The organism is Luteimonas aquatica (assembly GCF_022662575.1).
In the GTDB taxonomy this organism is placed as follows: domain Bacteria; phylum Pseudomonadota; class Gammaproteobacteria; order Xanthomonadales; family Xanthomonadaceae; genus Luteimonas; species Luteimonas aquatica.
Genome location: NZ_JALBFU010000007.1, coordinates 1 through 57,671, shown reverse-complemented (window position 1 = coordinate 57,671; position 57,671 = coordinate 1). Strand labels below are relative to the sequence as shown.

The window sequence follows — 57,671 nt, the reverse complement described above, 5'->3', positions numbered from 1 at the left end:
CGCTGGCATCGATCACGTCGAAGCGGCAGGCCGTCGCGGCGAACTCGGGGTGCGCGGCCAGGAACTGCCCGGCCGCGCGCACCAGCTTGCGGCGCTTGGACGCGTCCACCGACGCGCCGCCGCCGCCGAAGCGCGCGTCGCGGCGGTAGCGCACTTCCACGAACACCAGCTCCGCGCCGCCGGGCCGGGCGGCGTCGAGCATCACCAGATCGAGTTCGCCCAGGCGCGAGCGCGCGTTCGCCGCCACCTCGCGCAGGCCGGCGCGCAGCAGGTGCGCGCGCGCCGCCGCCTCGACGGCCGCGCCGCGGGCCTGCGTCTGGTTCAACGGCCTGCGTTCAAGGGCATGCACTCAAGGGCATGCGTTCAACGGCGTGCCGTGTCAGCCGCCGCGGCCGTCGTTGAGCGGCACCACGTAGCCGCTGCTGAAGGTCGACCACGCCGGCGTGCGCAGCACGTTGCCGGTGGCGCCGATGCGCAGCGCGCCGGTCGCGCCCTGCACGTTGGCGTCCGCGCTGGTGGCCAGGTGCTCGAGATAGGCGGTGAGCAGCCAGGCGTCGTAGCCGAAGGCGAACAGCTTGGCCGCCGGGCCGCGCGCGGTGGCCAGGCGGTTGCCGGTATCGGCCGCGCCCGGCAGGCCGGACACCGAGGCCACGCCCCAGCGCTCGGTGGGGAAGGCGATGCCGTCCAGGGCGCGGTCCTGTTCGGCCTTGCCGGTGCCCGAGGCCAGCTGCGAGGTGGCGACCAGCGGCTTGCCGGCATAGCCGGCCGCCAGCAGCTGCGGCGCGACGGCGCGCGCGGCCGGGCCGCGCAGGGCCAGGAACACCGCGTCCACGCCGCCTTCGCGCTGCAGCGCGGCCTGCAGCGTGGCCGTCATGTCGGCGGGCTTGTCGCCCACCACCGCCAGCGTCTGCATCACGCTGCCGCCGTTCTCCTGCAGGCGCTTGGCGAAGGTGCCGGCGCTGCGGCGCGCGTAGTCGTCGCCGGAGCTGAGCACCAGCACGCGCTGCGCCTTGCGCGCGGTGAGGTAGTCGGCCGCGCTGTTGCCGTCGTCCTCCGGCGCCAGCGAATAGCTGGCGTTGTTGGCCGGCGGCGCCACCGTGCCGTAGTTGAGCGCGAGCACCGGCACGCCGGATTTCACGTCGCGGAACACCGCGTCCACCTCGTCGCGTCCCAGCGGGCCGACCACCTGGTCGGCGCCCTCGGCCACCGCCTTCTGGTAGGCCGCGATCGCGCCGCCGGCGGTCCCGGCGGTGTCGTAGAACTTCAGTTCCGGGCGCCGGCGCTGCTCGCCGTAGTAGCCGGCGAGCAGGCCGTCGCGCACCGGCGCGGCGGCCGTGGCCAAGCTGCCCGACAGCGGCAGCAGCACCGCCAGCTTCTGCGGCGGACGGTAGCCGTCGCGCTCGGCCGGCGGCCGGCTGCCGGCGTCGAATTGCCAGTGGGCGACGCGCTGCGTGGCCTCGGCGGGGGTGTCCGGCGTCTTCTTGGGCGCCTGGCTGACCTGCACCGTGGTGCAGCCCGCAGCCAGCACGGCCAGCAGCGCGGCGGCGAGAATTCCTTTCAACGATTGCAGCGAATAGCGCATCACGGCCGGTCCGGGGACGGAAACGGCTAGGATTCTACCCTTTGCGCCCTTTCCGTCTCCGCCAGGGGCCGGAAACGTTCACGTTGGGGCGCTTGCACTGGAGCCCGATGTCCGCCACCACCGCTTCCCGCCCCGGCGTGCTGTATGTCGTCGCCACCCCGATCGGCAACCTTGGCGATCTGTCCCCGCGCGCCCAGGAGACGCTGCGCCAGGTGGCCGCGATCTGCGCCGAGGACACCCGCCATACCCGCCAGCTGCTGGCGCACTTCGGCATCGAGCAGGCGCTCCTCGCCCTGCACGAGCACAACGAGGACGAGCTGGCCGACCGCCTGGTGGCGCGGCTGCAGGCCGGGGAGTCGCTGGCCCTGGTCTCCGATGCCGGCACGCCGCTGGTCAGCGATCCGGGCTTCCGCCTGGTGCGTGCCGCGCGCGCGGCCGGCGTGCGCGTCTCGCCGGTGCCCGGCCCCAGCGCCCTGATCGCCGCGCTCAGCGTCGCCGGCCTGCCCAGCGACCGCTTCGTGTTCGAAGGCTTCCTGCCGGCCAAGGCCGGCGCCCGCCGCGACCGTCTGGCCGCACTGGCCGGGGAAACGCGCACCCTGCTGTTCTACGAGTCCGCGCACCGCATCGCCGAGACCCTGGCCGATTGCGTCGTGGCGTTCGGCGCGGCGCGGCGCGCGGTGCTGGCGCGCGAGTTGACCAAGCTGTTCGAGACGGTGTTGGACGGCTCCCTGGCCGAGCTGCAGGCGCGCGTGGACGCCGACCCGAACCAGCGCAAGGGCGAATTCGTGCTGCTGCTCGAGGGGGTGGGCGAGGACGCCGACGCCAAGGTCGCCGAGGGCCGGCGCCTGTACGCCAAGCTGAGCGCGCACCTACCGCCCTCGGCCGCCGCCAAGCTGGCGGCCGAGCTGAGCGGGGCGCCGCGCAAGGCGCTGTACGGCGGAGGAGAGTAGGCCCGTCTCGCGCGATCGCCCGGCCTCGCCGCGGCCCGCGCCTATTGCGGCGCCGGATATGTCCAGGTCACCGCCGGAACGCCGTAGTTCGAGAAATACCAGTAGCGGATTTCCCAGCATGCGCCGATCGGGATGCCGTTCTCCCGGTACTTCTGCTCGCGCAACGCGAGCTCCGGCGGATCGCCGGTCGTGAAGCCGACCTCATTTCCGGCGGCGTCGCGCTGGGTGATGAACATCTCCATGTTCACCATCAGGTTCACCACGGTATTGCCCGCGCGTGCCTGCGCGTCGCGCATCAGCGCGTAGTAGCCGAGCGTGTTGCGGTAGTCGATCTTGTAGCGCACGGGCTGCCACGGCAGGCAGTTGGTCGGGCTGACGCAGGTCACGGTCGAGGCCTGGCCGATGAAGTCCTGGAAATCCAGGCGGTTCAGGCGCGGGCTCGAGGCGAGCACCTCGGCCACGGCGGCCGTGAGCGACTCGCGCTGCGCGGCGCTCAGCGTGTCGTAGGGCGTCCAGAACGCCGGCGACCACAGGATGGATCTCGGCTTCACCGCGTAGAGATAGGCGGTGACCTGCGACAGGTACTCCTTGTAGGCGCCGCGGATGGCGGCATCGGTCATGTAGTTGAGGTTGGATTCGTAGGAGACGTACCAGTGGAAGGGGAGGTTGGGAAAGCGCGCGGTGATGTTGTCGGCGGCGAGCTTGGCGACGCGGATGCCGTCCGCGCGGAAGCTGGCGTCCTTGATGCCGGCGTCGTACATGGTGCCGGGGTTGTCGTTGGTCTTGTCCTTGTCCGGAGGTCTGGGCCAATCCTTCCACTCCTCGTTGCTTCTATGCGCGACGCCGAAGAACACGGAGCCGAAGCAGCGGAAGTAGGGCTCGGCCACGTTGAGCGCGGCCGCCCGCAAGGTGCCGTCCGAATGGGTGGCCTGCTGGATCACCAGGTTGGTGAGCTGGTTGGGATCGCCGGCGTCCTTGAGGTCGCAGGCCTTCTGCAGCCAGGCGCGCATGTCGGCTTCGACGAAGGGCTGGTTGAGCTGCAGGAAGATGCTTTTCGGTCCCGCCTGCGCCTGCAGCGAGAGCGCGGCCAGCAGGCATCCCATCACGAGTCTCTTCATGCTCCTTCCCTCGGTTGATTGCGAAGCAGCAGTGTCGGCGCTTCCCGTCGCATCCCTTGTGACGTCGGCGGCCGGCAGCCGCGCGAGCGCGTCGAAGCGAACCCCATCGCCGCGGCGAAAGCTGAACCGGTGCGGCGGCGGAGGGGGCCGCCCTCGGGAGCCGCGCATCGCGGCGGTCGGTGCATGCGACAATGCCCGCGGCGGAGCCGGCCAGACAGTCGCGTCACCCGAGCATGCTCGTCATGGCCGGGTGCCGAGGAAAGTCCGGGCTCCACAGGGCACGGTGCCAGGTAACGCCTGGGCGGCGCGAGCCGACGGAAAGTGCAACAGAAAGATACCGCCTAAGACTGCGCAAGCGGGACGGCAAGGGTGAAATGGTGCGGTAAGAGCGCACCGCGAGTCCGGCAACGGACCGGCACGGCAAACCCCACCGGGAGCAAGGCCAAATAGGGAGGCAATGCCGCGGCCCGCGGTGCCTCCGGGTAGGCTGCTTGAGCGTAGCGGCGACGCTGCGCCTAGAGGAATGACTGTCCCAGACAGAACCCGGCTTATCGGCCGGCTCCGCCGCTTCATTTGGCGCTTGGCGCCAAATGAAGCCCCAAAGTTCGCGTTGCGAACTTTGGGCCCCGGGCTTCTTTACACCCAAATCCCCGCCGCTTCGCGGCGCCCCCTTTACCAAAGGGGGCTCCTCGGTTGCGCGGTTGGCGGCTTGCGGCAGGAATGTGCGGGATTGTTCCATTGGCGTTGCCTATCGATTTGCCCCACTTTCTTTGTGATGGGCTTTGGAAATATTCTGGGCAACGGCTTGCTGCATTGCAGCATGTCGTGTGAACGGGTGCGCGGTCCGAAGTCTCAGAGAGTGTGAGATGGGTCAAATCTTAAAATTTGAGACGAAACAGAAGCTTGTGGATAAAGCTTGAACAAGTCTCTGAAGTTCTTCGCAAGTCCTTGACGCGCTTGATGAAATTTACTTTCGAAAGTTGTTGACAACCCTGTGCGGCGATCCTAAGGTGGCGCTTCGTGGGAAAACCGGGAGTTTCGTGGTTTTCTGGCGTTGAAGCCCGCCGAAGACGGGCAAAACCGGAAGGGTTGTCGTGTTCCAAGGCGAGACCGCCATCACAATCGACGATAAGGGCCGGCTGGCGATCCCGACCAGCTACCGGGACCTTGTCGCGCGCGAGTGCGGAAACCGCCTGGTCATCACCTACAACCCCTTCGAGGCCGGCTGCCTGTACCTGTACCCGCAGCCGGTCTGGGAGCGCGTGCGCGACCAGGTCAACGCGTTGCCGCGCACCAAATCGGTCAGCCGCAACCTGCAGCTGAAGCTGGTGGGCGCGGCGACCTTCGTCGAGCCCGACGGCAGCGGCCGCATCGGCCTGCCCGCCAGCCATCGCAACGCGATCGGCGTGGAGAAGCGGGCGGTGCTGGTGGGCATGGGCGACAAGTTCGAGTTGTGGAGCGAGCAGGCGCATCTGGCGCAGATCAGGCAGACGCTGGGCGATGCCGATCTGGGCGAGGACATGCTCGGTTTGCAGTTGTGACGGCCGGTGGCGCGGACGCCGGTTCCGCCCACCTCCCGGTCCAGCATTTGCCTGTGATGTTCCAGCAGGCCATGGAAGGGCTGCGAGTGGTGGAGAACGGAACGTATCTGGACGGCACGTTCGGGCGCGGCGGACATGCGCGCGGCGTGTTGCAACGCTTGGGGGGAGGAGGTCGGCTGCTGTTGATGGACAAGGATCCCGAAGCGATCGCCGTCGCCGAGCGTGAATTCGGCGCCGATCCGCGCGTGTCGATCCGCCGCGGCAGCTTCGCCGACCTCGCGAACTGGGACGCCGCGCAGAGCGGCCTGGACGGCGTGCTGCTCGACCTGGGCGTGTCCTCGCCGCAGCTGGACGTCGGCGAGCGCGGCTTCAGCTTCGGCAAGGACGGCCCGCTGGACATGCGCATGGACCCCGACAGCGGCGAGAGCGCGGCGCAGTGGCTGGCGCGCGCGTCCGAGCAGGAGATCGCCGACGTGCTGTGGACCCACGGCGAGGAGCGCATGAGCCGCCGCATCGCCCGCGCCATCGTCGCCCGGCGCGCGCAGCAGCCGCTGGAGCGCACCGCCGACCTGGCGCAGCTGATCGCCGCGAACATGCCGCGTTCCAAGCCGGCGCGCGGCCAGAAGGAAATCCACCCGGCGACCCGGTCGTTCCAGGCGATCCGCATCCATGTCAATCGCGAGCTCGACGACCTCGCCCAGGGCCTGGACGGCGCCCACGCCGCGCTGAAGGCCGGCGGGCGCCTGGCCGTGATCAGCTTCCATTCCCTGGAAGACCGCATCGTCAAGCGTTTCATCGCGCGTCATGCGAAAGCGCCGCCGGCCGATCGCCGATTGCCGGCGGCCGCTCCTTTCGTGCCGACGCTGCGCATCATCGGCGACGCGCAGAAGGCCGGCGCCGCCGAGACCGCCGCCAACCCGCGCGCCCGCAGCGCGGTGCTGCGCGTGGCCGAGAAGCTGCTGGAGGCCGCCGCATGATCCTGCGCGTGCTGCTCGCCGTGCTGGTCGTGGCCAACATCGTCAGCGCGGTGGGCGTGGTCAACGCCCGCCACCAGCACCGCCAGCTGTTCGTGCAGCTGGCGCGGCTGGAGCACGCGCGCGACGAGCTCAACGTGGATTTCGGCCGCCTGCAGCTGGAGCAGGCGACCTGGGCCGAGGCCAACCGCATCGACCTGATCGCGCGCACCAAGCTCGGCATGAAGTTCCCCGAGGGCGCCGACATCGTGGTGATCCGGCCATGAAGCTCGTCGACGCCCTCCGCGACGCGCTCAGGCGCCGGGCCGCCGGCCGCAAGAACGGCGCCGGCGCGCCGCCGCGCAAGTCGCGCAACCGCGCGCAGTTCAACCTGCGCGGGCGGCTGCGGCTGGTGGTGGGCACGCTCGGGCTGTGCGCGGTGGCGCTGGTCGGCCGCGCGGTCGACCTGCAGCTGATCGACAACGCCTTCTACCGGCAGAAGGCCGACGCCCGCATCCTGCGCGAGATCCCGATCCCCACCTCGCGCGGCATGATCACCGACCGCAACGGCGAGCCGCTGGCCGTGTCCACGCCGGTGGAGAGCGTGTGGAGCAATCCGCGCGAGCTGCTCAAGGCGCCGGACCGCATTCCCGAGCTGGCCCGGGCGATCGGCATCTCCGCCGACGAGCTCACCCGCAAGCTCACCCAGAAGGCGGACAAGGAATTCCTCTACCTCAAGCGCCGCATCAACCCGGTCGAGGCGCAGAAGATCCTGGCGCTGAAGATCCCGGGCGTGTTCTCGCAGCGCGAATACCGCCGCTTCTACCCGCAGGGCGAGGCGATGGCGCACATCCTGGGCTTCACCAACGTCGACGACAAGGGCCAGGAAGGCGTCGAGCTGGCCTTCGACGAATGGCTGCGCGGCCAGCCGGGCGCCGAGAAGGTGATCCGCGACCGCCGCGGCCGCATCGTCGAGAACGTCGACCTGGTGCGCGCGGCCGTGCCCGGCAAGGACATCACGCTCAGCATCGACCGCCGCATCCAGTTCCTGGCCTACAAGGAGCTGCGCAACGCCCTGGTCGAGAACAAGGCCGCCGGCGGTTCGATCGTGATCATGGACGTGAACACCGGCGAGATCCTCGCCATGGCCAACCTGCCCAGCTACAACCCCAACGCGGTCAACGGCGCGCCCGCCGACGTGCGCCGCAACCGCGCCGTGACCGACCTGGTCGAGCCGGGCTCGACGATGAAGCCGCTCACCATCGCCACCGCGCTCAACGCCGGGGTGGTCACGCCCGAGACGCGCGTGGACACCAATCCCGGCTACATGGCGGTGGGCCGCTTCACGATCCGCGACGTGCCGCGCAACAACGGCGTGCTCGACGTGACCGGCGTGATCACGCGCAGCTCCAACATCGGCGCCGCCAAGATCGCCGCGCGCGTGCCCAACAAGACCTTCTACGACTCGGTGCACGGCTTCGGCTACGGCAGCTCGCCGAGCAGCGGCTTCCCGGGCGAGTCCTCCGGCGTGCTGCCGCCGCCCTCGCGCTGGAGCGGATCGTCCAAGACCACGATGTCCTACGGCTACGGCCTGTCGGTGACGCCGCTGCAGATCGCGCGCGCCTATTCGGCGCTGGGCAACGGCGGCCGCCTGGTCACGCCGACCTTCGTCAAGGGCCAGCAGAGCGAGGCGCCGCAGGTGGTGCGCCCGGAGATCGCCCACGAAGTGGTGCGGATGATGGAGACCGTGGTGACCCTCGGCGGCGCCAAGCAGGCGGCCGTGCTCGGCTACCACGTCGCCGGCAAGACCGGCACGGCGCGCAAGGCCAGCCGCGGCGGCTACGACCCCGGCCACTACTTCGCCCTGTTCGCCGGCGTGGTGCCCGCCACCAATCCGCGCTTCGCCACGGTGATCGTCATCAACGACCCGCAGGCCGGCAAGTACTACGGCGGCCTGGTGTCCGCGCCGGTGTACCGCGCCGTCATGGAGGGCGCGCTGCGCCTGATGGACGTGCCGCCGGACGACATCGAGACCTGGCTGGCCGAGCAGGCCAAGGCCGAGGCGAAGAAGAACACGGGCAAGCCGGTCTCCACGCAGGCGCAAGTGGCGGCGGCCGCCGCGGCGGCGGTGCACCCATGAGCCGCAGCATGCCGCTGGCCGAACTGCTGCCGGACCTGCCGGCGGTGCCGGCGTCGCTGCGCATCACCGGCCTGGTGCAGGACAGCCGCGCCATCGCGCCGGGCAACGCCTTCGTGGCCATCGGCGGCTTCGGTACGCACGGCCTGCACTTCGTCGAGCAGGCGAGGGCGGCGCAGGCCGCGGCGATCCTGTTCGAGCCGCCCGCGCCGCAGGACCTGCCGGCGCCGGACGACGCGATCGCCGTGCCCGGGCTGCGCGCGCGCATGGGCGCGATGGCCGACCGGTTCCACGGACAGCCCTCGCGCGCCATGACCATGGTCGGCGTGACCGGCACCAGCGGCAAGACCTCGACGGTGCAGCTGATCGCGCAGGCGCTGGAGCTGCGCGGGCGCCGCGCCGGCACCATCGGCACGCTCGGCGCCGGCCTGTACGGCGCGGCCGTGCCGACCGGCTTCACCACGCCGCTGGTGCTGCAGATGCACGCCCTGCTGGCCGAGCTGCGCGATGCCGGCGCCGCCGCGGTGGCGATGGAAGTCAGCTCGCACGCGCTCGACCAGGGCCGCGTCGACGCCGTGCACTACGACGTGGCGGTGTTCACCAACCTCACCCGCGACCACCTCGACTACCACGGCGACATGGAGACCTACGGCGCCGCCAAGGCCAGGCTGTTCTCGCGCGCCGGGCTGCGCGCGGCGGCGATCAATCTCGACGACGCCTTCGGCGCCGGCCTGCTGGCGCAGCTGCCGCCCGCCGTGCGCGGCATCGGCCTGAGCGCGCGCGGCCAGGCGCAGGCGCAGGTACGCGCGGAGAACGTCGCCCTCGACGCCTCCGGCATCCGTTTCGACCTGGTGCTCGGCGATGCGCGCCACGCGCTGCATTCGCCGCTGCTGGGCCGCTTCAATATCGACAACCTGCTGGCCGTGGCCGGCGTGCTGCATGCGCTGGGCGAACGCGACGAGGACATCGCCGCGGTGCTGCCGCAGCTGCAGCCCATTCCCGGGCGCATGAACCGCCTGGGCGGCGACATCGGCGACGACGGCCGCCAGCGCCCGCTGGTGGTCGTGGACTATTCGCACAAGCCCGACCCGCTGCAGCAGGCGCTGGAGTCGCTGCGCGGCCACCTGCGCGGCCGGCTGATCTGCGTGTTCGGCTGCGGCGGCGACCGCGACCGCGGCAAGCGCCCGCAGATGGCGGCGATCGCCGAGGCCCATGCCGACCGCGTCATCGTCACCGACGACAACCCGCGCTTCGAGGACGGCGACGCCATCGTCGCCGACATCCTGGAAGGCTTCCGCGACCGCGACGCCGTGCTGGTGCAGCGCGACCGCGCCGCCGCCATCGCGCGCGCGATCGGCGAGGCCGGCCCGGACGACATCGTGCTGATCGCCGGCAAGGGCCACGAGCCCTACCAGGAAGTGGCCGGCCACCAGTATCCCTTCGACGACACGCTGGTGGCGCGCGCCCTGCTGGACGGCGGCGCGCGGGAGAAGCGGGCATGATCCCGGTGCCGCTCTCCCGCATCGCGCAATGGACCGGCGGCCGCCTGCACGGCCAGGGCGACGTGCTGATCGACGCCGTGGTCACCGACACGCGCACCTTCGGCAACGCCGCCGGCGACACCGAGTCCGCGGCGCTGTTCGTGGCGCTCAAGGGCGAGCGCTTCGACGGCCACCGCAACGTCGCCGAGGCGGCGGAGCTGGGCGTGCGCGCGGCGCTGGTCTCGCAGCCGCAGGAGCTGGCGCTGCCGCAGGTGGTGGTCGCCGACACCGAGCGCGCGCTGGCCTCGCTGGCCGCGGCGCTGCAGCACGCGCGCCACGACCTGGTCGTGGCGATCACCGGCAGCAACGGCAAGACCACGGTCAAGACCCTGCTGCTGTCGATCCTGCAGCGCGCCGGCAAGACCTACGCCAACCCCGGCAACCGCAACAACCAGATCGGCCTGCCGCTGTCGGTGATCGACGCGCCGGAAGACGCGGTGTTCTCGATCTACGAGATGGGCGCCGGCCAGCCCGGCGACATCGCCTACCTCACCGCCATCGTGCGTCCGCGCGTGGCGCTGGTGAACAACATCGCGCCCGCGCACCTGGAGCGCCTGGGCAGCCTGGAAGGCGTGGCCGACACCAAGGCGGCGATCTACGACGCGCTGCCGGGCGACGGCGTGGCGGTGATCAACGCCGACGACGCCTTCGCCGGCTATTTCGCCGAGCGCGCGCGCAGCCGCCGCCAGATCCGCTTCGCGCTCGAGGCCGAGGCCGAGATCGGCGCGCGCGAGCTGCGCGTGGCCGACGACCGCACCGAGTTCCGGCTGCTCACACCCGAGGGCGAGGCGGACGCGGCGGTGCCGATGGCCGGCCGCCACAACGTCGCCAACGCGCTCGCCGCCGCGGCGCTGGCCAGCGCCTGCGGCGTGTCGCTGCAGGACATCGTCGCCGGCCTGCGCGAGGTGCAGCCGGTGGCCGGCCGGCTGATGCGCTATCGCCTGGGCAACGGGGCGATGCTGATCGACGACAGCTACAACGCCAATCCCGGTTCGCTCAACGCGGCCATCGACACCCTCGCCAGCGCGCACGGCGAGACCTGGCTGGTGCTGGGCGACATGCGCGAGCTGGGCGTCGACGCCCAGCCGCTGCACGAGGCCGCCGGCAAGCGCGCCAAGGACGCCGGCATCGCGCGCCTGTACGCGCTGGGCGGCCTGAGCGCGATGGCCGCCAAGGCCTTCGGCGAGGGCGCCCGCACCTTCGCCACGCACGAGGAGCTGACCGAGGCGCTGCGCGCCGAGCTGCACGCCACCGTGCGCGTGCTGGTGAAGGGCTCGCGCGGCAGCGCCATGGACCGCGTGGTGAAGGGGCTGCTGGCCGCCGACGCCGGCGACAACGACAGGGGCGGGCCCGGCAAGGGCGGACCGAACAAGAAGGGGAACGCCGCACATGCTGCTTGAACTCACGCGCTGGCTGCAGCAGCTGGAGGGCCTGTTCGGGCTGTTCGGCTACCTGACCTTCCGCGGCATCCTCGCCGCGCTGACCGCGCTGTTCCTGTCGCTGTGGATGGGCCCGGCGGTGATCCGCAAGCTGGCGCAGTACAAGGGCGGCCAGCCGATCCGCAGCGACGGCCCGCAGACGCATTTCTCCAAGGCCGGCACGCCGACCATGGGCGGGGCGCTGATCCTGATCACCGTGCTGCTGTCGGTGCTGCTGTGGGGCGACCTGCGCAACCGCTACGTCTGGCTGGTGCTGACGGTGATGCTGGCCTTCGGCGCGATCGGCTGGCTCGACGACTGGATCAAGATCGTCAAGCGCGATCCCAACGGGCTGAAGTCGCGCTGGAAGTACCTGCTGCAGTCGATCTTCGGCCTGGCGGCGGGCGTGTTCCTGTACATGACCGCCGACCCCACGGTGCCGGCGGCGACCACCTTCTTCGTGCCGCTGCTGAAGATGGTCGCGGTGCCGCTGGGCGCGTTCTTCATCGTGGTGGCGTATTTCTGGATCGTCGGCTTCTCCAACGCGGTCAACTTGACCGACGGCCTGGACGGCCTGGCGATCATGCCGACCGTGCTGGTGGCCTGCGCGCTGGGCGTGTTCGCCTACGCCTCGGGCAACGCAGTGTTCTCCAACTACCTGCAGATCCCGCAGATTCCCGGCGCCGGCGAGCTGGTCATCATCTGCGCGGCCATCGCCGGCGCGGGGCTGGGCTTCCTGTGGTTCAACACCTATCCGGCGATGGTGTTCATGGGCGACATCGGCGCGCTGGCGCTGGGCGCGGTGCTCGGCACGATGGCGATCATCGTCCGCCAGGAGCTGGTGTTGGTGGTGATGGGCGGCGTGTTCGTGATCGAGACGCTGTCGGTGATGATCCAGGTGGCCTCGTTCAAGCTCACCGGCAAGCGCGTGTTCCGCATGGCGCCGATCCACCACCACTTCGAGCTCAAGGGCTGGCCGGAGCCGCGCGTGATCGTCCGCTTCTGGATCATCTCGGTGATCCTCGTGCTGGTCGGCCTGGCCACGTTGAAGGTGCGCTGACATGGGCGAATCCCCCTACATCGGTTCCTATCCCGGCGGCGCGCGGCAGGCGACGCGGCTGGATGCCATCGCCGGCCGCTACGACGGCTGGCTGCTGGGCATCTGCATCGCGCTCGCCAGCCTGGGCGTGGTGATGGTCGCGTCCAGCTCGATCGCCATCGGCGAGGGCCTGGGCGTGGGGCCGTTCTATTTCCTCAACCGCCACCTGATCTTCCTGGCCATCGGCATCGGCCTGGCGGTCTGGGCGATGCGCACCGAGCTCAAGACCGTGGAGCAGTACAACCAGCTGCTGCTGCTGGGCTGCTTCCTGCTGCTGATCGTGGTGTTCGTGCCCGGCATCGGCAGCAGCGTCAACGGCGCGCGGCGCTGGATCAACCTGGGCGTGTCCAAGTTCCAGGCGGTGGAGGCGGTGAAGCTGCTCTACATCGTCTGGCTGTCGAGCTACCTGGTGCGCTTCCGCGACGAGGTCAACGCCACCTGGCCGGCGATGCTCAAGCCGCTGGGCGTGGCGGTGGCGCTGGTGGCGCTGCTGCTGCTGCAGCCGGACTTCGGCTCCTCCTCGCTGATCCTGGCGATCACCGCCGGCATGCTGGTGCTGGGCGGGGTGAACCTGCCGCGCATGTCGATGCCGATCGTGATCGGCCTGCCGGTGTTCGCCTTCGTGGCGATCCTGGAACCCTACCGCGTGCGCCGCCTGACCTCGTTCCTCGATCCGTGGGCGGACCAGCTCGGTTCCGGCTACCAGCTCAGCAACGCGCTGATGGCCGTGGGCCGCGGCGAGTGGGCGGGCGTCGGGCTCGGCGCGTCGGTGCAGAAGCTGTCCTATCTGCCCGAGGCGCATACCGACTTCATCTTCTCGGTGATCGCCGAGGAGCTGGGCTTCGTCGGCGTCTGCCTGGTGATCGGCCTGTACGTGGCCCTGGTCGGCCGCGCCTTCTGGGTCGGCTACCGCTGCGTGGGCATGCGCCGCCATTTCGCCGGCTATTGCGCGTTCGGCGTGGCGCTGTGGATCAGCCTGCAGAGCTTCGTGTCCATCGGCGTGAACCTCGGCATCCTGCCCACCAAGGGCCTGACGCTGCCGATGATCTCCTCCGGCGGCTCCAGCGTGCTGATGACCTGCGCCGCGCTCGGCCTGCTGCTGCGCGTGTCCTACGAGCTCGATCGCGCCGAACGCCAGGTGGCGCGTCTGCGTGGGGAAGGTGTGCAGACGACCGCCGGCGGCGTGCAGGACGAACCGGCCGCGCAGAAAACGCCCGCCGCGCGTCCCAGGACGGACGCCAGGCCGGTGGCCGCGCGCGAGGCCGGCGGCCCGCGCCGCCGCGTCGAACCCACGATGGGACAGCACGCATGATCCGCCGTCTCTACGACGCCAAGGACCACGCGGGCGGAGTCGCTCCTGGCGACTTCGCGCGCCGCTACTCGCGCGTGCACTTCATCGGCATCGGCGGCGTGGGCATGAGCGGAATAGCGGAAGTGCTGTGCACGCTCGGCTACCAGGTCTCCGGCTCGGACATGGCCGACAACGCGGTCACGCGCCGCCTGGCCAAGCTCGGCGCCAACGTGCACCGCGGCCATGCAGCCGCCAACGTGTTGGGCACCGACTGCGTGGTGGTCTCCAGCGCCATCAAGCCCGACAACCCGGAACTGCTCGAGGCGCGTGCGCAGCGCATCCCGATCGTGCCGCGCGCGGAGATGCTGGCCGAGCTGATGCGCTTCCGCCGCGGCATCGCCGTCGCGGGCACCCACGGCAAGACCACCACCACCTCGCTGCTGTCCAGCGTGCTGGCCGAGGGCGGGCTCGACCCCACCTTCGTGATCGGCGGGCAGCTGCTCGCCGCCGGCGCCAACGCGCGCCTGGGCTCGGGCGACTGGCTGGTGGCCGAGGCCGACGAGAGCGACGGCAGCTTCCTGCGCCTGAACCCGCTGGTGGCGGTGGTCACCAACATCGACGCCGACCACCTGGAGAACTACGGCGGCGACTTCGCGCGCGTGCAGGCGGCGTTCTCCGAATTCCTGCACCGGCTGCCGTTCTACGGCATCGCCGTGCTGTGCATCGACGACCCGATCGTCGCCAGGCTCGCCTGCGACATGCCGCGCCACGTGATGACCTACGGCTTCGACGAGAAGGCCGAGGTGCGCGCCGAGGACGTGGAGCAGGAGGGCGGGCGCATGCGCTACACGCTGTGCCTGCCCGATGCCTCGCGCACGGCGGTCACCCTGGCGCTGCCCGGCCGCCACAACGTGCAGAACTCGCTGGCCGCCGCCGCCGTGGCCTGGCAGCTCGGCATCGCGCCGGAGGCGATCGCCAGCGCGCTGGAGAAATTCCAGGGCATCGGCCGCCGCTTCAACCTGCTGGCCGAGCTGCACACCGCGCAGGGCGCGGCCGTGCAGCTGGTCGACGACTACGGCCACCATCCGAAGGAGCTGGCGGCGGTGTTCGCCGCCGCGCGCGGCGGTTGGCCGCAGCACCGGCTGGTGGTCGCCTTCCAGCCGCATCGCTACACCCGCACCCGCGACCTGTTCGACGATTTCGCCAGCGTGCTGTCCGACGTCGACGCCCTGGTGCTGACCGAGGTCTACCCGGCCGGCGAGGCGCCGATCGCCGGCGCCGACGCCAAGTCGCTGGCGCGCGCGATCCGCGCGCGCGGCCGCATCGATCCGGTGGTGGTCGGCGGCGCGCAGGACCTGCGCGCGGTGCTGCCCGACATCCTGCGCGACGGCGACCTGCTGCTGATGATGGGCGCCGGCGACATCGGCTATGCCGCGCAGCAGATCGCCAACGACGGCTTCGACGCCGGCAAGGCGGTGGACAAGCCATGAGCGCGCTGCTGCGACTGATCGCCTGGAGCCTGGCCGTGGCGCTGGTGGCGCTGCCGGTGGTGGCCGTGCTCAACGGCTGGATCGGCGCCGAGCGCTGGCCGCTGCGCACGCTGCGCGTGGCCGGCGAGCTGCAGCGCGTGGACGCGCAGCAGCTGCGCAGCACCGTGCTGCCCTACGCACGCAGCGGCTTCTTCGCCGTGCGCCTGGAGCAGGCGCAGGCCGCGGTCGCCAAGCTGCCGTGGGTGGAGCACGCCGAGGTGCGCAAGCGCTGGCCGGACGTGCTGGAAGTACGCATCGTCGAATATCGGCCGTTCGCGCGCTGGGGCGAGAAGGAACTGCTGTCCGAACGCGGCAACATCTTCCCGATCGGCAACATGCGCGTGCCGCCCGGCCTGCCGCGCTTCGACGTCGACGCCCCGGCCGCGCGCATCAAGGACGTGGTGGCGCTGTACAACGAGGCCGGCGCAATGTTCGCCGCCGAAGGCCGCAAGGTGAGCGGGGTCTCGCTCGACCGCCGCGGCAGCTGGTCGCTGACCCTCTCCAACGGCACCCGGCTGATCGTCGGCAGCCAGGAGGCGCGGCTGCGCCTGGCGCGCTTCGCGCGGCTGATGCCGCAGCTGCTGGCGTCCAGGCCGCTGCCGCTGCAGAGCGCCGACCTGCGCTACACCAACGGCTTCGCGCTGACGTGGGCGAGTGGCCGCGAGCAAGCGGACGCCGTCAAGGCGTCCGCTGCGGCCGACGAGCGCCCGGCCACGGACGGCCGGGCAGGGCGTTCCGAAGCCCGTACTGCTGCGCCATGGATGGCATCAGGTTTCCCCATGCAGCCGGGAACGACCTTAAAGACGATACGCACATGAACCGCAAAGGCGACAAGGCACTGATCGTGGGACTGGACATCGGCACCTCCAAGGTGGTGGCGCTGGTGGGCGAGTACTCGCCCGGCAATCCCATCGAGGTGATCGGCATCGGTTCGCACGAGTCGCGCGGGCTCAAGCGCGGCGTGGTGGTGGACATCGAGTCGACCGTGCAGTCGATCCAGCGCGCCATCGAGGAAGCCGAGCTGATGGCCGGCTGCGAGATCCGCTCGGTCTACGCCTCGATCTCCGGCAACCACGTGCAGTGCCGCAACTCGCCCGGCATCGTGCCGATCCGCGACGGCGAGGTGACCTACGCCGACCTCGACCGCGTACTGGAAGCGGCCAAGGCCGTGGCCATTCCCGCCGACCAGAAGATCCTGCACGCGATCCCGCGCGAATACGTGCTCGACGATTCGCAGGAAGGCATCCGCAACCCGGTCGGCATGACCGGCGTGCGCCTGGAGGTGCACGCGCACCTGGTGGTGTGCGCGCAGTCGGCCGCCGCCAACATCAGCAAGTGCGTGCAGCGCTGCGGCCTGCAGATCGACGACCTGATCCTGTCCTCGCTGGCCTCCAGCACCGCGGTGCTGACCGGCGACGAGCGCGAGCTGGGCGTGGTGCTGGTCGACCTGGGCGCCGGCACCACCGACCTGGCGGTCTTCGTGCAGGGCGCGATCTGCCACACCGCGTCCCTGCCGATCGCCGGCGACAAGGTCACCGAGGACATCGCGCACATGCTGCGCACCCCGACCCCGGAGGCCGAGCAGATCAAGGTGCGCTACGCCTGCGCGCTGGCGCAGCTGGCGACCTCGGAGGAATCCATCCAGGTGCCGAGCGTGGGCGACCGTCCGCCGCGGCGCCTGCCGCGCCAGTCGCTGGCGCAGGCGGTGCAGGCGCGCTACGAGGAGATCTTCGAGATGGTGCAGGCCGAACTGCGCCGCTCCGGCTTCGAGCAGCACGTGCGCGCCGGCATGGTGCTCACCGGCGGCGCCTCGAAGATGGAAGGCGTGGTCGAGCTGGCCGAGGAGATGCTGCAGATGCCGGTACGCGTGGGCATCCCGCAGCACGTCACGGGCCTGGGCGAGGTGGTCGGCAACCCGGTGCACGCCACCGGCGTCGGCCTGCTGCTGATGGGCAGCCAGATCGAGCATCCGCGCCGCCCGGTGATCCCGACCGGGCGCGCCGGCACCTTCTTCAACAAGCTCAAGAACTGGTACCGCGGCGAGTTCTGACGACGGGTCATGCGTCGGCGCGAAGGCGCGGCGGCGCGGAAGGCAAGGCGAAGACGATTGCGACAACTTGGCAACACGACCGATCCAATACAGCAACACATAACTAATTAAAGCGAGGACACGGACATGGCACATTTCGAACTGGTTGAAAGAATGGCTCCCAACGCGGTGATCAAGGTCGTCGGCGTGGGCGGCGGCGGCGGCAACGCGGTCGCGCACATGGTCAACAGCAGCGTCGAGGGCGTGGAATTCATCACCGCCAACACCGACGCGCAGGCGATCAAGAACAACGGCTCCAAGCTGCAGCTGCAGCTGGGCGGCAACGTCACCAAGGGCCTGGGCGCGGGCGCCAATCCGGAAGTCGGCCGCCAGGCCGCGCTGGAGGACCGCGAGATCATCATGGACGCGCTGCAGGGCGCCGACATGGTGTTCATCACCGCCGGCATGGGCGGCGGCACCGGCACGGGCGCAGCGCCCGTGGTGGCGCAGCTGGCCAAGGAAATGGGCATCCTGACCGTGGCCGTGGTCACCAAGCCGTTCCCCTTCGAGGGCCGCCGCCGCATGCAGGTGGCGCTCAAGGGCATCGATGAGCTGTCGCAGCACTGCGATTCGCTGATCACCATCCCCAACGAGAAGCTGATCACCGTCCTGGGCCGCAACGCCACCATGATCCAGGCCTTCCGCGCCGCCAACGACGTGCTGCTCGGCGCGGTGCAGGGCATCGCCGACCTGATCGTGCGTCCGGGCCTGATCAACGTCGACTTCGCCGACGTGCGCACCGTGATGAGCGAGATGGGCCTGGCGATGATGGGCACCGGCCACGCCCGCGGCGACGACCGCGCGCAGGCCGCCGCCGAGTCGGCGATCCAGAACCCGCTGCTGGACGACGTCAACCTGGCCGGCGCCAACGGCATCCTGGTCAACATCACCGCCGGTCCGGACTTCACCATGGCCGAGTTCGACGAGGTCGGCCGCACGGTGGAGAACTTCGCCAGCGAGGACGCCACCATCGTCATCGGCACCGTGCTGGATACGGACATGCAGGACGAGGTCCGCGTCACCGTGGTCGCCACCGGCCTGAACCGCAGCGCCGGCCGCCAGGCCGCGCGCCACGACGACCGCGGCTATGCCGGCGCCGGCAATTTCGGCCACGACATCGTCCGCGGCGCCCGCCCGCAGGTCGAACTGGTGCGCACCCCCGCCAAGCGCGACGGCACCACCGGCCTGCTGGTGGACGACGGCGGCATGGCCTACAACCCGGGCCAGAGCCTGGCGTCGAGCCTGCGCGGCCGCGGCGGCAACAGCGCCGAGGCGCCGTCGTCCACGCCGCCGGTGGCGGATTTCGGCAACGACAGCAGCTATCTGGATATTCCGGCGTTCCTGCGCCGCCAGGCCGACTGATGCCGTCCTTGGCGCAGGCATATGGACTCCGGGTCGTCCGGCCCGGCCATCCATGGCCGGGCGTTCGGCGGCACGCGAGGCGATGCCTCGCAAGCATGCCGCCTCACCCGGCATTCCTGCGCCGTCAGGCCGACTGAAAGCAAGCAACAGGTAAAGCAATTAGGTAACGCCGTGTCCGCATGACTTCCCGTCCTGGCGATGCCGCCAGGGCGGGACTTTTCCGCCGGCCGCAATCCGGCCGGCGTTTTCTCCCGCCGCGACGCGCACGCCGCGCCGGGCGCCCGTCCGTGCGGGGTGGCCGATGTCTGATCTGCAGTTTCCGACGATCGAGGGCGTGCGTTGCGCCGTCCACGACGGCGGGCCGCGCAGCGGCGAGGCCGTGGTCTTCGTCCACGGCAACCCGGGCGCGATCGACGACTGGGCGGCGTTGCTGCCCGCGATCGAAGGCTTCTCCCGCGTCGTCGCCATGGACATGCCCGGCTACGGCCGCGCCGAGCGTCCGCGCGATTTCGATTACACCGTCCGCGGCTATGCCCGCTACCTGGGCCGGCTGCTCGACCATCTCTCGGTCGAGCGCGCGCATCTGGTGCTGCACGATTTCGGCGGCCCCTGGGGGCTGCGCTGGATGCTGGACCATCCGCGGCGCGTCGCCAGCCTGAGCCTGATCGACAGCGGCCTGATGCCCGGCTACCGCTGGCACCGCTATGCCAGGATCTGGCAGACGCCGGTCCTGGGCGAGATCTTCCAGCTGCTCGCCACGCCCGGCGTACTGCGCGCCTCCTTGAACCGGGACAATCCGCGGCCGCTGCCGCGCGGCTTCACCGACCGCGTCGCCGCCTTCAGCGACTGGGGCCACAAGCGCGCGGTGCTGCGCCTGTACCGCGCCTCGCGGCAGGTCGCGGCGATCTTCCCGGAAGCCGCGCGGACGCCCGTCGACGCCACGCTGCCGGTGTGCGTGCTGTGGGGCGAGCGCGACCCGTACCTGCCGGTCCGCTACGCGCAGCTGCAGCGCGAGTTCTTTCCGCAGGCCGAAGTGCACGTCCTGCCGGGCCTGGGACACTGGCCCTTCGTGGAAGCGCCCGAGGCCATCCTGGCGCCCTTGCAGGCCTTTCTGCGCCGCCGGAGGGGGTTGTATCCATGAAATGCTCGTCATTCCTGCGAAAGGAGGAATCCAGCGCCTTCCGCCAAGTCCACATGGCAAGTCGGAAAAGTCACTGGATTCCTGCTTTCGCAGGAATGACGGTGACAGGGAGGCGCGGGAGTGAGGCCGATTGGCGGCCAGGAGCTACTGTTGTTTCCGCTTCTTGCTGAGCTTCACCTCATACGCAGCCACAATCTCCGAAAGACTCACCAGCATGTCGTGTTCGTTCGTCGTATCGGACAAGAAATCCAGAGCTTTCTCGTACTGCGACATCGAGCTGATTTTGCCATTCTTTAGAATCGAATCAATGACCCGCAGCATTCTTTGCTGGAAGTACTCATAACCAAACCCATGGTTGGCTTTAAGCACTCTTTGCGCATCGCTTCGATCTTCATCTGGCAAATGAGAAATTCCTTCTGCCAAGTCGGATGCAATTGTCAGGATTGCCCTTTTTTTGCCTGTGTATCGAGCAATGGTCGCTCTTCGTGAAGCCGTCAAATCGGCATCCACAAATTTGGAAAGGCACTCTGCGGCGTCGTAGCACCACAATTCGAGCTTCTTCAGATCAATCTCTGTCGTTCCGGTCATGCCAATTCCCGCCCCGAATGCTGCAGATCACTATCAAGCAGGGTGCCTTGCGAACCCGATCGGTGGCCGCGAATTATTTCTTGGCCTGCTTTTTGCTCAGCTTTTCCTCGTGCGCGGCAACAATCTTCGAAAGGCTCACGAGCGTGTCCTGGTCGTTCGTCGTGTCGGACAGGAAATCCAGGGCCTTCTCGTATTGAGACATTGAGCCGATCTTGCCGTTTTTCAGGATCGACTCAATCGCTAGCAGCTTCCCTTGCTGGAAGTGCTCGTAGCCAAACCCATGCTTCTCCTTAAGAAGCTTCTGTGCTTTGGCGCGATCTTCATCTGCTAGAGATGAAATCATCTCGGCATAGTCCGAGGCGATGTAGAGCAGGTCCCTTTTCTTGTTTGCGTACTTGCTGATGTTCTCGTGAAGCATCGCAGCCACCACCGCGTTCAATCGCGGAGCCACGATGCTGGCCGCGTCGTAGCACCAGAGTTCGATCTTGCTGAGGTCTCTGTCAGTCATCTCAATTTTTCCTGCATGGACAGGAGAGTGGCGCTCCCGCTACACCTCAGGGGCGGCCGTCTCGTCTCGGCGTCACGAGCTATTTGCTGTCTAGTTTTGCAACGTAATCGGAGAGAATGCGCGATATCTGGTCCAGCTCTCCAGGATCATGGGTAGTGTCGGAAGCGTATTCGAGTGCGGCTTCGTACTGCGAGGACGATGTGATTTTCCCTCTTTTCAAGATTGACGAAATCGTTCGCAATCTTCCCTTCAAGAAGTATTCGTAACCGATTCCGCATCGCTCCTTGAGGATGCGCTGAGCTTCGTCTCTCTTGTCCGCCGGCAAGTGGCTAATGCCTTCCGCAAGATCATCGGCGATGCGAACCAACGCTGGCTTGCCCGAGTTCTTGTCAATGACTTCCATGGTCATATCGTGAATCGCTTCGGGAACGCCCGGTGAAAGAGTTTTCGCTGCGACGCGGCACCAACTCTCAATGGATTTCAAGTCGACATTCGTCATGCGGGTGGTATCCGTGGAAGGCTACAACGGACGGATTTCTTGAGCAGCGCCATCAAGACACCGAGCTCCGTTGATGGCGATGTCTATTTGCGCGCCTTCTTTTTTATAAGCTTCTCCTCATACGCCGCAATGATCTTTGCAAGATTCATAACCGTATCCTGGTCATTCGTCGTATCGGACGAGAAATCCATGGCTTTCTCGTACTGCGACATCGAGCTGATTCTGCCGTTTTCCAGAATCGACTCGATAACGCGCAGCTTTCTTTGTTGGAAATGCTCGTAGCCGAATCCATGCTTTTCCTTGAGCATCTTCTGAGCCTGGATGCGATCCTCGTCGGGAAGATCGGAAATTCCTTCCGCAAGATCGTCCGCAATCATGAACAATGCTCGCTTCTTTCCTGAGCTCTTGACTATGCTCTCATGTGACATCGCCGCCAGATCCGCATCCAGATACTGGGACAAGAACGCGTCTGCGTCGTAGCACCAGAGTTCGATCTTCCTGAGGTCTGTGTCAGTCATCTCAATTTCCTGCATAGACAGGAGGGCAGGTTTCCATTCTGTTGTTGAAATCTGCGGTCCGCGCTGCACCAGCGCTCTTCCGCGCGATTCATCCTGTTCCATCATCAGCACACGTCTGCGGTGGGATGGTTTCGGGGCGGTACGCATGAGCGGTTGCGCAGTAGGGGGGCTGGGATCAAAAGAGGTCGCCAAGTGACCGACGGCGATCGGAAATTATTTCTTGCCCTGTTTCTTGATGAGCTTCTCCTCATACGCAGCAACAATCTTCGAAAGGCTCACGAGCATGTCTTGGTCATTCGTCGTGTCAGACAAGAAATCCAGGGCCTTTTCGTATTGAGACATCGAGCCAACTTTGCCGCTTTTCAGGATCGACTCAATCACTCGCAACTTCCCTTGTTGGAAGTACTCGTAACCGAAGCCATATTTATCCTTCAGCATCTTTTGCGCTTCATTGCGGTCCTCATCCGATAAAGAATATATTCCTTCCGCTAAATCTGAGGCAATTTCCAGCATGGCTTTCTTCTTCCCCGCATGGCGAGAAATGATTTCTTTGCGCATTGCTGCCAAATCAGGATCCAGGTATCGGGAAAGAAAGTCGGCGGCATCATGGCACCAGGATGCAATTTCTTTAAGATCGATTTCAGTTGAAGTGATCATCAGTAGCCCGTGTAACCTGCGATGAGTCCGAATTCTTTAGTGGATGCATTATGATATAAGCGACCGTTTACGTTCCACTTTGACACGCCCCGTATCAGGTTTGCCACATGTGCGGTGCCAATTCCTCCAGCTGCATCAATTAGCTGTTGCTCTCTTCCTCGGATGGCAATGAGCCCCTTGTCTCCAGAAGCCCATTTGTCCAGGGTTGGATTTCCGAATCCTTGAAGACGCCTTTCGTGAAAGGCATACCTCTTCATCATGATGGCCTGAGGATCACCATAGCCGCTAGTTCGACCGAAGTAGTATTCGGTCCCAAAGTCACCCTGACGCGTTAGGGTGTAGGTGACATAGATTCTTTCTCGGCGAAGCCTCTGGACTTCTTCGACGATCACTTCGCCAAGGGACTTCGTGCCAAGGATGCCCGGGCCGAGCGGGTCAACGCCTTGCCCCGGGCGACGAATCCCCAGCGCTCGCGACGAAGCGGACATCGTCAGCGCCGCTACCGTTCTGGACACCGCCCCGGTGAGCGAGCCGGCCCCGAGCGTGATCCCGCTGGTCGTGTAGCCGCCGCCGCTTTGACAAGTCCCGTCCTTGTTCTCGATCCGAGAGCCCGTGCATTGCCCGTTGGCGTCCGTGAACTTGTACGGGTTGTTGTTGCCGTACCAGTAGCGGTTGAAGTTCGCGCCGTCCGCGGTGTTCGTGACCACCGGGTCCGCGCTGAGGAACCGGCCGATCGACGGATCGAAGTACCGCTGCTGCATGTAGTTGAGGCCGGAGGCGGCGTCGAACCGGTGTCCGGTGAATCCCGGTCCGTCGTGGGCCGCGCGGCTGGCGATCTGCCGCCCGAAGGGCTCGTACTCGCTGCGTTCGATGACGGCCCGGCTCTCGTCGGTGACGGCGACCGGGCTGCCCAGGCTGTCGGTGTGCTGGTAGGAGACGTTGTAGGTGGCGCCCGGGATGTTCGTCGTGATTCCGCGGCGCGCGATCAAGCTGTCGCCGAGGTAGATGCTCTCGTTGCGGGTCGTGCTCGTGGTCTCGTACACGAGCAGGCCGGACTGGCTGTACATGAACCGCGTCATCCGCGGATTGGCGGGCCCGATCGTTTCGGTGATACGCCGGCCGTAGGCGTCGTACGTGTAGCTGAGCGCGGGCCCGATCGCCCTGAGCTTGTTGCCGTAGTCGAAGTCGTAGGCCACCCCGTTCTTGTTGTTGACGTTGCCTTGCGTGTCATAGCCAAGGCCCGTGACGGTCGCGCCCGCGCAGCTGCCCGTCTTGACGTTGGTCAGCCGGTTGTAGCCGTCGTAGCAGTAGAAGTGGTCGCGGGCCGCGGGTCCGCCGATGGTCGTACGCGTGATGTTGTCGAGCTGGTCGAAGGCGTAGCTCGCCGTTCCGAACATCGGCGACACGGCCTTGGTGAGCCTGTTCAGCCCGTCATAGGTCAGCGTGCGGTTGCCGCGGGCGCCGGACAGGGCATCCGTGATGGTCGAGACGTTCGCCTCGCCGTCATAGGCGTAGCTGTCGTCATGGATGGCCGTGGCGCCGTACGCGTCGCGGCTTCGCGCCGGCAGGCCCCGCAGGTTCTGCGTCAGGCTGTGCGCGATGCCGTTCCCATAAGCGAATTGGGCGACGGCCCCGTTGGGGTGATACGCGATGCCCGTGGCATACGCGCCGACCTGCCTGGCGCTGCCAAGCGCGTCGGGCGCATAGCCGACGACCAGCCCGGACGGATAGGTGTGGCTGGCGAGGCTGCCGTTGGCGTCGTATCCGTAGCCGAGCGTCCAGGCGGCCTGGCCTTGGGGCGTCTGCGTCTCGCTCTTCAAGAACCGGCGCAGGTTGTACTGGTACGCATTGACGTTGGGCGTGGCGCCGGGATAGCTGAAAGTCTCCACGCGAGAAGGCAGACTGTCGGCGGTGTAGTTCCAGTTCTGGTCGCCGCGCCCGTCGGGGAACACAAGTGTTTTTAGGCGATTCCGGTTGTCGTACGTCCTGACAACCTTTCTTGTGGACGTGCTGGCTTCGGTTTCCTGGCAAGAGTTGGGATCGGCCAGGGCGGCGCCGGAGACGGACCAGTCCAGATTGCCGGCCCCGTCGTAGTGGGAGACCGTGCTGCCCGCCTCCGGGTCGATGGTCTTGCAAAGTTCCTTGGCGGGGTTGTAGACGAAATGGCGGGAGGACCGGACGGTGCCGCCGGCGTTCCGCTTCGCGATCGTCCGCGGGTTGCCGAGCGAGTCGCGGGCGATGTCGACGAAGGCGCCTTCCGGGTGTGCGATGGCCACCGGCCAATCCGTCGAGGGCTGGTCGAACGCCATGTAGCTGGTCGTCGTCTGCGCGAGGCGCGGGTTCGTGACCCGCGTCTTGAAGCCTGGGAGGTACTCGGTCCTGGTGGTGAGCACCCCGAGTTCGGAATCCTCATTGACGGTCAACGGTCTGCCGAGCACGTCATAGGTCGTCGCGACGCCTTTCAACGCGGTGTCGGTATAGCTGGCGAGGCTGCGCATCGGGTACGACTCGAACACCACGCGATTGGCCGAGTCGTATCGGCGGACGACGATGCTTCTTGTCCCTGCCGTGTCCGCGGCGTCGGCGGTTTCCTCGACGACGGGACGCCAGAGGCTGTCGTAGTAGGTGACCTTCCGCTTGTTTCCGGTCCGCTCGACTTCCGACCAGTACGGATTGGGGAGCCCGTAGAGGGAGGCCGCCGTCCTGGCGAAGGTGACGGACGAACTGTTCCAGTTGGGCGTATCGCCGTCCGGATAGTCGACGAAGTTGACCCGCCCCATCGCATCGAATCCGTACTGCGTCACGTATCCGTTCGCGTCCGTGATCGAGCTGGGCAGCCCGTCGTCGCGGATCGCGGCGGTGGTGCCGACCCCGTCCGCGAATTTGATCGTGCCCGGAATGCCGCGCTTCCAGCCGGACAGCGCGGTCACGTTGTTGTTGCCGTCCTTGACGGTGGCGACGGTTCCGAACTGGGTCGCGTCCGTGCCGGCGTAGTAGGTCAGGGTTTGCTTGAGCTTCCCATGCACCTTGTACCAGAGCGGTCTGGCAAGGGCGTCGTAGGCAACCTCCGATGCGACCTCGCCATTGACGTAGGTCTTTGCGCTCTGCGCGAGCACCCACTTGGCCGTATTGTCGTGGATGTCGATCGAGTCGTTGCGGCTGAAGCCGAGGGAGCTGGCGCGATTGACCACGAGCGGGCGCGCCAGCGCATCGAAGGTCGTGACCGTCCTGGTGAACGTCGCGCCGTCCTGCGTGACGGTTTCCTTCCTGACGGGACGCACGACCATTTCGTGGGGCTGGTAGGGGTAGACGTAGTCCCCCATGAGCATCGGAAATGCGGTGGTCGCGTAGGGATCGTTCTGATACTCGATCGTGCGCCTGGAGCCGACCGCGCCCGCGGCGTTCGTCCTGGTTTCCTCCAGCAGCAATCCCTCGGTGTAGCGGATCTTCGAATTGCTGTCGTATTGCGCCTGGGCGCCGTAGACGTAGCGGGTGACCGTTCCGTCGGGATGCGTGACCCGGGTTTCGCGGCGGCGACCGTCATCCGTCGCGGGCGGCGCGGCCGGCAGGGCGTCCGAGGCGTTCGCCTCGATGTAGGCGTCCGCCAAGGGCGCGCCGGCGGTGGCCGCGCCGCCCTCCGTGCCCGGAGCCTTGGAGCACTCTATGCAAGTGCCCGCGTAGTCGTAGGAGGTGAGCTGCGGCGCAAGCCCGGGCCCGGAGACGTTCTTGGACTCGAGGGTGAAAATCTCCCAATAGTCGGGGCTTGGCTTGGCGTTGCATCCGAACGAGGTGGAGCTGCGGGCAAACGTCCGCATGGCGAAGACGTACTCCGCCCTGGCTCCGCTGGGATGGACGACCGCATAGCCGAAGTTGGACGGCGGCGTCCGGTACTCCACGCAGGGCTCGGGCTCGCGCGGCGGTGTCCTTGGCTTGGACGAGCGCAGGTGCCCGCTCTTCTCGTACCGCCACTTGGTGCCGTCCGGCTGCAGTACCTCCAGCAGCCCGCCGTCGGCGTACTGGTCGCCGCCGGAATACGAGTACGTGTATGTCCTGCCGGCGCCCGTCGCGGTGTTGATCGCGCCATTGGCCCACGTGAACGCGATCGACCGGCCGTCGCTGGCGGTGATGGACTGCAGCTGCTCGCCGCTGTAGTTGTAGTTGACCCAGTTTCCGTTCCTGTCCTCCGCCCGGGTCGCGAGCAGGAAGACGCGGACCCGGTTCTTGTACGTGTTCCTGTTGGTGATGCCGCGAATGCGCGGCGCGCCGCGCAGCACCATCAGGTCGAAGTAGTAGGTCACGCCCTTGGCCGTCACCGCGGCGAAGCCTTCGCCCGGCTGGCCGTTCCTGAGCTGGGGCAGGCACCGCAGCCGCGTGTTCTGCGTGGTGACCCACGGATAGGTCTTTCCGTCCGTGGGGGCCTTGTAGCTTCCGGCCTTGGCCGGGAGAAGCATCCCTTCTTCCTCGCCGGGGATGTACAGGCCGTTCTTGTCCCATACGTAGCCGAAGAGGAAGTTAGGGGCGCCGCTGACGTACGGCGGATCGAGCCGCGAACAGCGCCTGTAGCGGTTGGCATCCTCGGGCGGCCCGACGACCCAGCCGCCATCGTCCGAGGCGAACGTGCCGGAGATGTACGGGACTTCGATGTCCCAATCCGCGTATCCGCCCAGGTAGGCTCTTTGGTGGTCGACGCCCTGGTTGCGGTCTTCGACGAGAAACCTCCTGCCCGCCTCCACGGGCAGATCGTTGTTGCCCGGCAGGGACAGGTCCGTGGCCTTGAACTCGGTCGAGCCGTTGAACGGCTGCGTCTCGTCCCCGAATCCGTCGTCGCCGATGGCGGCGATCTCGCGCGATTCCTTGATGGTCGAGGCGTATTCCTGGTACTTGAACAGTCCAGGCCCGGTCTCCTGCGCGATGGATGGCAATGCGATTGCCGCCAACAGCAAGCCCGACAGCGCGAGAACGTACTTCGTGCGCCGCTTGGCGCGAGAACTTCCGACACGTTCCATGAGATCCCCCTCTGGATGAGATAGACAGGTGTGGTCGTGCAGATCGTTTTCGGACGCGGTTGCCGGATCGCCTGTGCCGGGCGAACTTTCGGGATGGGAGGTGGCCGCCGCGCGATGTCCCGGTCAGCCGCGCGGCCGCTTGCCGCGAGGTGCGCGAATGCGTGGATGGCGATGCGATGCCGGCATGCCCGGCTTCGGCCGACGGCCAGGAGCGCCGATGGCCGCGACAGGGACGTCGCAACCGGCGCGTCGTCGCCCGGCCATGCGCTGCCGGGCACGGAGCCGAAGGGCGGGCGATGCGAGGCGGGCGCGAAGCCACGGCCCGCCCGGTCCCGCTCCTCGAAGGGAACGTCCCGGTCCTGCCGGCGGGACGGGGCCCCCCGTCGCGGCGGCCGGCAGCCGCGGCGCCTGGACGGGTAGACCAGGCCGCGCCGGCCGGCCCGCGCCGCGGCCAGGGCCTCCGGCGGAACGGAAGGAAGACGCGCGGGGCCGGCGGCGTCCGGAAACGGCACGTTTGGCTTGCAATTGCTTTTTGCCTCCCATCACCCTTTTCCCCCTGTCTTCGCCAATGGCCCCTGGTTTTCCGCAGGAAGTGCTCGAAACCGGCGTGTCGGCGAGCAAGAAAACAACCAAGAATTGCGTGCAATGAAAACGCTACAGCAAGGCTGGGCGGGGCGTCAAGCCGGCAGGGGCGGGGAGGGTGGGCGCGGCAGGGCGCCGGGGGCGCCCGGCGGGCGCCGATTCGAACGGGCGGGCGTGTGCGATTCTTCCGTTCAGGTTCAGCATCGCGCGTGCTAATCTGCGCGACGGTCCGACGTACTCCCCCATAGCACGGCCCCATGACCGCCGTCTGACGACCTAGGCCTCATCCCGCATGCAGCAGCGCACCATCAAGAACGTGATCCGCGCCACCGGCGTCGGACTGCATAGCGGCGAGAAGGTGTACCTCACGCTGCGCCCCGCGCCCGCGGACAACGGCATCCTGTTCCGCCGCGTCGACCTGAACCCGGTGGTCGAGATTCCGGCCAATGCCGACCTGGTCGCCGAAACCACGCTGTGCACCGGCCTGGCCGAGGGCGGCGCCAAGGTGCAGACGGTCGAACACCTGATGTCGGCGCTGGCCGGCCTGGGCATCGACAACGTCTACGTGGACCTGTCCGCGCCGGAAGTGCCGATCATGGACGGCTCCGCGGGACCGTTCGTGTTCCTGCTGCAGTCGGCGGGCATCGTCGAGCAGGCCGCGCCCAAGCGCTTCATCCGCATCAAGCGCGCGGTGGAAGTGCGCGAGGGCGACAAGGTCGCGCGCTTCGAGCCCTACGACGGCTTCCGCCTGGGCTTCACTATCGAGTTCGACCATCCGATGATCCCGACGGCGCAGTCGCGGGCCGAGGTCGATTTCTCCACCGAGGCCTACATCCGCGAAGTCAGCCGCGCCCGCACCTTCGGCTTCATGCGCGACCTGGAATACATGCGCGAGCGCAACCTGGGACTGGGCGGCTCGATGGACAACGCCATCGTGCTCGACGAGTTCCGCGTGCTCAACGACGACGGCCTGCGCTACGCCAACGAATTCGTGCGCCACAAGATCCTCGATGCGATCGGCGACCTCTACCTGGTCGGCCACCCGATCCTCGGCGCCTACGAGGGCCACAAGTCCGGCCACGCCCTCAACAACAAGCTGGCCCGCGCCCTGCTGGCCGAGCGTTCGGCCTGGGAAGAGGTCACTTTTCCCGACGAGCAGCCGGTGCCGGTGGTCTACGCCGAGCCCCTGCCGGCCTGAGGGCTCCCGGCGGCCATCCCTGCGATGGCGCCGTCTCCACGTTCCGTGACTCCAGGCCGACCCACGTCACAATTGTGAACGTGGCGTGATGGTTTAACTGAATATTTACATTTTTCTAGCCAAATTTTAGGCTCGATTTAACGCCCCGGCGGCGTGACGCCGGTAGCATGCCCCGTTCGTTTTCGGCTGGGGATGCTGCATCCCAGCCGCGAGCGAGTTCAGGACTCGTCCTTCGCCGGCCCCCCACCGGACTCCCGAAGCGACGCCAAGGCCTCGCGCAAGGCTTCGCGCGCGTGTGCCGACATGGGTTTGGCCGGTCGCGGCCCCTGCGCAGGCGGGGCGCTCGATCGGGTGGCCGTCTTGACGGTCACCTTGCTGACATCCAGCCCGATGGAGCGGGCGGCATCGAGGAGCGTGTCGGCCGCCAGCCTGAGCTTGGCGTGCCAGACCGGCGAATCGGTGACGAAGACGAGTTTGGCGCCATCCACATTCGCCAGCCGCGCGTGCGCGGCCAGCGGAGGCGCCAGCAGGGGGCGTAAACGACGGTCCAGTTCGTCCAGCCACAAGGCGCGACGCAAGGGATCGCCCGCCGGTTCGGCGAGCAGCGCATCGAGCGCGGCGCGCGGGACGGCGGAGCGGTCTGGCGGCCTGGAGCGTGAATCAGACATCGGTAACCATGACTTTACACAGCATTCGCCAATTTGCGCGCCACCAAACCGCCCGCCTGTGGCATTGGACGCAGCACCGCACCCACACACTCGCCCGGCACGCCCATGCGCGCACGGCCGCCCGTCCCGCCACCGCCTTCGCGGTGCTGCTCGGCGCCGGCGTGGCCTTCGGCGTCGCGGCCACCAGCACGGTCGACGTGCTGCGGGTCTCGACCCTGCAGGCCCGCGCCGACGGCCAGCAGGCCGAGCTGGAGGCCACCCGCCGCGCCGCGCAGCGCGAGGTCAACGCGCTCGCCGCCCGCCTGGGCGAGCTGCAGGCCGAGGCCAACCGGCTCAACGCCCTGGGCGAGCGCCTGACCCGCATCGGCCAGCTCGGCGACGGCGAGTTCGATTTCAACAAGCCGGTCGGCGTCGGCGGTGAAGGCCCGGTGCGCGACATGCCGGCGGGCGAGCTGCGCCGCGGCATGGGCACGCTCGACGCGCAGCTGCGCGATTCCGGGCGCCAACTGTCGGTGCTGGAATCGCTGCTGTTCAACCGCGAGCTGGACAAGAGCGCCACGCCTTCGCGCGAGCCGATCGCCAACAGCTACATCACCTCGCCCTTCGGCGGCCGCGCCGACCCGTTCGGCGGCGGCGGCGCCTTCCACAAGGGCATCGACTTCCATGCCAACGTCGGCGACCCGGTGCTGGCCGTGGCCGACGGCGTGGTCAGCTACGCCGACGTGCGCTCGGGCTACGGCAAGGTGATCGAGGTCGACCACGGCAACGGCTACGTCACCCGCTACGCGCACAATTCGCGGCTGCTGGTGCAGGTCGGCGACCTGGTCCGCAGCGGCCAGCAGGTGGCCAAGGCCGGCTCCACCGGCCGCTCCACCGGCGCCCACGTGCACTTCGAGGTGTGGGAGGACGGCCACGTCGTCAACCCGAAGAAGTTCCTGGGCGAGCAGGGCGTCAAGCGGATGTAGGCCCGCGGCGCCGCTTCCGCCGCGACGCGGGAGCGGGAGGCGGGGCTTGATACCCCATCCCGGCGCCACCACGTACAATGTCGCGTTGCCAAAAGGGCGCCTGGCGCCCTTTATTTATTTCGGCGATCGGGGGCCGTTTCCCGTGATCCGCTTCCCGCCGCAGCACGCGGCGCGGCGGCGGGGCACCAGGGACGGGCCGCCCGGACGCCGGATCCCCTTTCCGCTTCCGGCCATATTCCAACATGCTCAATCGCCTGCTCACCGGCATCTTCGGCAGCCGCAACGAACGCCTCGTCAAGCAACTCGGCGGCATCGTCAAGAAGGTCAACGCGCTCGAGGCGCAGATGCAGGCGCTGTCGGACGAGCAGCTGCAGGGCAAGACCGCGGAGTTCAGGGAGCGCATCGCCAAGGGCGAGTCGCTGGACAAGCTGCTGCCGGAGGCCTTCGCGGTCTGCCGCGAGGCGAGCCAGCGCGTGCTCGGCATGCGCCACTACGACGTGCAGCTGATCGGCGGCATGGTGCTGCACATGGGCAAGATCGCCGAGATGCGCACCGGCGAGGGCAAGACCCTGGTCGCCACCCTGCCGACCTACCTCAACGCCCTGGAAGGCAAGGGCGTGCACGTGGTCACCGTCAACGACTACCTGGCCCGCCGCGACTCGGCCTGGATGGGCCGTCTGTACAACTGGCTGGGCCTGTCGGTGGGCGTGGTCTACCCGGGCATGCCGCACGGCGACAAGCACGCCGCCTACGGCGCCGACATCACCTACGGCACCAACAACGAGTTCGGCTTCGACTACCTGCGCGACAACATGGCGCTGTCCAAGGACGACCGCTTCCAGCGCGGCCTGCACTACGCCATCGTCGACGAGGTCGACTCGATCCTGATCGACGAGGCGCGCACGCCGCTGATCATCTCCGGCCCCGCCGACGAGTCCCCCGAGCTGTACATCAAGGTCAACCGCGTGGTGCCGTCGCTGACGCGCCAGGAGAAGGAGGACGGCGAGGGCGACTACTGGGTCGACGAGAAGGGCAAGCAGGTGCACCTGTCCGAGGAAGGCCAGGAGCACGCCGAGCAGCTGCTGCGCCAGGCCGGGATCCTCACCGAGGAGGACGGCCTGTACGCGCCGCACAACATCCACGTCGTGCACCACCTCAACGCGGCGATGCGCGCGCACGCGATCTACTCGCGCGACGTCGACTACATCGTGCGCGACGGCGAGGTGATCATCGTCGACGAGTTCACCGGCCGCACCCTGCCGGGACGCCGCTGGTCGGACGGCCTGCATCAGGCGGTGGAGGCGAAGGAAGGCGTGCCGGTACAGCGCGAGAACCAGACGCTGGCCTCGATCACCTTCCAGAACCTGTTCCGCATGTACAAGAAGCTGTCGGGCATGACCGGCACCGCGGACACCGAGGCCTACGAGTTCCAGAGCATCTACGGCCTGGAAGTGATCGTGATCCCGACCCATCGCCCGATGGTGCGCAAGGACCATCCCGACGCCGTGTTCCTCAACCGCGCCGGCAAGTACCGCGCGGTGGCGGCCGAGATCAAGGACTGCTACGAGCGCGGCCAGCCCGTGCTGGTCGGCACCACCTCGATCGAGGTTTCGGAAATGCTGTCCGAGCAGCTGCGCAAGGACGGCATCCCGCACGAGGTGCTCAACGCCAAGCAGCACGAGCGCGAGGCGCACATCGTCGCCCAGGCCGGCCGCCCCAAGGCGGTGACCATCGCCACCAACATGGCCGGCCGCGGCACCGACATCGTGCTGGGCGGCTCGCTCGAGGCCGAGATCGCCGCGGTCGAGGCCGAGACCGGCGCGCCGCTCGACGAGGCCGCCAAGGCCGAGCTCAAGCGGGCCTGGCAGCAGCGCCACGACGAGGTCAAGGTCGCCGGCGGCCTGCACATCGTCGGCACCGAACGCCACGAATCGCGCCGCATCGACAACCAGCTGCGCGGCCGCTCCGGCCGCCAGGGCGATCCGGGCTCCTCGCGCTTCTACCTCTCGCTCGAAGACAACCTGATGCGCATCTTCGCCGCCGACTGGGTGCAGCGCGTGATGGCGCGCATGGGGCTGAAGGAAGACGACATCATCGAGAGCCCGCTGGTCTCCAAGCAGATCGCCAACGCCCAGCGCAAGGTCGAGGCCCACAACTTCGACATCCGCAAGAACCTGCTCGACTTCGACGACGTCAACAACGACCAGCGCAAGGTCATCTACAAGCAGCGCGACGAGCTGCTGGAGGCCGAGAGCATCAAGGACAACGTCGACGGCATCCGCGGCGACGTGGTCGCCGAGCTGGTCGAGCGCCACGTGCCGCCGAATTCGGTGGACGAGGAGTGGGACCTGCCCGGCCTGGAAAGCACGCTCGCCGCCGAGTTCGGCCAGGACGTGCCGGTGGCCGCGCTGGTCAGGGAAAAGCAGGAGAGCAAGCAGGAGCTCGACGCCGAGGGCATCCAGCAGCACGTGCAGGAGGTCCTCGACCGCCTGTTCGCCGACAAGGAGGCCGCGGTCGGCCCCGAGACGATGCGCATGCTCGAGAAGCACATCATGCTCAACGTGCTCGACCAGAACTGGAAGGAGCACCTGGCGCGCATGGACTACTTGCGCCAGGGCATCCACCTGCGCGGCTACGCGCAGAAGCAGCCCAAGCAGGAGTACAAGAAGGAGGCCTTCGAGCTCTTCAGCGAGATGCTGGAGAAGGTGAAGCGCGAAGTGGTCACCCTGCTGGCGCGCGTGCGCATCCGCACCGAGGAGGAAGTCGCCGCGCTCGAGGCGCAGGAACGCGCGCAGGCCGAGGCCCAGGCGCGGCAGATGCAGTTCCGCCACGCCGACGCCGGCGGCTACGGCGCCGACGAGGAGGCCGCCCAGGCCCAGGCGCAGGCGCAGCTCGCCAACGACGGCATGCCCAAGGTCGGCCGCAACGATCCCTGCCCCTGCGGCAGCGGCAAGAAGTACAAGCACTGCCATGGACAGCTGGCCTGAGCCAGCGCCGGCGCGCCGCCGTCGCGGCGCGCGCATGACGGCGGCCGCGGCCGCGTAGGCCGCCGCCGTGATTTCCGAGGACGCGCCGCGCGTGGAGGTGGTCGCCGGCGTCATTGCCGACGCCGCCGGCCGCATCCTGCTCGCGCGCCGCACCGACGGCCGCGACCTGGCCGGACTGTGGGAATTCCCCGGCGGCAAGCGCGAGCCCGGCGAAAGCGCGGAAGCCGCGCTGATCCGCGAACTCGAGGAAGAGCTCGGCATCCGGGTCGAGCTCGGCGATTCGCTCATCGCCGTGCCGCAGCGCTATCCGCACAAGCGCCTGCGCCTGGACGTGCGCCGCATCGCGCGCTGGCGCGGCAAGCCGCGCGGCGTCGAAGGCCAGGCCCTGGCCTGGGTGCCGCCGGCCAAGCTGCCCGCCTATCCCATGCCGCCCGCCGACCGCCCGGTGGTCGCGGCGCTGCTGCAGCCCGATCGCTACCTGGTCACGCCGCAGCCGGGCGAGAGCGATGCCGAATGGCTCGAGGGCCTGGAGCGTTCGCTGGCCGCAGGCATCGTCCGCGTCCAGCTGCGTCTTCCCGATATTCCCGAGCCGCGCCGGCAGCGCCTGATGCGCGCCGGAGTCGAACGCTGCCGCGCCGCCGCGGCGGAAGTGCTGATCAACGGCGACATCGCGCTGGCCCGCGAACTGGGCGTCGGCGTGCACCTGCGTGCCGCGCAACTGCGCGAATGTATCGCCCGGCCCATCAGGGAGAGCTTGAGCCTGGCAGCTTCCTGCCACGATGAAATGGAGCTTCGTGCTGCTGAAGCGCTTGGTTGTGATTTTGTAGTGCTCGGTCCTGTGAGTCCAACCACTACCCATCCAGGAGTTGAAGGCTTGGGGTGGAGGGGCTTCGAAAAATTGCGTGAAATTACATCATTGCCCATGTATGCAATCGGAGGCTTAGAGCCTGACGATCTCGATATCGCTCGTCTTCATGGCGCTCTAGGCATTGCTTCGATACGCAGTCTGTGGCGCTACACTTACGTGCAGACCCCTCTTTTCTGAAGAACTCTAAATATTCGCAACGCAATCGCCTTGCAAAGCGGATCAGTATGGGATTCAAGAATTATCGCAATTCCACGCAGGCCGCGGATGTCGCCCTGCACAACTGCCAAGGCGAAGTAGTGGGTTGCAATTTCAATCTTTTTCATCTCGCAAGCTGATTCAGCTAGCCATATGGTTGCATCGCTAGATCCAAACAGAGATGCTTTTCGCATCCATTTCACTGCGTTTCGCTTTGATCTCCCTCCTCCTTCGCCTTTCAAAAGCATAGCGGCGAGGTTAAAGGCAGCCTCTGGATGCCCCTGGTTGGCCGCGCACGAATACCAATGGCGAGCTTCTTTCAAGCTCTTATGTGAATCGCTCGCCGTTGCGTAGATGGCAGCAATAGAATACTGAGAATCAGCATTTCCAGATTGAGCTTCATTGAGAAGCTTTTTTATAGAGGGCTTCATTCTGAATTAAATTTTCCCGCCACGTCGTCCGCGGCAGCTTCCTGCCATGCCACTGCAATGTTTTTTCATGCAACCAGGCGGGGTGTTCATATTGGCTGCATCCCATGCGTTGTTCCATGCCTCGTTAACGTCTCTGCCGAGACCCAATCCATAAATGAAATTTGGGCATAGACACTCGCCTTGGGTTCTGCCGCGTCCAGAAACTCCGTTTTGCTCGCCTTTACATTTAATTACGCACCATTTTCCATTGCGGCCGGCTCTGCCATTAGCTCGCCCCCAGTCGCGGGAGGTGGTTCCATCAGAAGCGACAATTCGATCCCATGGATCGGGCTGAGAATAGTGGCGTTGTGGCAGCTGTTCTTCACCGGGGTAAGGAAAATATGATGGCCACCACCACGGACGGCGAACCAGAATTCGATCAAGCCCGAAAGGATCTGCGTAATCTAGCGGATCTCCTTCAACGTAAGAGTAAGTTGAGGGGCCTGCATCCAACCCGATAGGATCGCTTTGTATATATCGACCAATAGAAGGTTCATAATCACGGAAATAATTATAATTTAGATCAGATACGCGATCATAAATCTGCCCTGGAAATCTCATATTTAATTGGAAGATTGCTCCGTCGTTATCGGGATCTTCATTCGGCGGAGTGTCGCCGAATACCTCACTTCTGATATCGGAACTCCAAATCGTATCATTGCGAGATATGTCAATTACTGCTCTTGGCGTGCCAAGGTGATCGGGCTCGAGATAATACAGCGTCTGCGCCCCATCAAATCCTGACATCAAGCCAACAGGAAGATCGTCCAACCAAATCGCTTGCTGAATTGCACGGCCATTGCTGTCGTAATCTCCAAGCCAGCGCCCAGCTTCGTCATAAACGACGTAAATATTGGTGGTATCAAGAGATTTTCGGACCTGCTCACCGCGTCCGTTATAAGTGTAGTTCATGGCAATGACGCCATTGATTCTCACTTGAGAAATTCGATTGGCACCGTTATAGGTGAACTCCTTTGCAGAGCCTCCTATGTTGAGCGTATTGCCGGCGTTGTCATAAGTTCGTGCCGCCCCGCCTACGCCTGTTAGGTGATGACTGTCGCTTGGATAGATATAGTCAGTGGTTCCATTAGTGTTTGTTAATCCGGTACGGTTGCCGCTAGAGTCATAACTGTACTGCTCGATGGGAATTCCAGTTAATCCATCTTGAGTTTCTGTCAGGCGATCTAGAGCATCATATCTATAACGAGCCAGGATTGCGCTCTGGTCGGCGTTGTCCAATTGAATGAGATTTCCAGAAGCATCAAAATTAAAATGTAAAGAAAAGCCGTTCGCGTTACTTGATCTAATTATCATTGGATTATAATTAAGATCGAGAGCGTAGATTAGTCTACGATCATTGCCATAACGCCAACCAGTGACAGGGCCAAAAGGGGAATAGCTAGCTTGATCCAACAACAATTGACGCTCTTGTTGTGGCTTGGTAACCCCGATCTCGGAAATCTGCCCTAGGGAATTACGTACATAATCAACCAATATTCCATCGGGATAGGTAATGCTTTGAATTTTACCTGTCTTTGTATAGGAGTAGCGGATATCAAAAACTTTATCGCCGGTAGTTTGCACTTTTCTGGTGACGCGGTCAAAGCGATCATAGCAGTACTTAGTGCTGCCGCTACCATCAGTAATTTTAGTGATTAAGCCAATCGAGAAATGCTCATCGCCACCGCAGATAGAATTAACGGTGTCATAGGTATAGCTTGTGGCCGATTCGTCACTGAGCTGCGTCGTATGAGCGAGCCGATTCAATGCGTCGTAGCTATATAGACTGGTTATGCCCCGGGCATCCGTTTTCGTTTCGCGATTGCCCGCGCTATCGTATGTGTAGCTATCTAGGCCGGTATCTGGGCTCGATAGGTTCATCAGGTCGCCGAGGCCGTTGTAGGCGTAGGTCGTATTCAGATTTTTTGGATCAGAGATGGCGGATATATTATCTATGCCATCGTAATTGAATCGTGTTTCGGCGTTAATTCCGGAAGTATCTTTTGCTATACGAACAGGCCGATTCAAGTGATCGTGATCGTAATTAGTTATGTAGCCGCGAGGATCGATTACAGTATCTATGCCTCCAATCGAATCGTAGCTAAGATTTGTTGAGTTATCGTAGGCATCTTTAATCGTCAGAAGCTGATTCAAGCTATTATAAGTGTTGGACATTGTTCTTCTGATTATTCCTGCTGGATCTTTTGTGTTCTCTTTGATCCGATTGCCAGCAGCGTCAAGCTCGTACTGTATTGTGTTTCCGCTGTTGTCAGCAATTCCGATTAAGCGGTGTGCGGAATCGTAAGAATAAGAGATGAACGAACCGTCCGGCTGAATGATTTTTTTAATCATCCCGGCGGGCCAATACTCGAAGCGGGAAATTTGATCATCCGATTCCGAGGCTGGATCGGCGCCTCGCGCGATGTGAGTCAAAAGCCAGCCGCGCGTAGAGTACTCGTAGTCTGCGATCGCCCCATTAGGGGCCTTGATGGACAATGGGCGTCCTGCACCGTCGTAACGCAGAGTTTCAGTGACATGTCCTAGAGCATCCGTCGTCTTTTTAAGGTCGCCTTTGCGATAACTGCAAGTGGTTGGCGCGATGGCGCAATCGGTCGCGTCGTCGGGGTAATAGGTGTAGTTGGTGACATCTGTCAAATCGGTGCGTGGGCCGTCGATGGAGACCACAAGGCCAGCAATCGGACAAATACCCGCAGTGACGTCTGCCGCCTGGCAATAGGTCGTCCGAGTTTGACGGACTCCTAGAGGTGCGTTGGACTGCGAGCCACAAGCATATGCTGGCGTATTGGGAACAGCGGGATCCACGAGACAATTGGCGATTTCTTGCCCGTTCGTGTCGTAGTTCCATAGCTCAATCTGTTGTAGGGTTTGCACGCCGTTTTTCAGGGCATAATGCTCCCTGCGTGTAAGGCGATTCGCGCTGTCGCGAGTTAGCACCGTCTTGCGTTCCGATGGCGTGCCGGTGGCCTCCGTTATGCTGGATTGATAGGCAGGCTGATAAGTAAAGCTGGTGGTCGCCCCATTTGCGTAGGTGCGGGTCTTGACGCGACCGTCTGTTTCATAGGTGTTGGCGATGGCGTCTGGGCCGCCAACGACGCTCAGTGGCCGCCGATAGACGCCAGGTTGAAGCGTGTACGTGCGCTCGCCACCAGTGGGTGTGGTAACGGTGACCTTGTCTGCCGTATCGTAAGTCAGTGTGGTTTGCTCAACATAGCCGTTGGGCCCATGGAGCTGGCTAGATTTGATGCGCCCGTAACCATCGTAGCTAAATGTTGCATAGCGTTGCTCGTTATCACTAATTCCCGTCAAGTGATTCTTGAATATTGTTCCAGACAGTCCATTTTCATGATATGAGTAATGCCTTACTCCGCCATCCGCATGACTCACGGATATAAGATTGCTGTCTTCGTCGTAACCATAGCTGATGGCTGTACCATCGGGTAGAACTATTCTCGATATGATATTTTGATTTTTATACTCAAATGATATCGATCTATTATTTCGATCCGTTACTTTGTCGAGCAAATAATCATCCGAATTAGTATCGATGTATGAAAGAGCTACATCGTTCTGTGGGGATTGGGTATTGCTAATGCTAATTAGCCTTCCTTTGGCATCGAAATCTTTGGTCTCCCCTTCGATAGATTTGATTCTATATTTCGTGTTCCCGCTGTTATTCAATACAAAGAGAATGCGGTCTGGAGAATTTTTTAATCGATATTTTGAGCTTCCCAGTGATAAGAATGAATCATAATAACCATCAGAGGTCCTGAGCCAGGATGGTGATAGATTTGGCTGGTAATAAAGTTTTTCGGAGTAGGTGTGAGTCCACCCCGCCGGAAATCCGGATATGTCCGCAAACTGCTTAAGAGAATGGTAGAAGCGTGTAAACGAATGACCCGCGAAATTAAAATCGATTTCGGATCGTGATTTGTCGCCGGTTGCTGGGTGGCATGGATTGTTGTTCGCAGGACATGAATCGACTTGCTTTACTTTTCCAACAATTGTCGGAAACGGGCCCATTGCTTTACATAGATACGGCCACTCTATGACAGGCTTTTGTCCAGGCTTATAGGCAGGGTTGTATCCAATGATTGGCGAGAACCCCGCGGCACAAGAAAATAGCGTTAGCTTATTTATTTGCTTTGCATTAGTAGTGCTGGGTTCGTTTGGGCAGCTAACATCATATTCATAACGCCGCCCGTAGTTTCCATAGTTGTCAAGATTGTCCGGAACAAAATGATGCAAATAGGCCTCATTTTGTTGTGGGTTATAAGTTTGCGTGAATGGGTCGCCATGGGAGCCAATAATTCGATATGGCCCAACGATGCATGAGGGCGAGGTCCTTCGGATTTCATTAGCTGCGAGTGTATAAGATCGCTCTACTGCCTCCGACTCATCGGCGCATCGAATTGGATCCCACTCACTAGGAGCGCAGCCAAGATAGTCCGCCCAGCTTCCAGGAGAGAATGCGGGTGGATAGAGAGTCTCGGGTGGTTGGTCTCTGACGTTGTACTTGAAGGTGATACTGGCCGAAGAATCGGATTGATTGGAAATCGTCGATTCCTTTAGATAAAGGAGGTCTCCATAAACGGATTCTTCGCGCATTTTTGCTTCGGCTTGCGCGAGCGATTCAAAGCACTGGCTGCCATAACAGAATGCTTTTTCTTCGATATATTCGGCCTCGGCTGGCCAGATGACAGAAGCGAACACAACAAGCAGTAATGGCGAGACCTTCAGCCAACGGATTGGGCGATTCCAAAGAGTGCTGATCCGCGAGCTTTCTAAGTCGTGCTGTCGTGATGCAAAAGTTGAAGACAGAAGCATTGCACTTCTCCCCTAGGATGTTGGCTGCTCGCATTCGAGTTGACCAACTCCTTTCATTTGAAGGCGTCTCAGTCCTTGGAGTCAATAGGAAATGACTGAAGCACTTCCAACATCATCATGAATACGTCAAGCGCTGGCCAGACGTCGATAATTGGCATGGAACATGGCAACTTGTGCGGCTAACGCAATCAAATCGCCGTCATTGACGACGATGTCGTCCGCAATGGCCAGGCGCTGCATTCGAGTGGCTTGTGCCGAAATCATCTTGGTGGCTAAGGCGTCGTCGATCCCGTCGCGCTGCAGCAGGCGCGCATGCTGGACAGCGGTCGCCACGTCGACGACGAGGATGCGCTGCAGCCAGGGGTAGGCCTGCCGCCCGCCGCCTTCGGCGAGCAGGGGGATCGCGGCGACCGCGTAGGGACCCTCGGCGGCGGCGCAGGCGGCCTGCAGCGCGGCGCGCACGCGCGGATGGACGATGGCTTCCAGACGCCGGCGCGCAGCGTCGTCGGCGAAGACGCGGCGGCGCATCGCGGCGCGGTCGAGGGCGCCGTCGGCGCCGAGCACGTCCCGGCCGAAGGCGGCGACGACCTCGGCGAGCCCCGCACTGCCGGCCGCGACGGCCTCGCGTGCGGCGACGTCGGCGTCGGCCACGACGATGCCCAGCGCTTCGAAGCGCCGCGAAACTTCGGTCTTGCCGGAGGCGATGCCGCCGGTCAGCCCCACCACGAAATCGGCCATGGCGGCATTCTCGCCAGAATCGGGCGGGGAGGGTAGCGCGCCGGCTGTCTCCCGCGCCATGCAGCGGGCCGCCGGCGGACGCGAGCGGTCAGCCCTTCACGTAGCCCATGTAGGCGTCGATGATGGGCTCGCCCCACATGAAGACGATCCAGCCGGCGATGGCCAGGTACGGCCCGAAGGGGATCGGCGTGGCGCGATCGCGGCCCTTGGCGGCCAGCCAGATCGAGCCGATCACGGCGCCGACCAGGGAGGAGAGCAGGATCGTGGGCAGGATGCCCTTCAATCCCACCCAGGCGCCGATGGCGGCCAGCAGCTTGAAGTCGCCGTGCCCCATGCCTTCCTTGCCGGTGATCTGCTTGAACAGCCACCACACCGTCCACAGGCTGAGATAGCCGATGATCGCGCCGACCAGCGCCGGTTTGGCGGGGATGTAGAGGTTGTCGATGCTGCCGATCAGGCCCAGCCACATCAGCGGCAGGGTGAGCTGGTCGGGCAGGAGCTGCGTGCGCAGGTCGATGCCGGTCAGCGCGACCAGGAAGCAGGTCAGCAGGATCGCGCCGAAGCCCTGCCAGCCGAAGCCCCACTGCCAGACGCAGGCCAGCACCAGCAGCATGGTCAGCAGCTCCACCAGCGGATACTGCGGCGAGATCGGCGTCTTGCAGCTGCGGCAGCGGCCGCGCAGGAACAGGTAGCTGAAAACCGGGATGTTCTCGTACCAGGATAGCTGGTGTCCGCAATGCGGGCAGTGCGAGCGTTCCACCACGATGCCCGGCGGCGGCGGGTCGTAGAGCTCCGGTTCGCCGAGGATCTCGCGGCTGTCGGACTTCCACTGCCATTCCAGCCGCCTGGGCAGGCGCAGGATCACCACGTTGAGGAAGCTGCCCAGCGCCAGTCCCAGGCAGGCCGCGGCGGGATAGCCGAGTGCGGGGTTTTGGTCGAGGAATGCCATCAGAGGGTTCGAAAGGAGGCCGTGGTCGGCGCCCGCCGAGGCGGGAATCCAGGGACTTTAAGGGGCTGGGTGGGAAATGTCACTGAGGTGGCGCGGTGCCGGGCTGGATGCCGAAAAGGTCCAGGTGATGCTGGATCGTTTGCGGCCGCCGCCGATCGCGCGGCATTTCGAGCTTCGGATCGTCCACCCCGGCCCCGCGAAGCACGCGGGGCGTTCGTCCAAGGCGCGCGGCAGTGCCGCGCAAGCGCCTTGGCCTCACCCCACCACCGAGGCCAGCTTGAAGATGGGCAGGTACATGCCGATCACCAGGCCGCCGACCACGATGCCGATGAAGACCATGATCAGCGGCTCGATCAGGCTGGCCAGGGCGTCCACGGCGTTGTTGACTTCCTGCTCGAAGAACTCGGCCACCTTGAACAGCATGGTGTCGAGCGCGCCGGCCTCCTCGCCGATGGCGGTCATCTGCGTGACCATGTGCGGAAACAGGTTGGTCTGCTTCATCGCCATGTTGACCTGGTAGCCCACGGCGACGTCGTCGCGCATGCGCAGCACCGCCTTCTCGTAGACGGTGTTGCCGGTGGCGCCGGCCACCGACTCCAGCGCCTCCACCAGCGGCACGCCGGCCTTGAAGGTCACCGCCAGGGTGCGCGCGAAACGGGCGATGGCGCTGTTGTGCATGATCTGCCCGATCACCGGCACCTTGAGGACGGCGCGGTCGACGGCGTGCTGGAAGGCGGGAGATCGATTGAAGGCGTAGATGGCCGCGCCGATGCCGCCCGCGACGATGATCAGCATCAGCCACCACCAGCTCACCATGAAATTGGAGATCGCGATGATCAGCTGGGTGAAGGCGGGCAGTTCCGCGCCGAAGCTCTGGAATACTTCCTCGAAGGTCGGCACGACGTAGATCAGCAGGATCGCGCTGACGATCAGCGCCACCGCGATCACCATCGCCGGATAGAACAGCGCCTTCTTGATCTTGCCCTTGAGGGCTTCCAGGTTTTCCTTGTAGGTGGCGATGGTCTCGAGCACCGTCTCCAGCACGCCCGAGGATTCGCCGGCCCGGACAAGATTGCGGTACAGCTCGTCGAACTGCACCGGATGCTTGGCCATCGCCTCGTGGATCGAGGAGCCGTTCTCGATGTCCGAACGAAGGCTGTTCACCATCGCCTGCATTTTCGGGTTCTTGTTGCCGCTGCCGATGATTTCCAGGGACTGCACGATCGGCACGCCCGATTTCATCATGGTGGCGATCTGGCGGCTGAAGATCGCGATGTCCTTGGGCTTGATCTTGCTGCCGGTGCCGCCGAACAGCGGCTTGGTCTTGGGCTTGACGACGGTCGGCGTGATGCCCTGGCGGCGCAGCTCGGCGCGCAGCAGGTTGGCGCTCTTGGAGGCCTGCTCGCCCTTCATCTTGACGCCGCGCTTGTCGGTGCCCTGCCAGACGAAGGTGTTGAGGTTGACGCCCTGGCGCGCGGGCGCATTGGTCTTGGCGACGCTACGAGTAACAGCCATGCTTGTTTTTCCCCTGGTCCGGCGTCCGTGCGCTGGATTCAATATTGCCCATGGTAACGGGTTGCGGCCGCGATTGACGGACGCGAATGTGACGGCGGGCATGGATTGGCACGATCATTGACGCGACGCGTTGCCCCCGTGTGACGCAATCGGTCAGTCCTTGGTGACCCGGTTGATCTCGGACAGGCTGGTCATGCCCGCCTTGACCTTGTCCAGGGCCGAGCGGCGCAGGTCGCGCACGCCGGAGGCCTTTGCCGCCTCGGCGATCTGCAGCGCGCTGCCGCCCTGCAGCACGATGGTCTGGATCTCCTCGCTCATCGGCATCACCTGGTAGATGCCCACGCGCCCCTTGTAGCCTTCGGTGCATTCGTCGCAGCCGGCGGCTTCGTAGAGCTCGAATCCGTGCTGGATCTCGGCGTCGGTGAAGCCCTCGGCGAGCAGGGCGTGCCCGGGCAGCTCGATCGGGCGCTTGCAGTGGTTGCACAGTCGCCGCGCCAGGCGCTGGGCGATGACCAGCGTGACCGAACTGGTGATGTTGTAGGGCGCCACGCCCATGTTCATCAGGCGCGCGATGGTCTGCGGCGCGTCGTTGGTGTGCAGGGTGGACAGCACCATGTGGCCGGTCTGCGCCGCCTTGACGGCGATCTCGGCGGTTTCCAGGTCGCGGATCTCGCCGACCATGATCACGTCCGGATCCTGGCGCAGGAAGCTGCGCAGCGCGGCGGCGAAGGTCATGCCGCGCTTGATGTTCATCTGCACCTGGTTGATGCCGGGCACGCGGATTTCCACCGGGTCCTCGACGGTGGAGATGTTGCGCTGCTCGTCGTTGAGCAGGTTGAGCGCGGTGTACAGCGATACCGTTTTGCCCGAGCCGGTGGGGCCGGTGACCAGCACCATGCCGTAGGGCTTGCTGACGGCGTCGACGAACAGCTGCTTCTGCTCCGGCTCGTAGCCGAGCTTGTCGATACCGAGCTTGACCGCGCCGCCGTCGAGGATGCGCAGCACCACCTTTTCGCCGAACAGCGTAGGCAGCGTGCTGACGCGGAAGTCGATCTGCCGGGTCTTGCTGATGCGCAGCTTGATGCGGCCGTCCTGCGGCACGCGCTTCTCGGCGATGTCGAGCTGCGCCATCACCTTCAGGCGCGCGGTGATGCGGGGGTTGAGCTTGATCGGGATCTTGGTGACCTGCTTGAGCAGGCCGTCGATGCGCAGGCGGACGCGGTAGTCGGTCTCGTAGGGCTCGAAGTGCACGTCGGAGGCGCCGCGGCGAATCGCGTCGATCAGCACCTTGTTGACGAACTTGACCACCGGGGCGTCGTCGCCCTTGGCGTCGACGCTGGCGTCGGCATTGAGGTCGTCGTCGCCGACGATGTCCAGTGGCCCGGTGTTGTCGCTGTCGCCGAGCGCGTCGGCGAGCGTGTCGCTGCTCTCCAGCCAGCGCTCCATGGTCCGCCGCAGCGTGTCCTCGTCGACCAGGATCGGCTCGACGGTGAGGTTGGTGTGGAACTTGATCTCGTCCAGCGCGTGGTGGTCGCTGGGATCGGCCGTGCCGACGAAGAGCCTGGAGCCGCGCTTGAACAGCGGCAGCACGCCGTGCTTGTGCAGCAGGTCCTCCCGGACCAGGCGGATGGCGTGCTGGCTCTCGTCCATCGTGGACGGATCGAAGAGCGGCATGCCGAACTCGATGGAATTCGCCGCCGCCATTTGCGCCGTGGAGACGAGCTTGTTTTCCCGCAAATAGGTTGCGATTTGCTTGCGCTCGCGCGTCGCGGTGTCTAGCGCGTTACGCGCAACTGCCTCGTCCAACACGCCATCCAGCACAAGCCGTCGAGCAATTCCCGTGATGCCCACAAGATTCGCTGTAGGAACTGCGCTCATACCCCTCATCCTCCCATTCTCCCCATCGGGACTTTACCGCAGTTACGCATTGAGGAGGGGGCTGTAACGAAGAAACCCCGCCAGGCGGCGGGGTTTCTTCTGACTGCACTATCAGGCTTATTACGCCGTTACTGGATCGTCCCCACCGGGCAGCCCGACGGAGCGAACTTGTCTTCCACGTCGGTCGCGCAAACCCAGGAACCCTCGTCGTTACGGGCCCATTGCACCTGCTTGGCGCCGCCCGTGGTCAGCTTGGTCGAAGCGCTATGGCCGAACTCGGCGGTAACGGTCGCAGTGTTGTCGTCATTGATCACGACCTGCGGAACGCCCTGGACGGTGGCGTCGATGGTTTCACCCGACTGGGCGGCGCCCGTCAGGATGCTGGAGCCCGTGGCACCGATCTGGCAATTGCCGTCGGCGGCACCCACAGTCGTCTTGCCGTTGTTCATGCAGTCTTCGACGACAGTCTTCAGCGAGCCAGCCTCACCCATGGCGCGGGTGACCTGCGAACGCGCGACGTAGTTCTGGTACTGCGGAATCGCGATCGCGGCCAGGATGGCGATGATCGCCACGACGATCATCAGTTCGATCAGGGTAAAGCCCTGTTGCTTCTTCATGCGTGTATTCCCCTCAGTAATTGGTGGTTTGGAAGCTTCACATGCTGCATGCGCTGCGTTCCCGTCCCTAGGTCGGCCGGTCACATGGCACGTGCGATGGAGGGTAAGCATGAGGCGTGCCAACTCGGTTTCGAGACGTGGCCCAATCGCTATCTGTCAGAGCAGTCACGGAAAACGGTCCGACAGGCTTTGTCACTAATGACGCGATGCGTCATCCGCGAAAACCGAAAGTGACGTTTTTTGCCAAATTGGATCGTGGCAATCCGGGTCAATTGTGATCGTCGTCAAGGACCACGCGATTTATCGCCGGTTTCTTCGCCGGCGGCCCGATCCTCGTCCCGTGGCTAGTCGATGCCGAGCTTTTTCAGCTTGTAGCGCAGCGCGCGGAAACTGATGCCGAGCGCGGCCGCGGCCTTGGTCTTGTTGTAGCGGTTTTCCTGCAGTGCCTGCTGGATGGCGGCGCGCTCGATCTCCTCGATGTAGGAGGGCAGGGCGCTGCTGGCGGTATCGCGCGGACTGAGCGTGCGGGGATCGGGCGCCGTCGCCGCGCCGCCGCCCGCGGGGCCGGTGGCCGGCACTGCGGGCGAAGGCGACGGCGCGACGGGCAGCCGCAGGTCGGCGGCGTGGATGACGTCGTCGTCGGCCAGGGCGAGGGCGCGTTCGAGGATGTTCTCCAGCTCGCGCACGTTGCCGGGGAAGGCGTACTCCTCCAGCGCCGACAGCGCGCTGTCGGAGAGCTTGGGCGCCGGCCGCTGCATGGCCTGGGCCAGGCGCTGCAGGATGGCCTGCGAGAGCAGCGACAGGTCGCCGCCGCGCTCGCGCAGCGGCGGCACGTGCAGCTCGATGACGTTGATGCGGTAGTAGAGGTCGTGGCGGAAGCGGCCCTCGGAGACCAAAGTGGCGAGGTCCTTGTGGGTGGCCGAGAGCAGGCGCACATCCACCTGCACCTCGGCGGAGGCGCCGACCGGGCGCACGGTCTTTTCCTGGATCGCGCGCAGCAGCTTGACCTGCATCGACAGCGGCAGCTCGGCGACCTCGTCCAGGAACAGGGTGCCGCCGTCGGCGGCCTGGAACAGGCCCGGCTTGTCGGCGTAGGCGCCGGTGAAGCTGCCCTTCTTGTGGCCGAAGAACTCGCTCTCCATCAGCTCGGCCGGGATCGCGCCGCAGTTGACCGGCACGAACGGCCCGCCGGCGCGCGCGCCCTGGGCGTGGATGGTGCGGGCGACCAGTTCCTTGCCGGTGCCCGATTCGCCGGTGATGTGCACCGGCGCCTGGCTGCGGGCGACCTTGGCGATGGTCTGGCGCAGGCCGACCATGGCGTCGGAGTTGCCGAGCAGGCGGCTGCTGTCCTCCGGCTGCGCGCGGCGCTGCCGGTTGAGGTCGAGCGCCTGGCGCACCAGCCCGCGCAGGACGTTGATGTCCACCGGCTTGCTGACGAAGTCGAAGGCCCCGGCCTTGAGCGCCTCGACGGCGGCCTCGACGTTGCCGTAGGCGGTGATCATCGCCACCGGGGTGTTGGGGAAGCGGGTGCTGATCTCCCCGACCAGCTCCAGTCCGGAGCCGTCGGGCAGGCGCATGTCGGTCAGGCACAGGTCGTAGCTGACGGTGGACAGCATCTCGCGGGCGACGCCGAGCGTGGGCGCGGTGTCGGTGCGCAGCCCCATGCGCCCGAGGGTCAGTACGAGCAGCTCGCGGATATCGTGCTCGTCGTCGACGATCAGGACGCTGCGGGTCTCACTCATGCGCACACCTTATATATGCAAGGCCAGGTGACCAATTGCGGCGATTTTATGCTTTTGTGCGCCGGCCCGTGCAGGGTGCGCGAGTCGGGCGCGTGATCCGGCGGGGCCGAACGACGGGACTAAAGCGGCAGCACCGCGTCCGGACCGGGCAGGGTGATGCGGAAGCAGGCGCCGCCGGCCGGCACCGCGACGTAATCCAGGCTGGCCCCGTTGGCGTGGCAGAGCTCGCGGGCGATGTACAGGCCCAGGCCGGTGCCGTGCTCGGAGGTGGTGAAGAAGGGGCGGAACAATTGTGCGACCACGGTCTCGGGAATGCCCGGGCCGCGGTCGAGCACTTCGAGCACGGGCATGTTGCCGCGCGCCTCCACGCGCACGATCACGCGCGCCGGCGCGTCCGGGGTGCGGCCGTAGCGCAAGGCGTTCTGGACCAGGATGGTGAGCACCTGCTGCAGGTGGCGCGGGTCGACCAGGGCCGGCTGCCGGCCGGACGCGCTGCTCATCGACAGGCCGTCGGCGTCCGGAGGCGAGCCGAGGCGGAACTCCTCCAGGAACCGGCGCACGAACTGGACCAGGTCCAGGTGCTCGGGATGGGCGCGCTCGCGGCGCGCGAGGCCGAGCACGCTCTCGACGATGCCGTTGGTGCGCAGGCACTGCTGGTGGACGATGTCGAGCAGGCGGCGGTCGGCGGCGCTGATGTCCTGCGATTCCTGCAGCAGCTGGGTGGCGTAGCTGATGGCCGCGAGCGGGTTGCGGATCTCGTGGGCGAGGCTGGCGGAGAAGCGGCCCATGGCGGCGAGGGTCAGCGACTCGGCGCGGCGCGAGACCATCGAGGCGTCGTCCAGGAAGACCAGCGTGGTCTCGCCCTTGGCCAGCAGCCGCGCGAACCGCGGCAGCACCTCGATGCGCTCCTCGCCGATCTGCAGCGGCGTGTCGTCGGTTTCGCCGCTGCGCTGCCAGGCCTGCACGCGCGCGGCCAGTTCCGGCGCCATCGCGCGCAGGTTGCGCGGCTTCTGCGCGGTCTGCTCCTCGCGGGTCTCGCCGAGCAGCAGCAGGGCCGCCTCGTTGGCCAGGCGGATGTAGCCGCCGCCGTCCACCAACAGCACGCCGATGCGCATGCGGCGGATGATCAGGCCGTTGACCTCGGACAGGTTGGCGGCCTCGGCGCCGCGCTGCTCGGCCAGCTCCTGGCTTTCGCGCAGCTGGCGGCCGAGCAGGTTGCTGATGGTGGCAATGGCGAAGAAGCTCACCGAGAACATCAGCACTTCCGCCAGCGGGCGGTCGTAGGCGTCCGGGCTGAGGCTGTTCCACAGGTATTCGCCGATCAGCGCCAGCACCGCGACGGCGGCCACCGCCAGGCCCAGCTCGATGCGCACCAGCAGCGCGGCGGCACCGACGTTGAACATCAGCATCATCGCCACCCCGGAGCCGGCGCCGGGCAGGGCATGGGTGATCAGCGCGGCCACCGCGATGTCGATCACCGCCCCGACCAGCGCCTGGCCGCGCGGCGAGGCCGCCGAGTAGCGGGCATAGAGCACCAGCACCAGGGCCATCGGGGCGTAGGCGAAGGCCACCGACTCGGCGAGCAGGGCATCGCGCGGCGCGCCGATGAAGGCCCCGGCCGGGCTGAAGACCATCAGCGCCAGCAGCGAGGCCTCGAGCAGGCGGTACAGCGCGAACAGGTACAGTTCGCGGCCGAGCGCACTGGGTGAGGGGCGGCGCTTAGGCAATGCCATCTCGGCATTGCCTGCCGCCTCGAGCGCCTGGCCAGGGAAGGCCGGGCCGGGGGTTCCGGAGCGGGTGTGGTTGCGCCATGGACGGCATCATACAAATTCCCCGGCCCGCCACCCCCTCGGGGGCGCCTGTACGCCCTTTTTCGCGAGCATGCAATTTTGCCCGCGGCCCCCCCATCGGCGAGAATAGCCGGCCCCGTCCGCATCCCATGGCTGCTCCGGCAGCGCCGCGCTGCGGGCGGATCGTTCCCCACGACCGGACCCCACATGAATTTCCACGAATACCAGGCGAAGCAGTTGTTTGCCGATTACGGCATTGCAGTCCCGGCCGGGCGCGTCGCGCGCACGCCGGAAGAGGCGGTGGACGCCGCCAAGGCCATCGGCGGCGATTTCTGGGTGGTGAAGGCGCAGATCCACGCCGGCGGCCGCGGCAAGGCCGGCGGCGTCAAGCTCGCCAAGACCCTCGACGAGGTGCGCGAGTACGCCAAGGGCATGCTCGGCACGAAGATGGCGACCTACCAGTCGGCCGGCGTCGCGCTGCCGGTGGACACGGTGCTGGTCACCCAGGCCACCGACATCGCCAAGGAGCTCTACCTCTCCGTGCTGGTGGACCGCGGCACGCAGTCGGTGACCTTCATCGCCTCGGCCGACGGCGGCGTGGAGATCGAGAAGACCGCCGAGGAGAATCCCGACGCGATCCAGACCCTGCACGTGAACTTCGTCCAGGGCCTGCAGCCCTACCAGTGCCGCGACCTCGGCTTCGCGCTCGGCCTCAACGCCAAGCAGGTCAACCAGCTGACCAAGATCATGCTCGGCCTGTACAAGCTGTTCAACGAGAAGGACCTGGCGCTGGTCGAGCTCAACCCGCTGGCGATCCTCACCAACGGCGACCTCGCCGTGCTCGACGGCAAGATCAACTCCGACGACAACGCGGCCTTCCGCCATCCCGAGCTGGTGGCGATGCGCGACATCCGCCAGGAGGACGAGACCGAGGTGCGCGCCAGCCAGTACGACCTCAACTACGTCACCATGGACGGCAACATCGGCTGCATGGTCAACGGCGCCGGCCTGGCGATGGCGACCATGGACGTGATCAAGTTGAACGGCGGCGAGCCGGCCAACTTCCTCGACGTCGGCGGCGGCGCCACCAAGGAGCGCGTGACCGAGGCGTTCAAGCTGATCCTGTCCTCCGACGACGTGAAGGCGATCTTCGTCAACATCTTCGGCGGCATCGTCCGCTGCGACATGATCGCCGAGGGCATCATCGCCGCGGTGAAGGAAGTCGACGTCAAGGTGCCGGTGGTGGTGCGCCTGGAAGGCACCAACGTGGAGGAGGGCAAGGCCCTGCTCGCCGGCAGCGGCCTGGCGATCACGCCGGCCGACGACATCAACGACGGCGCCAAGAAAGCGGTCGAGGCCGCCAAGAAGGCCGCCTGACCCCACACACCACTGAAAGCCCTTCTCCCGCTTGCGGGAGAAGGTGCCCGCGGGGCGGATGAGGGTGCTTTCGGCGACAAGCGAAAAGCCACCCTCGCCCCAACCCCTCTCCCGCCAGCGGGAGAGGGGCTAAACACTAAGGAATCCGAATTCCATGAGCGTTCTGATCAACAAAAACACCAAGGTCATCGTGCAGGGCTTTACCGGCCAGCAGGGCACCTTCCACGCCGAGCAGATGCTCGAGTACGGCACCAAGGTCGTCGGCGGCGTGACCCCCGGCAAGGGCGGCACCGAGCACCTCGGCCTGCCGGTGTTCAACACCGTCGCCGAAGCCGTGTCCGAGACCGGCGCCGACGCCTCGGTCATCTACGTGCCGCCGCCGTTCGCGGCCGACGCGATCCTGGAAGCGGCCGACGCCGGCATCAAGGTCATCGTCTGCATCACCGAAGGCATTCCGGTGCTGGACATGCTGCGCGTGAAGAACACGCTGAAGGGCTACGAGGACGTGGTCCTGGTCGGCCCCAACTGCCCCGGCGTGATCACCCCGGGCGAATGCAAGATCGGCATCATGCCGGGCCACATCCACAAGCCGGGCAAGGTGGGCATCGTCTCGCGCTCGGGTACGCTGACCTATGAAGCGGTCAAGCAGACCACCGACGCCGGCCTCGGCCAGAGCACCTGCATCGGCATCGGCGGCGACCCGATCAACGGCACCAACTTCATCCAGGCGCTCAAGCTGTTCCAGGACGATCCGCAGACCGAGGGCATCATCCTGGTCGGCGAGATCGGCGGCTCGGCCGAGGAAGACGCGGCCGAGTTCATCAGCGAGTACGTCACCAAGCCGGTGGTGGGCTTCATCGCCGGCGCCTCGGCGCCGAAGGGCAAGCGCATGGGCCATGCCGGCGCCATCGCCTCCGGCGGCGCCGGCACCGCCGAGGGCAAGTTCGCCGCGCTGGAGAAGGCGGGCGTGACCACGGTGAAGTCGCCGGGCGACCTGGGCGCGGCGATCGCCAAGCGCCTGGCGGGCTGAGAGCGGCCCTCACCCCAACCCCTCTCCCGCTTGCGGGAGAGGGGCTCTAGATCCTGACAGCATGGGGCTGAGAGCGGCCCTCACCCCAACCCCTCTCCCGCGAGCGGGAGAGGGGCTCTAGATCCTGACGGCATGGGGCTGAGAGCGCGGCCCTCACCCCAACCCCTCTCCCGCAGGCGGGAGAGGGGCTCTAGATCCTGACGGCATGGGGCTGAGAGCGGCCCTCGCCCCAACCCCTCTCCCGCAAGCGGGAGAGGGGCTCTAGATTCTGACGGCATGGGGTTGAGACGGCGTCCCGTTCTTGGCCCCTCTCCCGCTTGCGGGAGAGGGGTTGGGGGTGAGGGCACGGCTTTCCCCTACAGACATGCCAGCTTCCATCTTGCATCCTGCCTCTCGCGTACTTCAGAGGCGCAAGGATGCGCGACGGCCAGAAAATACGATTTGCGCGCCATCTGCGCCGGTCCATGACCGAGGCCGAGACCCACCTCTGGTTCCATCTGCGCAATCGCAGCTTCATGGGCCACAAGTTCCGCCGCCAGCATCCGCTCGACCGTTACATCGTCGATTTCGCCTGCGTGGAAGCGCGCCTGATCGTGGAACTGGACGGCGGCCAGCACGCAAGCTTGCTGGATGACAACCACCGTACCCAGGTTCTGCAGGGAATGGGCTACCGCGTGCTCCGTTTCTGGAACAATGACGTCTTCCTGCATCGCGACGATGTGCTTGCGGCGATCCTGGATGCCCTGCACGCGCAGGGTGCCCTCACCCCAACCCCTCTCCCGCAGGCGGGAGAGGCGCTCTAGACGGAGTTCCGGTTCGTCATGACCCTGCGTATCGCATTGGCCCAGTTCGACTTCCCCGTCGGCGACGTCGCCGGCAACGCCGAGCGCATCGCGGCGATGATCGCCGAGGCGCGCGATGCGCACGGCGCCGACCTGGTGCTGTTCCCGGAGATCGCCATCAGCGGCTATCCGCCCGAGGACCTGCTGCTGCGGCCCTCGTTCCTGGCCGACTGCGAGGCGGCCCTGCGGCGCGTGGCGGCGGCCACGCACGGCATCGTCGCGGTGGTCGGCTGGCCGGAGTCGGCCGGCAGCGTGGTCTACAACGCCGCCAGCGTGCTGCGCGAGGGGCGGGTGGAGGCCACCTACCGCAAGCGCGAGCTGCCCAACTACAACGTCTTCGACGAACGCCGCTACTTCAGCGTCGATCCCGACGGCGGCGCCTGCGTGTTCGAGGTCGAGGGCCGCGCCTCCGGCGAGCGCGTCAGCGTCGGCCTGGTGATCTGCGAGGACATGTGGTTCGCCGAGCCCCTGGCCGACACCGTGCGCGCCGGCGCGCAGCTGGTGCTGGTGCCCAACGCCTCGCCGTTCGAGCGCGACAAGCACGCGCAGCGCGACGCGCTGCTGGAGACGCGCGTGGCCGAGACGCGCGCGGCCGACGGCCTGGGCGTGGCGGTGGCCTATCTCAACGTGGTCGGCGGCCAGGACGCGCTGGTCTTCGACGGCGCCTCGGTGCTGGCCGACGGCGACGGCTTCATCCATCCGGCCGCGCGCGCCTTCGAGGACCACTGGCTGGTGGCCGACTACGCCCCGGATACGCGCAAGTTCACGCCGGTGTCGTGGCCGGCGGAAAGCGACGAGGGGCGCGACGCGCTGGCCTGGCGCGCCATCGTGCGCGGTACCCGCGACTACTGCCGCAAGAATGGGTTCGACAAGGCCTGGCTGGGGCTTTCCGGCGGCATCGACTCGTCGCTGGTGCTGGCGATCGCCGTCGACGCCCTGGGCGCGGACAACGTCACCGCGGTGCGCATGCCCTCGCGCTACACGGCCGGGCTGTCCAACGATCTCGCGGTCGAGCAATGCCGCACGCTGGGCGTGCGCCTGCTGGCGCTGCCCATCGAGAAGCCGTTTCAGGGCTTTCTCGACACGCTGTCGGAGGCCTTCCAGGGGCGCGCGGTCGACACCACCGAGGAAAACCTGCAGTCGCGCACGCGCGGCGCGCTGCTGATGGCCATGTCCAACAAGTTCGGCGGGCTGCTGCTGACCACCGGCAACAAGAGCGAGTACGCGGTCGGCTACGCCACGATCTACGGCGACATGTGCGGCGGCTACGCGCCGATCAAGGACCTGTACAAGACCGAGGTGTTCGCGCTGGCGAAATGGCGCAACGCGGTGGCCGGGGCGCCGGTGATCCCGCCGGAGGTGATCGCGCGCCCGCCCTCGGCGGAACTGCGCGAGAACCAGAAGGACCAGGATTCGCTGCCGCCCTACGACGTGCTCGACGCGATCCTGCTGCGCTACGTCGACCAGGAGCAGTCGCGCGACGAGATCGTCGCCGCCGGGTTCGACGCCGCCACCGTCGACCGCGTGCTGCGCCTGGTGCGCACCAGCGAGTGGAAGCGGCACCAGGCCGCGCCCGGGCCGAAGGTCTCGCGCCGCGCCTTCGGGCGCGAGCGGCGCTATCCGATCAGCAACCGCTACCCGGCCTGAGGCGGCTGCGCGGGCCGCATGCGAAAACGCCGCCTTGCGGCGGCGTTCTGCGCGTCGATCCTGGCCGGGATCAGTGCTTGTCCTTCTTCTCGTTGTCCAGCGCCGACTTCTCGCCGGCGAAGGGATTGAGCTTGCGGATGGTCCAGGGATAGTTCGGCCAGTCGCCCTTGAGGTAGGCGTGCTGCGGATCGTTCATCTCCAGCACGCGGCGGGCGTCGTCGGCCAGCTGCTTGTTGCCCAGGCGGGTGTAGGCCTCGGCGAGCAGGGCCACCGCGTCGTTCTGGTACTCGCTCTGCGGATAGGTTTCCAGCAGGAACTTGGCGCGGTTGGCCGCGCCCACATACGCGCCGCGGCGCAGGTAGTACAGCGCCACGTCCATGTCATGGCGGGCGAACAGGTTGCGCAGCGCCACCATGCGCTGGCGCGCGTCGGCGGCGTAGCGGCTGTTGGGATAGCGGTCGGTGACGATGGTGAAGTCGTTGTAGGCCTGGAACGGCGTGGCCAGGTCGCGGCGGCTGGCGTCCAGCGACCAGACCCGCTGCAGGAAGACGGTGTCGCGGTTGGAGTTCACCAGGCCGCGCAGGTAGTACAGGTAGGCCGCGTTGCGATGGGTCGGGTAGGTGCGCAGGAAGCGGTCGATCGAGGAGATGGCCTCCTCGTTGTTGCCCTGCTTGAACTGCGCGTAGGCGGTCTCCATCAGCGCCTGCTCGGTGTAGGGACCGTACGGGTACTGGGCGATCAGGCGGCGGTAGGTGTTGGCCGCGCCGTCCCAGTTGCCGCGCTCCATGGAGGCGTGGCCCTTCTCGAAGATCTGCTCGACGGGCTGGCCTTCCAGCGCGTCCTTGTCCTTCTTGAACATGCCCTTGACCCGCGAGCAGCCGGAGACGGCGAAAACGGCCAGCATCAGCAGGACCAGGATGTGGCGCGGGGCGGGCAGGCGTTGGGTCATGGCGGATTGCTATGTGAGAACGGGATTGGGCAGCACAGGCACGAAGGTCGGATAATAACAGCCCGTGCTCGCCGGCCGCCGCCGGCGCCTGAACCGGACCCGTCCATCTCATGCCTCCCCAGCTCGACGCCCCTGACGCCCCCGCCCTCCGTTCCGCGCAGGTCCCCGATACGGCGGCCGGACGCCGCTTCGACGCGGTGCTGGCCGAGCTGTTCCCGGAATTCTCGCGTTCGCGGCTGGCCGCCTGGATCAAGACGGGCGACGCCCGCCTGGACGGCGAGGCGGCGCGCCCGCGCGATCCGGTGCGCGGCGGCGAGACGGTGACGCTCTCGGCGGTGCTCGATACCCGCACCGGGGATGCGCCCGAGGACATCCCGCTGCAGGTGCTGTACGAGGATGCCGAGGTGTTCGTGCTGGACAAGCCGGCCGGGCTGGTGGTGCATCCCGGCGCCGGCCAGCCGGCGGGGACCCTGGTCAACGCGCTGCTGCACCGCGATCCCGGGCTGGCGGCGCTGCCGCGCGCGGGCATCGTGCACCGGCTCGACAAGGACACCTCGGGGGTGATGGTGGTGGCGCGCACGCTGCCGGCGCATACCGCGCTGGTCGCGCAGCTGTCCGCGCGCGAAGTACATCGCCAGTACCTGGCCATCGTGGTCGGTGCCCTGGTCAGCGGCGGCACCGCCAACGCGGCGATCGACCGCCACCCGCGCGACCGCCTGCGCATGGCGGTGCGCGAGGACGGCCGCGAGGCGATCACCCATTACCGGCTGCACGAGCGCTATCGCATGCATACCGCGCTCGAATGCCGGCTGGAGACCGGGCGCACGCACCAGATCCGCGTGCACATGGCGCACCTGAAGCACCCGATCGTCGGCGATCCGCTCTACGGCGGACCGCTGCGCCTGCCCAAGGGCGCCTCCGACGCGCTCGCGGCGGCGCTGCGGGGCTTCAAGCGCCAGGCGCTGCATGCGCAGACCCTCGAATTCCGCCATCCGCGCAGCGGCGAGCCGGTGCGCTGCGTCGCGCCGGTGCCCGAGGACATGCGCACGCTGATGCACCTGCTGCGCGAGGACGCCGCCGCGCACGCGCAGGCCGCGCGGCGATGAGCGCAGGCGGCCTGCTCGCGGCGGATTGGCGGGTGCCGGCGAACGTGCGCGCCTTCACCACGCTGCGCGACGGCCCGGGCGTCTCGCTGGCGCCGTTCGACCGCTTCAATCTCGGCAACCGCACGGCCGCCGACGGCGACGATCCGGGCGCGGTGGAGCGCAACCGGCGGGCGCTGGCGGAGGCCGGCGCGCTGCCGTCCGCGCCGCGCTGGCTGCGCCAGGTGCACGGCACGCGCGTGGCCGCCGAGCCCGGCGCCGACGAGCCCGAGGCCGACGCGGCGGTGACCGCCGTCCCCGGCAACGTGCTCGCCATCCTGACCGCCGATTGCCTGCCGGTGGCGTTCGCCGCCGTCTCCGGGAATGAGGCGGTGGCGGTCGGCGCGGCGCATGCCGGCTGGCGCGGCCTGGCGGGCGGGGTGCTGGAGAACACGGTGGCGGCGATGGACGCGCGCGCGCAGGACGTGATCGCCTGGCTCGGGCCCGCGGCCGGTCCGCAGGCCTACGAGATCGGCGAGGAGGTCTTCGAGGCCTTCGTCTCGCAGGACGCGCGCGCCGAGGCGGCGTTCGCGTCGACCCGGCCCGGGCATTGGCGCGTGGACCTGTACGCGCTGGCGCGGCAGCGGCTGCGGGCGGTCGGGGTGGAGCGGGTCCATGGCGGCGGGTTGTGCACGATCTCCGATGCGGCGCGCTTTTATTCGCATCGGCGGGATCGGCGGACTGGGCGGATGGCGACGCTGGTGTGGATGGATTGATTCGGGGGTGGCCCCCGCCATTTCCGAAGATGCTTGGAGTCCTTCGCATCCTGGTGAAGCTGTCATGCGCGGTTGATTTTTGATCTTGGGGTTGGTNGAACGCGCCGGACCAGCTGGGCGATACCACGACGCTGGCCGACCCGGCGGTGGTGGATGCCTTGGTGAAGAATCGTCGCGTGCCGAACGAATGATGCCTGGGCGGCTCGGGATGCGCGCGACTGCACAAAGTTTCGTCATCCCGGCGCAAGCTGGGACCCATTTTGATCTTCGCTGTTGTTCTTTAAGAGCAGAGCGTTTCGTCCGCTGGCGCGGCCGAGTTCATTTCTTTTGCTGGCCCAAAAGAAACGAACCAAAGAAAACGGCCTTCCCCGACGAAGCACTCCCATTGCTTCGTTGCTATCGGGATTTTTCGACTCGCCCTCCTGGCTCGGTCG

At 66.2% G+C, this 57,671-nt stretch carries 44 protein-coding genes, 1 other RNA gene and 1 pseudogene (1 of these 46 running past the window's edge); 25 read left to right on the top strand and 21 right to left on the bottom strand.

Features of this window, described 5'->3' with window-relative positions; genetic code table 11:
* Together MD221_RS13275 and MD221_RS13270 are read right to left on the bottom strand one after the other, a co-directional pair.
* Positions 1-325, bottom strand: the 5' portion of a protein-coding gene (locus tag MD221_RS13275; RefSeq protein WP_242112300.1) for a YraN family protein. It extends 62 nt beyond the left edge of the window; only the first 325 of its 387 coding nucleotides appear in the window; the start codon lies at positions 323-325; the stop codon falls past the left edge of the window.
* 54 nt (positions 326-379) lie between these two features.
* Positions 380-1,456: pseudogene (locus tag MD221_RS13270) on the bottom strand (penicillin-binding protein activator); the annotation flags it as partial.
* 233 nt (positions 1,457-1,689) lie between these two features.
* Here MD221_RS13270 and rsmI point away from each other — a divergent pair.
* On the top strand, positions 1,690-2,532 hold the full coding sequence (gene rsmI, locus MD221_RS13265; protein WP_242112298.1) for a 16S rRNA (cytidine(1402)-2'-O)-methyltransferase: 843 nt from the start codon (positions 1,690-1,692) through the stop codon (positions 2,530-2,532).
* Positions 2,533-2,573: 41 nt separating this feature from the next.
* Here rsmI and MD221_RS13260 read toward each other — a convergent pair whose 3' ends face one another.
* The gene (locus MD221_RS13260; protein ID WP_242112297.1) at positions 2,574-3,650 is read right to left on the bottom strand and encodes a hypothetical protein; all 1,077 of its coding nucleotides are present in this window, start codon (positions 3,648-3,650) and stop codon (positions 2,574-2,576) included.
* 202 nt (positions 3,651-3,852) lie between these two features.
* Here MD221_RS13260 and rnpB point away from each other — a divergent pair.
* The 14 genes from rnpB to MD221_RS13190 all read left to right on the top strand — a co-directional run bounded on the left by rnpB (position 3,853) and on the right by MD221_RS13190 (position 19,751).
* Positions 3,853-4,217: RNase P RNA component class A (gene rnpB, locus MD221_RS13255), an RNA gene on the top strand.
* A gap of 527 nt (positions 4,218-4,744) precedes the next feature.
* Complete coding sequence (mraZ, locus tag MD221_RS13250) at positions 4,745-5,191, top strand: division/cell wall cluster transcriptional repressor MraZ (RefSeq protein ID WP_242112296.1); 447 nt, start codon at positions 4,745-4,747, stop codon at positions 5,189-5,191.
* A 56-nt stretch (positions 5,192-5,247) separates the two neighbouring features.
* Positions 5,248-6,168, top strand: coding sequence for a 16S rRNA (cytosine(1402)-N(4))-methyltransferase RsmH (gene rsmH / locus MD221_RS13245; RefSeq protein WP_242112295.1), 921 nt, complete (start codon positions 5,248-5,250; stop codon positions 6,166-6,168).
* Positions 6,168-6,431, top strand: a complete 264-nt coding sequence (gene ftsL / locus MD221_RS13240) for a cell division protein FtsL (protein WP_242112344.1) — start codon at positions 6,168-6,170, stop codon at positions 6,429-6,431. Before rsmH ends, ftsL begins: the two co-directional genes overlap by 1 nt.
* Positions 6,428-8,284 (top strand): peptidoglycan D,D-transpeptidase FtsI family protein, encoded by a 1,857-nt coding sequence (locus MD221_RS13235; RefSeq protein ID WP_425602278.1) that lies wholly within the window; start codon positions 6,428-6,430, stop codon positions 8,282-8,284. Before ftsL ends, MD221_RS13235 begins: the two co-directional genes overlap by 4 nt.
* Positions 8,281-9,783, top strand: a complete 1,503-nt coding sequence (locus tag MD221_RS13230; RefSeq protein ID WP_242112294.1) for a UDP-N-acetylmuramoyl-L-alanyl-D-glutamate--2,6-diaminopimelate ligase — start codon at positions 8,281-8,283, stop codon at positions 9,781-9,783. Before MD221_RS13235 ends, MD221_RS13230 begins: the two co-directional genes overlap by 4 nt.
* A complete protein-coding gene (locus MD221_RS13225) occupies positions 9,780-11,222 on the top strand; it encodes a UDP-N-acetylmuramoyl-tripeptide--D-alanyl-D-alanine ligase (RefSeq protein WP_242112292.1) in 1,443 nt (480 codons plus the stop codon). The genes MD221_RS13230 and MD221_RS13225 overlap by 4 nt, the downstream gene beginning before the upstream one ends.
* Complete coding sequence (gene mraY, locus MD221_RS13220; RefSeq protein ID WP_242112290.1) at positions 11,212-12,300, top strand: phospho-N-acetylmuramoyl-pentapeptide-transferase; 1,089 nt, start codon at positions 11,212-11,214, stop codon at positions 12,298-12,300. Before MD221_RS13225 ends, mraY begins: the two co-directional genes overlap by 11 nt.
* Position 12,301: 1 nt before the next feature.
* A complete protein-coding gene (gene ftsW / locus MD221_RS13215; RefSeq protein ID WP_242112289.1) occupies positions 12,302-13,651 on the top strand; it encodes a putative lipid II flippase FtsW in 1,350 nt (449 codons plus the stop codon).
* Complete coding sequence (murC, locus tag MD221_RS13210; RefSeq protein ID WP_242112287.1) at positions 13,648-15,120, top strand: UDP-N-acetylmuramate--L-alanine ligase; 1,473 nt, start codon at positions 13,648-13,650, stop codon at positions 15,118-15,120. The genes ftsW and murC overlap by 4 nt, the downstream gene beginning before the upstream one ends.
* A complete protein-coding gene (locus MD221_RS13205) occupies positions 15,117-15,977 on the top strand; it encodes a cell division protein FtsQ/DivIB (protein WP_242112286.1) in 861 nt (286 codons plus the stop codon). The genes murC and MD221_RS13205 overlap by 4 nt, the downstream gene beginning before the upstream one ends.
* The gene (gene ftsA, locus MD221_RS13200; protein WP_242112285.1) at positions 15,974-17,209 is read left to right on the top strand and encodes a cell division protein FtsA; all 1,236 of its coding nucleotides are present in this window, start codon (positions 15,974-15,976) and stop codon (positions 17,207-17,209) included. Before MD221_RS13205 ends, ftsA begins: the two co-directional genes overlap by 4 nt.
* Before the next feature lie 126 nt (positions 17,210-17,335).
* A complete protein-coding gene (gene ftsZ / locus MD221_RS13195) occupies positions 17,336-18,610 on the top strand; it encodes a cell division protein FtsZ (RefSeq protein ID WP_242112284.1) in 1,275 nt (424 codons plus the stop codon).
* A 301-nt stretch (positions 18,611-18,911) separates the two neighbouring features.
* Positions 18,912-19,751 (top strand): alpha/beta fold hydrolase, encoded by an 840-nt coding sequence (locus MD221_RS13190; protein ID WP_242112283.1) that lies wholly within the window; start codon positions 18,912-18,914, stop codon positions 19,749-19,751.
* A gap of 144 nt (positions 19,752-19,895) precedes the next feature.
* Here MD221_RS13190 and MD221_RS13185 read toward each other — a convergent pair whose 3' ends face one another.
* The 6 genes from MD221_RS13185 to MD221_RS13160 form a co-directional block, all read right to left on the bottom strand.
* Positions 19,896-20,339, bottom strand: coding sequence for a hypothetical protein (locus MD221_RS13185; RefSeq protein WP_242112282.1), 444 nt, complete (start codon positions 20,337-20,339; stop codon positions 19,896-19,898).
* Positions 20,340-20,412: 73 nt separating this feature from the next.
* Positions 20,413-20,847 (bottom strand): hypothetical protein, encoded by a 435-nt coding sequence (locus tag MD221_RS13180; RefSeq protein ID WP_242112281.1) that lies wholly within the window; start codon positions 20,845-20,847, stop codon positions 20,413-20,415.
* A gap of 79 nt (positions 20,848-20,926) precedes the next feature.
* Positions 20,927-21,346, bottom strand: coding sequence for a hypothetical protein (locus MD221_RS13175; protein ID WP_242112280.1), 420 nt, complete (start codon positions 21,344-21,346; stop codon positions 20,927-20,929).
* Between the two features lie 83 nt (positions 21,347-21,429).
* The gene (locus tag MD221_RS13170; RefSeq protein ID WP_242112278.1) at positions 21,430-22,011 is read right to left on the bottom strand and encodes a hypothetical protein; all 582 of its coding nucleotides are present in this window, start codon (positions 22,009-22,011) and stop codon (positions 21,430-21,432) included.
* A gap of 66 nt (positions 22,012-22,077) precedes the next feature.
* On the bottom strand, positions 22,078-22,521 hold the full coding sequence (locus MD221_RS13165) for a hypothetical protein (protein ID WP_242112277.1): 444 nt from the start codon (positions 22,519-22,521) through the stop codon (positions 22,078-22,080).
* On the bottom strand, positions 22,521-27,527 hold the full coding sequence (locus MD221_RS13160) for an RHS repeat domain-containing protein (protein ID WP_242112276.1): 5,007 nt from the start codon (positions 27,525-27,527) through the stop codon (positions 22,521-22,523). Before MD221_RS13160 ends, MD221_RS13165 begins: the two co-directional genes overlap by 1 nt.
* An 874-nt stretch (positions 27,528-28,401) precedes the next feature.
* On the opposite strand from MD221_RS13160, the gene lpxC reads away from it, so the two are divergent.
* A complete protein-coding gene (gene lpxC, locus MD221_RS13155) occupies positions 28,402-29,307 on the top strand; it encodes a UDP-3-O-acyl-N-acetylglucosamine deacetylase (protein ID WP_242112275.1) in 906 nt (301 codons plus the stop codon).
* Positions 29,308-29,525: 218 nt separating this feature from the next.
* Here lpxC and MD221_RS13150 read toward each other — a convergent pair whose 3' ends face one another.
* Positions 29,526-29,975 carry a DciA family protein gene (locus MD221_RS13150; protein ID WP_242112274.1) on the bottom strand — a complete coding sequence of 150 codons (450 nt, stop codon included), beginning with the start codon at positions 29,973-29,975 and terminating at the stop codon, positions 29,526-29,528.
* A gap of 8 nt (positions 29,976-29,983) precedes the next feature.
* Between MD221_RS13150 and MD221_RS13145 the strand changes: the two genes are divergently transcribed.
* The 3 genes from MD221_RS13145 (at position 29,984) to MD221_RS13135 (ending at position 34,972) form a co-directional block, all read left to right on the top strand.
* Entirely contained in the window at positions 29,984-30,940 is a 957-nt protein-coding gene (locus MD221_RS13145; RefSeq protein WP_339328430.1) for a M23 family metallopeptidase, read from the top strand.
* A 242-nt stretch (positions 30,941-31,182) separates the two neighbouring features.
* Positions 31,183-33,927 (top strand): preprotein translocase subunit SecA, encoded by a 2,745-nt coding sequence (gene secA, locus MD221_RS13140; RefSeq protein WP_242112273.1) that lies wholly within the window; start codon positions 31,183-31,185, stop codon positions 33,925-33,927.
* A gap of 70 nt (positions 33,928-33,997) precedes the next feature.
* Complete coding sequence (locus MD221_RS13135; protein WP_242112342.1) at positions 33,998-34,972, top strand: Nudix family hydrolase; 975 nt, start codon at positions 33,998-34,000, stop codon at positions 34,970-34,972.
* Here the strand turns inward: MD221_RS13135 and MD221_RS13130 are convergent.
* The 9 genes from MD221_RS13130 to MD221_RS13090 all read right to left on the bottom strand — a co-directional run bounded on the left by MD221_RS13130 (position 34,948) and on the right by MD221_RS13090 (position 49,477).
* A complete protein-coding gene (locus MD221_RS13130; protein WP_242112272.1) occupies positions 34,948-35,421 on the bottom strand; it encodes a tetratricopeptide repeat protein in 474 nt (157 codons plus the stop codon). The genes MD221_RS13135 and MD221_RS13130 overlap by 25 nt on opposite strands.
* 6 nt (positions 35,422-35,427) lie before the next feature.
* Complete coding sequence (locus tag MD221_RS13125) at positions 35,428-40,305, bottom strand: RHS repeat-associated core domain-containing protein (protein WP_242112271.1); 4,878 nt, start codon at positions 40,303-40,305, stop codon at positions 35,428-35,430.
* Positions 40,306-40,431: 126 nt separating this feature from the next.
* Complete coding sequence (gene coaE / locus MD221_RS13120) at positions 40,432-41,043, bottom strand: dephospho-CoA kinase (RefSeq protein ID WP_242112270.1); 612 nt, start codon at positions 41,041-41,043, stop codon at positions 40,432-40,434.
* Between the two features lie 88 nt (positions 41,044-41,131).
* A complete protein-coding gene (locus MD221_RS13115; RefSeq protein WP_242112269.1) occupies positions 41,132-41,992 on the bottom strand; it encodes a prepilin peptidase in 861 nt (286 codons plus the stop codon).
* Positions 41,993-42,247: 255 nt separating this feature from the next.
* On the bottom strand, positions 42,248-43,507 hold the full coding sequence (locus MD221_RS13110) for a type II secretion system F family protein (protein WP_242112268.1): 1,260 nt from the start codon (positions 43,505-43,507) through the stop codon (positions 42,248-42,250).
* A 153-nt stretch (positions 43,508-43,660) separates the two neighbouring features.
* Entirely contained in the window at positions 43,661-45,385 is a 1,725-nt protein-coding gene (gene pilB / locus MD221_RS13105; RefSeq protein ID WP_242112267.1) for a type IV-A pilus assembly ATPase PilB, read from the bottom strand.
* A 128-nt stretch (positions 45,386-45,513) separates the two neighbouring features.
* Positions 45,514-46,002: a pilin gene (locus MD221_RS13100; protein WP_242112266.1), complete on the bottom strand. Its 489-nt coding sequence runs from the start codon at positions 46,000-46,002 to the stop codon at positions 45,514-45,516.
* A 344-nt stretch (positions 46,003-46,346) separates the two neighbouring features.
* Positions 46,347-47,744, bottom strand: coding sequence for a sigma-54-dependent transcriptional regulator (locus MD221_RS13095; protein ID WP_242112265.1), 1,398 nt, complete (start codon positions 47,742-47,744; stop codon positions 46,347-46,349).
* Positions 47,745-47,863: 119 nt separating this feature from the next.
* Positions 47,864-49,477, bottom strand: a complete 1,614-nt coding sequence (locus MD221_RS13090; protein ID WP_242112263.1) for a sensor histidine kinase — start codon at positions 49,475-49,477, stop codon at positions 47,864-47,866.
* A gap of 264 nt (positions 49,478-49,741) precedes the next feature.
* Here MD221_RS13090 and sucC point away from each other — a divergent pair, with 264 nt between their 5' ends.
* The 4 genes from sucC to MD221_RS13070 all read left to right on the top strand — a co-directional run bounded on the left by sucC (position 49,742) and on the right by MD221_RS13070 (position 54,430).
* Positions 49,742-50,911, top strand: coding sequence for an ADP-forming succinate--CoA ligase subunit beta (gene sucC, locus MD221_RS13085; RefSeq protein ID WP_242112262.1), 1,170 nt, complete (start codon positions 49,742-49,744; stop codon positions 50,909-50,911).
* A 154-nt stretch (positions 50,912-51,065) separates the two neighbouring features.
* Positions 51,066-51,941: a succinate--CoA ligase subunit alpha gene (sucD, locus tag MD221_RS13080; protein WP_242112261.1), complete on the top strand. Its 876-nt coding sequence runs from the start codon at positions 51,066-51,068 to the stop codon at positions 51,939-51,941.
* Positions 51,942-52,357: 416 nt separating this feature from the next.
* The gene (locus MD221_RS13075; RefSeq protein WP_242112260.1) at positions 52,358-52,744 is read left to right on the top strand and encodes an endonuclease domain-containing protein; all 387 of its coding nucleotides are present in this window, start codon (positions 52,358-52,360) and stop codon (positions 52,742-52,744) included.
* An 18-nt stretch (positions 52,745-52,762) separates the two neighbouring features.
* Positions 52,763-54,430, top strand: a complete 1,668-nt coding sequence (locus MD221_RS13070; protein WP_242112258.1) for an NAD+ synthase — start codon at positions 52,763-52,765, stop codon at positions 54,428-54,430.
* A 70-nt stretch (positions 54,431-54,500) separates the two neighbouring features.
* Here MD221_RS13070 and MD221_RS13065 read toward each other — a convergent pair whose 3' ends face one another.
* On the bottom strand, positions 54,501-55,379 hold the full coding sequence (locus tag MD221_RS13065) for an outer membrane protein assembly factor BamD (RefSeq protein WP_242112256.1): 879 nt from the start codon (positions 55,377-55,379) through the stop codon (positions 54,501-54,503).
* Between the two features lie 110 nt (positions 55,380-55,489).
* On the opposite strand from MD221_RS13065, the gene rluD reads away from it, so the two are divergent.
* Together rluD and pgeF are read left to right on the top strand one after the other, a co-directional pair.
* The gene (gene rluD / locus MD221_RS13060) at positions 55,490-56,485 is read left to right on the top strand and encodes a 23S rRNA pseudouridine(1911/1915/1917) synthase RluD (protein ID WP_242112255.1); all 996 of its coding nucleotides are present in this window, start codon (positions 55,490-55,492) and stop codon (positions 56,483-56,485) included.
* Positions 56,482-57,237, top strand: coding sequence for a peptidoglycan editing factor PgeF (gene pgeF, locus MD221_RS13055; protein ID WP_242112254.1), 756 nt, complete (start codon positions 56,482-56,484; stop codon positions 57,235-57,237). Before rluD ends, pgeF begins: the two co-directional genes overlap by 4 nt.
* Before the next feature lie 233 nt (positions 57,238-57,470).
* Here pgeF and MD221_RS13050 read toward each other — a convergent pair.
* The coding region (locus MD221_RS13050) for a hypothetical protein (protein ID WP_242112252.1) at positions 57,471-57,671 on the bottom strand (201 nt) is incomplete at its 5' end.

Bases quoted from the DNA above. Each gene is read 5' to 3' on its own strand.
- MD221_RS13160 (WP_242112276.1), bottom strand. From the start codon at position 27,527: ATGGAACGTGTCGGAAGTTCTCGCGCCAAGCGGCGCACGAAGTACGTT.
- MD221_RS13110 (WP_242112268.1), bottom strand. From the start codon at position 43,507: ATGGCTGTTACTCGTAGCGTCGCCAAGACCAATGCGCCCGCGCGCCAG.
- pilB (WP_242112267.1), bottom strand. From the start codon at position 45,385: ATGAGCGCAGTTCCTACAGCGAATCTTGTGGGCATCACGGGAATTGCT.
- murC (WP_242112287.1), top strand. From the start codon at position 13,648: ATGATCCGCCGTCTCTACGACGCCAAGGACCACGCGGGCGGAGTCGCT.
- ftsW (WP_242112289.1), top strand. From the start codon at position 12,302: ATGGGCGAATCCCCCTACATCGGTTCCTATCCCGGCGGCGCGCGGCAG.
- coaE (WP_242112270.1), bottom strand. From the start codon at position 41,043: ATGGCCGATTTCGTGGTGGGGCTGACCGGCGGCATCGCCTCCGGCAAG.
- ftsZ (WP_242112284.1), top strand. From the start codon at position 17,336: ATGGCACATTTCGAACTGGTTGAAAGAATGGCTCCCAACGCGGTGATC.
- MD221_RS13075 (WP_242112260.1), top strand. From the start codon at position 52,358: ATGCGCGACGGCCAGAAAATACGATTTGCGCGCCATCTGCGCCGGTCC.
- MD221_RS13090 (WP_242112263.1), bottom strand. From the start codon at position 49,477: ATGGCATTGCCTAAGCGCCGCCCCTCACCCAGTGCGCTCGGCCGCGAA.
- MD221_RS13150 (WP_242112274.1), bottom strand. From the start codon at position 29,975: ATGTCTGATTCACGCTCCAGGCCGCCAGACCGCTCCGCCGTCCCGCGC.
- MD221_RS13165 (WP_242112277.1), bottom strand. From the start codon at position 22,521: ATGATCACTTCAACTGAAATCGATCTTAAAGAAATTGCATCCTGGTGC.
- secA (WP_242112273.1), top strand. From the start codon at position 31,183: ATGCTCAATCGCCTGCTCACCGGCATCTTCGGCAGCCGCAACGAACGC.
- MD221_RS13185 (WP_242112282.1), bottom strand. From the start codon at position 20,339: ATGACCGGAACGACAGAGATTGATCTGAAGAAGCTCGAATTGTGGTGC.
- MD221_RS13230 (WP_242112294.1), top strand. From the start codon at position 8,281: ATGAGCCGCAGCATGCCGCTGGCCGAACTGCTGCCGGACCTGCCGGCG.
- sucC (WP_242112262.1), top strand. From the start codon at position 49,742: ATGAATTTCCACGAATACCAGGCGAAGCAGTTGTTTGCCGATTACGGC.
- MD221_RS13095 (WP_242112265.1), bottom strand. From the start codon at position 47,744: ATGAGTGAGACCCGCAGCGTCCTGATCGTCGACGACGAGCACGATATC.
- MD221_RS13100 (WP_242112266.1), bottom strand. From the start codon at position 46,002: ATGAAGAAGCAACAGGGCTTTACCCTGATCGAACTGATGATCGTCGTG.
- MD221_RS13065 (WP_242112256.1), bottom strand. From the start codon at position 55,379: ATGACCCAACGCCTGCCCGCCCCGCGCCACATCCTGGTCCTGCTGATG.
- MD221_RS13175 (WP_242112280.1), bottom strand. From the start codon at position 21,346: ATGACGAATGTCGACTTGAAATCCATTGAGAGTTGGTGCCGCGTCGCA.
- MD221_RS13130 (WP_242112272.1), bottom strand. From the start codon at position 35,421: ATGAAGCCCTCTATAAAAAAGCTTCTCAATGAAGCTCAATCTGGAAAT.
- pgeF (WP_242112254.1), top strand. From the start codon at position 56,482: ATGAGCGCAGGCGGCCTGCTCGCGGCGGATTGGCGGGTGCCGGCGAAC.
- mraY (WP_242112290.1), top strand. From the start codon at position 11,212: ATGCTGCTTGAACTCACGCGCTGGCTGCAGCAGCTGGAGGGCCTGTTC.
- MD221_RS13190 (WP_242112283.1), top strand. From the start codon at position 18,912: ATGTCTGATCTGCAGTTTCCGACGATCGAGGGCGTGCGTTGCGCCGTC.
- ftsA (WP_242112285.1), top strand. From the start codon at position 15,974: ATGAACCGCAAAGGCGACAAGGCACTGATCGTGGGACTGGACATCGGC.
- lpxC (WP_242112275.1), top strand. From the start codon at position 28,402: ATGCAGCAGCGCACCATCAAGAACGTGATCCGCGCCACCGGCGTCGGA.
- MD221_RS13205 (WP_242112286.1), top strand. From the start codon at position 15,117: ATGAGCGCGCTGCTGCGACTGATCGCCTGGAGCCTGGCCGTGGCGCTG.
- rsmI (WP_242112298.1), top strand. From the start codon at position 1,690: ATGTCCGCCACCACCGCTTCCCGCCCCGGCGTGCTGTATGTCGTCGCC.
- rsmH (WP_242112295.1), top strand. From the start codon at position 5,248: ATGTTCCAGCAGGCCATGGAAGGGCTGCGAGTGGTGGAGAACGGAACG.
- MD221_RS13225 (WP_242112292.1), top strand. From the start codon at position 9,780: ATGATCCCGGTGCCGCTCTCCCGCATCGCGCAATGGACCGGCGGCCGC.
- MD221_RS13260 (WP_242112297.1), bottom strand. From the start codon at position 3,650: ATGAAGAGACTCGTGATGGGATGCCTGCTGGCCGCGCTCTCGCTGCAG.
- MD221_RS13115 (WP_242112269.1), bottom strand. From the start codon at position 41,992: ATGGCATTCCTCGACCAAAACCCCGCACTCGGCTATCCCGCCGCGGCC.
- MD221_RS13180 (WP_242112281.1), bottom strand. From the start codon at position 20,847: ATGACTGACAGAGACCTCAGCAAGATCGAACTCTGGTGCTACGACGCG.
- sucD (WP_242112261.1), top strand. From the start codon at position 51,066: ATGAGCGTTCTGATCAACAAAAACACCAAGGTCATCGTGCAGGGCTTT.
- rluD (WP_242112255.1), top strand. From the start codon at position 55,490: ATGCCTCCCCAGCTCGACGCCCCTGACGCCCCCGCCCTCCGTTCCGCG.
- MD221_RS13070 (WP_242112258.1), top strand. From the start codon at position 52,763: ATGACCCTGCGTATCGCATTGGCCCAGTTCGACTTCCCCGTCGGCGAC.
- MD221_RS13145 (WP_339328430.1), top strand. From the start codon at position 29,984: ATGACTTTACACAGCATTCGCCAATTTGCGCGCCACCAAACCGCCCGC.
- MD221_RS13125 (WP_242112271.1), bottom strand. From the start codon at position 40,305: ATGCTTCTGTCTTCAACTTTTGCATCACGACAGCACGACTTAGAAAGC.
- MD221_RS13235 (WP_425602278.1), top strand. From the start codon at position 6,428: ATGAAGCTCGTCGACGCCCTCCGCGACGCGCTCAGGCGCCGGGCCGCC.
- MD221_RS13170 (WP_242112278.1), bottom strand. From the start codon at position 22,011: ATGCGTACCGCCCCGAAACCATCCCACCGCAGACGTGTGCTGATGATG.